A 55,235-nucleotide genomic window follows, 5' to 3' on the forward strand; every position below is an offset into this window, starting at 1 on the left:
GGTGCCTTGGGCGGCCGCCGTGGCGTAGCCCCCCGCCGGCTTGTCGGAGATCGTGAAGTCGTCCTTGTAGCGCGGGAACCGCGGCTGGCACGAGGCCTGCGGACCGAGGGCGATGGGCAGGAGCCGCCACCCGCGTGCGACTTGGGCGGCCACCCAGGCGGCGCTCAGGTTGGGCTGCACCCGGCACGCGCGCGAGTCGCCCGAGATGTAGATGCCGACCGCCGAGAAGGGTGACTTCTTCCACCACGTGTCCATCGCGGCCTGGGTCGGCGCGACGCACTGGTCGAAGCCGTGGCCGGTGAAGTCACCGGGGGTGGCGAGCGCGACCTGGCGCTGCGAGACCGGGCGCGTCGCGGCGGTTCCGGGGCCGTCGGCCTGCGCCGGGACGGACGCCGCGAGCGGGGCGAGCAGGGTCAGCGCCAGGGAGGCGAGGAGCACACGGGTCGGGACGTGGCGGCGCATGGAGACTCCAGCTGGCGGGGAAGAGGTGCAGTCGGCAGACGACAGGGAATCACACCTGTCACACGCGTCACAGGCGTTCGGTCGAACTACGGCGCTGTAGTTCGACCAGGGTCCGTCCCCGGCACCTCGTCGAAGATGAAGTTGCCCTTGGCCTCCTCGGCCTCGATGAGCTCCTCGAAGGCGAGCGCGAGGTCATCCTTGTGCTCCTCGAACATCCGGGTGAGGTGCCCCTGGAGAAGGGTGGCGTGGGGCGACTCGCCGGAGAAGACCTGCTCCCACGAGTCCTCGCCGGCCCTGATCTTCTCGACCAGGGTCGCCATGTCCTCGCCGAGCTCGCCGGACTCGGCCTGCTCCTCGAGCGCCTGCTTCTCCTCGTCGGTGAGCAGCGGCTGGGAGCTGAGCGCCTCGACGGTGGCCTGGAGGTCGGCGAGCCCGGTGGTCAGGTCCTCGCGGGCCTCGCTGATCGCGGCCAGGATCTCCGCCTGGCTGCGGAGGTCGTCGCTCATGCGGTGGCCCGCCTCACGCCGTGGCGGCGACCGGCCGCTGCCCGACGGTCGGGGTGGTGACCGTCCGCGGATCGCGCACGACGCTGCTCGGCGCACCCGTGGCGACCGCCGCGGTGGGCGTCGACACCGGCGCCTTGTCACCGTCGAAGAAGCGCTTGACCGTCTCGATGAAGGACTTCACCTGCTTCAGGACGTTGATGAGCTTCATGATCGCCTTGTACGCCTTCATCACCGCCTGGAAGGCCTGGAAGACGGCCTGCACGACGCGCGCCCAGCCCACGCCGGGGATGCTCATCGTTGCCAGGGCCGAGGAGACGGTCTGCACGGCCGACTTCACGCACTGCACGACCGCCAGCGCGGTCTGCCACGCGTCGCGGCAGATCTGCACGATGGTGCGGCCCATCTGCACCAGCTGCGCGGCCTGGGTGTCGAGGGAGCCGACCCACGTGCCGATCTGGGAGATCGCGGCGTCGGCGGCGCCGCCCTGCCAGGTCTTCGAGACGGTCTGACCGCCGCTCTGGAGGTTGTCCGCGACGCCCTTCATCGAGGTGCCCAGGCCGCCGAAGCACGAGCCCTGCGTCGACGCGCCGACGACGTCGCCGCCGATCTTCTCGGCGAGCTCGGAGCGGATGTCGAACCCGGTCAGCATCCGCACGAGGTCGCACACGGTGTCGTAGGGGAACCCGAAGCTGATCTGGGGCAGGCTGGTCTCGGTCGGCGCGGCTCGGCGGATCGTGGTGTCGGCGACGTCGAAGAAGCTGCTCGACCCGTCGCGACCGTCGGTGCCGTGCGCGTTGTGGCGGCGTACGACGCCGTCCTCGGTGAGCGTGAAGTCGCGGGCGGTGGCCCGCAGCGCCTCGGCGTGGTCGCGCATCCCGGCCCCGTTGTCCTCCAGCGACTGGTGCACCGACGGCAGCAGCGCGTGGTAGGCGCCCATCATCGTCTCGAGGATGGGACCGAAGTCGGTCTGCACCAGGCCGGTGCCGCCGTTGCGGGCGATGCCGGTGAGGTCGTCGCTCGCGCGCTGGACCTGAGCGGACCAGGCGTCGAGCTCGGAGAGGTCGACAGTCATCACGGCGTTCATCGCGGCTCCTCGAGACGTGCCCTCGACGGGGGGAGGGCGTGCAGGCCTGCTTCCCCGAACCGGGCAGGGCGAAACCGGCGGCCCCGCATTCTTTGTCCACAGCCCGGGCGCCCACGTGTTTGGGCCCTCGCGGCGCGGGTATCGGCCAGGGGTGAGCGCACGCGCCGAGCGATCCCTGATGCAGGTCGAGCCGACCAGGCTGGTCGAGCTCGCCGAGGAGTCCGAGAGCATCCTCGCGATGATGGCCGACGACTGGAACGCCGCGCTCCCCGCGCTGTCCGCGGCCTGTGACGACCTCGGCGACGCGGCCGGCGTGCTCGAGCTGTCCACGGCGTACGCCGACTCCCTGTCCGACGCCGGCGCGGTCGTCGCCGCGCTCGCGGAGACGCTCGCGGCCGGCGTCACCGGGTTGGTCGACGCCGCCCAGGACGCCTTGCGCGCCGACGACGCGGTCGCGGCCGAGCTCGACCACGCCGCCCACCAGGTCTCCCACCAGGTCTCCCAGCAGGTCTCCCGGCAGCACCCGGGCCACGGAGCGGGTGGCCCGGGCGAGGGGGGTCGCTGACGTGCCCGCCAACCCGTGGGAGCTGCGCACCGACGTGCGCCCGCTCGACACCGCCGCCCAGGCCTGGCGGGAGGTCGCGGAGGTGATGACGCGCCGGGGCGACGAGATCGTCGAGGTGGCGCGCCGGACGACCGAGGGCTGGCAGGCCGCCGCCGCCGACAGCTATGAGCAGCACCGCCGCCAGGTGCTCGCACACCTCGACCTCTTCACCACGCTCGCCGCGCAGGTCGCCTCCTCCCTGCAGGCGATCGGCGCGGTCGTCACCGCGGCCCAGAAGGAGCTCGACCAGTCCTGGGCGACGGTCGCGATGGTGCCCCACGAGGCCGTGGGCGAGTCGCGCCACCTCGTCTTCCACCCCGCCGAGGACCAGCACCGCGGCGCCGTGGCTCGCGCGCAGCAGGAGGCCGAGGAGGTCCGGGGCCGGCTGCGGACGGCCCTCGACCTCGAGGGCGAGCGGTTGCGGGCGACCCGCACCGAGCTCGACGGCGTACGCCAGCAGCTCCTGGTGCTGTCCGGCGGCAGGTTCCCCGGCGCCTGGTCCTCGGGGGACGGCGCCGACGGCGGCCTCGTCGGGCCCTCCTCCTCGAGCTCGTCCTCGTCGTCGACGTCGGTCCGGGGCTCCGCCCAGGCGGGCGTCGGGGCGCTGCCGCCGATGGCGCCGGTCTCCGCTGTCCCGGTGGCGGTGCCCGACATCGCGGGCATCTCCTCCACCGGCCTCGCGGCGGGTGCCGCGGCCGCCCTCGGGCGTCGCGCCGCGGCCAAGCGGTCCGCACCCGCCGTGCCACCACCGGTCGGCGGCATGGGCGCCGGGGCGATGGGCGCGCGCGCCGGGTCGATGTCGCGCGGGAGCACCGGCGGCCGCGCAGGCGTGCGGCGGATGCCCGCCTCCGTGCAGGAGGGCCCCGGTGCACGTCGTGCGCGCAGCGCGGGCGGCGGTGTCGAGGACGAGGACGCGCGCAGGCAGACCGAGAGGGACGCCAAGCGGGCGCTGCTGGAGGAGAAGCGCGCCGAGCGGGCCGCGCGCCGGGCCCGGCGAGCGGCCGGGCACAGCGAGGAACGCGACGAGCCGACGCCGTCCGACGAGCCCACCCCGGACCACGCCGACGACGAGGCCGACGAGCGCCCGGCCGCCCTCACGGTCGTCCACTACGAGCCTGGCGACGAGCCGCGCACGCTCCGGCCGGAGGCAGACGGCGACGCCCCCGACGCCGACCGGGAGGCCGACGGCGGGGGCGCGGGGCGCTGACTGCTGGGCGGGGTCACGCCGCTTCGGCGACCACCTCGGCCTCGGGGTCGAGGGCCGACGTGGCCGGCTCGGTCCGCCGCGCGCGCAGCACCGTCGCGACGACCACGAGGGCCAGGGCCGCGAAGCCCGAGGACGTGAGGAAGGCTGCCTGGAGCCCGGGCACGAACTCACCCGGCACCGCGCCGGCGGCGTACACCGAGACGATCACGGCGACGCCCACCGCACTGCCGAGCTGCTGCGTGGTCTGCAGCAGGCCCGAGGCCGAGCCGGCGTGCTCGTGCTCGACGCCGGACAGCACCGTGACGGTGATGGGCATGAACACCAGGCCGGTCGCCAGGCCGGCGATCAGCATCGGGCCGAACACCGCACCGAGGTAGGTGTCGCCGACGCCCACGCCGCTGAGCCACGCGTAGCCGACCGCGAGGGCAGCGGTGCCGGTCATCAGCATCGCGCGCGGGCCGACCCGGGCGATCAGCCACGGGGTGAGCCGGGACATCGCGAAGATGCCGAGGCTGAAGGGCAGGAAGGCGAAGCCCGAGGCGAGCGGCCCGAAGCCGAGCACCGTCTGGACGTACTGGACGACCAGGAAGAACATCGACAGGTTCGCGCCGATGACCAGTGCCATGGCCGCGAGGGCGCCGATCCGGCGTCGGTCGCGGACCAGGTGGGGCTGCACCATGGGGTGCGGGTGCCGGGACTCGGTGCGGGCGAGCAGCGCGAGCAGCGCCGCTCCGACGACGAAGCCACCGACGGTGCGTGCCGATCCCCAGCCGTGCTCGGGCGCTCCGATGAGGGCCCAGACGATCGAGACGGCACCGACCGTGGCGCTCGCGGCGCCGACGAGGTCGAAGCGTCCGGGGCGGCGCGGGGTCTCGTCGACGAAGCGACCGACGAGCAGCAGCACGGCCAGGCCGAGCGGCACGTTGATGAAGAGCGTCCAGCGCCACGAGCCGACGTCGGTGAGCAGGCCGCCGAGGATCAGCCCGATCGAGGCGCCCCCCGAGGAGACCGCTCCGAAGAGGGCGAAGGCGCGGTTGCGGGCCGCCTCGTCGGGGGCACTGGTGGTGAGCAGCGCGAGCACGCTGGGCGCGGCGAGCGCGGCGCCGACGCCCTGGAGGGCACGGGTCGCGACGAGCTGGCCCGGGGTCTGCGCGAGACCGCCGAGCGCGGAGGCGACGGTGAAGACGGCCAGGCCGACCGCGAAGGCGCGGCGCCGGCCGAAGACGTCGCCCAGGCGGCCCCCGAGGAGCAGCAGGCCGCCGAAGGCGAGGGTGTAGGCGTTGAGCACCCACGACAGCGAGGCCGGCCCGAAGGTCAGGTCGGCGTCGATGCGGGGGAGCGCCACGTTCACGACGGTCGCGTCGAGCACGATCATGAGCTGGGCGACGAGGACGATGGCGATGCCGGCGGCTGCGCGGCCGGCCTGCGGGGGGAGCTCGACGGGGAGCTCGCGGCGTGGTCCCTGCGTGCGCGGGGAGGTGGTGGATGACATGGGGTGCGGTCCTGTTCTGGCCACGGGAGCCGAGGTACAGTAGATCCGGAGGGTGACTCCGCTTCCTCCACGACAATACGGAGACAGTCTCCGTTTAGCAAGCCCGAGGTGAGAATTCCTTGCGTGCCGACGCCCAGCGCAACTACGACCGCATCGTCGAGGTCGCTCGACAGGTCTTCCGCGAGCAGGGCTACGACGCCTCCCTCGACCTCATCGCCAAGCAGGCCGGCGTCGGCCCCGGCACGCTCTACCGGCACTTCCCGACCCGCGACGACCTCATCGACGCAGTGATGCAGGCGTGGGTCGACCACGTCGAGGAGACCGCCGACAAGGCGCTGGCGTACGAGGGCGGTCCGCGCGACCTCCTCCTCCACTGGTTCGAGGAGTACGTCCGGCTCATCAGCGTGCACAAGGGCGGTCCCGCGAAGATCACCGGCGCGATGGGCGACGAGGCCTCACCGATCCGCACCAAGTGCGTGGTCCTCCAGGCAGCGAACGGGCGGGTCCTCGACCGGCTGCGCGCCGGTGACGCCCTGCGTGACGACGTCTCGTCCCTCCAGGTCGCACGCCTCGTCGGCGGGGTCGCCACCGTCGCCGACCAGTCCGACCTCGAGCCCGCGGCGGTGCGCCCAATGCTCGAGGTCCTCACCGACGGACTGCTGAAGTGACCACGTCGCGGCGCCGGTAGATTGATGCCGTGCCCGACACGAGCGCCCCGCAGTCATCCCCGTCCTCGCTGACCACCTCCGGCGCGACCGGCACCCTCGACACGGTGGCGCTCGCCTCCGCCGAGGCCGATCGCGAGCAGCCCTGGGCAGAGCTGGGCCTCAAGGCCGACGAATATGCCCGGATCCGCGAGATCCTGGGCCGTCGCCCGACGAGCTCGGAGCTGGCGATGTACTCGGTCATGTGGAGCGAGCACTGCTCCTACAAGTCGACCAAGGTGCACCTCAAGCAGTTCGGCGAGATCCCGCAGGAGACGCCCGTAGGCAAGATGCTCGCCGGCATAGGTGAGAACGCCGGCGTCCTCGACATCGGCCAGGGCTACGCCGTGACCTTCAAGGTCGAGAGCCACAACCACCCGTCGTTCGTCGAGCCCTACCAGGGCGCCGCGACGGGCGTGGGCGGCATCGTCCGCGACATCCTCGCGATGGGTGCGCGCCCGGTCGCGGTGATGGACCCGCTGCGCTTCGGCCCCCTGGACGCCCCCGACACCGCGCGGGTGCTGCCCGGGATCGTGGCGGGCGTCGGCGGCTACGGCAACTGCCTCGGCCTGCCCAACATCGGAGGCGAGGCGGTCTTCGACGAGACCTACACCGGGAACCCCCTCGTCAACGCGCTCTGCGTGGGCGTGCTCCGCCACGAGGACCTCCACCTCGCCAACGCGTCCGGCACCGGCAACCAGGTGGTGCTCTACGGCGCCCGCACCGGCGGCGACGGCATCGGCGGCGTCTCGGTGCTGGCCAGCGAGACCTTCGACGAGGGCGGCCCGGCCAAGCGCCCGAGCGTCCAGGTCGGCGACCCCTTCATGGAGAAGCTGCTCATCGAGTGCACCCTCGAGCTCTTCGCCGCCGGCGTCATCGCCGGCATCCAGGACCTCGGCGGCGCGGGGCTCTCCTGCGCCACCTCCGAGCTCGCGTCCGCCGGCGACGGCGGCATGCACGTCGAGCTCGACCGCGTCCCGCTGCGCGACTCCACGCTCGCTCCCGAGGAGATCCTCATGAGCGAGTCGCAGGAGCGGATGATGGCGGTCGTCGAGCCCGGCCACGTCGAGGCCTTCATGGCGATCTGCGAGAAGTGGGACGTCGAGGCCGTGGTCGTCGGCGAGGTCACCGACACCGGTCGGCTGCACATCGACTGGCACGGCGAGCGCGTCGTCGACGTACCCCCGCGGTCGGTGGCGCACGACGGCCCGACCTACCAGCGGCCCTTCGCCCGCCCCGACTGGCAGGACGCCCTGCAGGCCGACGGGGCGGAGGCGCTCGCGCGTCCCTCGACCGGCGACGAGCTGCGCGACACCCTGCTCCGCCTGGTCGCCTCGCCCAACCTCTGCGACAAGTCGTGGATCACCGACCAGTACGACCGCTACGTCCAGGGCAACACCGTCCTGGCCCAGCCGTCAGACTCCGGCATGGTGCGCGTCGACGCCGACACCAACCTCGGGGTCTCGGTCTCCACCGACTGCAACGGCCGCTTCGCCAAGCTCGACCCCTACACCGGGGCCCAGCTCGCGCTGGCCGAGTCGTTCCGCAACGTCGCCACCGGCGGCGCGCGGCCGCTGGCCGTCTCCGACTGCCTCAACTTCGGTTCGCCCGAGGACCCGGACGTGATGTGGCAGTTCGCCGAGGCCTGCCGCGGCCTCAAGGACGCCTGCCTCGAGCTCGGCATCCCGGTCACCGGCGGCAACGTCAGCCTCTACAACCAGACCGGCGAGACCGCGATCCTGCCCACCCCGGTCGTCGCCGTGCTCGGCGTGATCGAGGACGTCACGCGTCGTACGCCGACCGGCTTCGCCGCCGAGGGCGAGCAGGTCGTGCTGCTCGGCGAGACGCGCGAGGAGCTCTCCGGCTCCGAGTGGGCGCACGTGGTGCACGGGCACCTCGGCGGCCTCCCGCCGCGGCTCGACCTCGCCGCCGAGCAGGCGCTCGCGTCGCTGCTGCAGGAGGCGTCGCGCGACGGTGTCGTCACCAGCGCGCACGACCTGTCCGACGGCGGCCTCGCCCAGGCCCTCGCCGAGTCGACGTTCACCAACGACATCGGCGTCACCGTCTCGCTCGGGGAGGTCGCAGGCGGCGACCCCTTCCTCGCGCTCTTCGCCGAGTCCACCGCCCGCGCGCTGGTCACGGTCACCGACGAGCAGGCCGACGCTCTGTGCGCACTGGCCGAGCGCCACGGCGTGCCGCTCACGGCCCTCGGGCACACCGGCGGCGGCACGATCTCGGTCGAGGGCGCCTTCGAGGTGCCCGTCGCCGACGCCAAGGCCGCGTGGCGCGCGACGATGCCGGCGGTGCTCGGCGCCTGAGCGCCGGACCCCGATGGGCCCGCGCCTAGGCTGACCGCCATGCCGCACCCGCTGCTCGACCGCCGAGCCCTGCTGGTGGGGCTCGGCGCGGCCACGCTCGCGGGGTGCGCCGCCGAGACCAGCCCGATCCGCGAGGAGCAGCGCGTGACGCCCGACCGCATCACCTACGGCGACGACCCGAGCCAGTGGGTCGAGGTGCGCGAGCCCGACGGCGCGAGCCGCGGCCTTGTCGCGATCATCCACGGCGGCTTCTGGCGCGCGCAGTACGACGCCTCGCTCGGCACGCCGCTGGCCGAGGACCTCACCGCTCGGGGGTGGACCACCGTCAACCTGGAGTACCGCCGGGTCGGCAACGGCGGCGGCTTCCCCGAGACCTTCGACGACGTGCACCGCGGCCTTGGCGCGATGGCCGGCACCACCACCGGCCCCGTCGTCACGCTCGGCCACTCCGCCGGCGGCCACCTCGCCGCGTGGGCGGCCTCCCGCGGGCGCTCCGACTGGCCCGGCGGGCTCGAGGTGACGCACGTGGTCTCCCAGGCCGGTGTCCTCGACCTCACGACCGCGGCCGAGCAGGGCCTCGGCGGCGGGGCGGTGCAGGCCTTCATGGGTGCCGGCCCCGACGACGCGTCGTACGCCGTCGCTGACCCGCAGCGCAACATCCCGCTCGACGTGCCGCTGTGGGCGGTGCACGCCCGTGACGACGACACGGTGCCGTTCGAGCAGTCCGCGCACTACGTCGAGACGGCGACCGCGGCGGGCGCCGATGCCACCCTGGTGGAGGTCACCGGCGGGCACTTCGGTGTCATCGACACCACCAGCGACGCGTGGACTGCGATCGTCCGGGTGCTCGACGGCATCGCCTGACGGCTGCGGCGATAGCCTCGTGACGTGCCCGCGAGACTCAAGGTCCTGACCCCTGCGCAGCTGGCGACGGCCGACACCAAGGCCCTCGTCAAGCACTACCTGGCCGTCCTCGAGGTGCGCGCCCCCGGCCGCTCGGTGGAGGTGCGCGTCCCGCCGTTCGCCGCGGTGCAGGTGATCGAGGGCGTGCGGCACACGCGCGGCACCCCGCCGGCCGTCATCGAGACCGACGCCGAGACGTGGCTCGCGCTCGCCACCGGACGTACGACGTGGCACCAGGCCGTCGACGACGGTGCGGTCCGCGCGAGTGGCGAGCGCACCGACCTGTCGGCCTACCTCCCGCTGGCGACGTCGTGAGGGCTGCCGTCGCCACCGCCGAGCTCGCGGAGGCGGTCGGACCGGTCGAGGGCGTCGAGGTCGTCGTGTGGAACGGTGACGGCCCGCCGCCCGACGGCGACGTCGAGCTCTGGGTGCCGCACTACGCGACCCGCGCCGACGTGATCGACCGCGGCCACGACCTGCGCGGGCTGCGGGTGGTGCAGCTGCAGAGCGCGGGCTACGACGGCGTGCCCGAGCGCCTGCCGGCGGGGGTCACCCTGTGCAACGCGACCGGCGTGCACGACGACGCCACCGCCGAGCACGCCGTGGGCCTGGCGCTCGCCAGCCTGCGCGGCATCCCCGAGGCGGTGCGCGCGCACGGGCACTGGCGCCGCATGCCGGGTCGTCGGTCGCTCGCCGACTCGCGGGTGCTGGTGCTGGGCTACGGATCCATCGGCCGGGCGCTGGTCGAGCGGCTGCTGCCGATGAAGGCGGTCGTCACGGCGGTCGCCTCCCGCAGCCGCGACGACGACCTCGTCGGGCAGGTGCACGGCATCGACGAGCTGCCCGCGCTGCTGCCCGAGCAGGACCTCGTGGTCGTGCTCGTGCCGCTCACCGACGCCACCCGCGGCCTCGTCGACGACGCGTTCCTCGCGCTGCTGCCCGACGGCGCCCTGGTGGTCAACGTCGCCCGAGGGCCGGTCGTCGACACCGACGCGGTCCTGCGCCACGCCGGCCGGCTCCGCTTCGCGCTCGACGTCACCGACCCCGAGCCGCTGCCCGACGACCACCCGCTGTGGTCGGCTCCCGACGTGCTCGTCACGCCGCACGTCGCGGGCGGGACGACGGCGATGCTGCCCCGGATCTCCACGCTCGTGCGCGACCAGCTGCGCCGCATGGTGGCCGGCGAGGCGCCGCTCAACATCGTCAACCACTAGCCTCCGCACATGCACGTGAGCTCCCTCGGATTCCGCACCGACCTGGCCCTGCTGACCGCCTCCGGCAGCGTGGTGGAGGACCGCGGCACCCACCTCGTGGTCCGCTCGCCCGACAACCCGTCCTACTTCTGGGGCAACTTCCTCCTCCTGGCCCAGCCGCCCGTGCCCGGCGGTGAGAAGGAGGTGGTCGCGGCGTTCCACACGGAGTTCCCGCTGGCAGACCACGTCAGCATCGGCATCGACACCGCGGAGATCGACGACGAGTGCCGGGCGGCCTTCGAGGCGGCCGGCATGGTCGTCGACGTGGCGACGGTGCTCACCGCCTCGTCCCTGCGCGCGCCGCGCGAGGTCGAGGCCGAGGTCCGCGAGCTCGGGTCCGACGAGGACTGGGAGGCGCGCGCCCGGCTCAGCCAGCAGCTCTACCCGCAGACCCCCGAGGACCGCTTCATGGCCTACGCGCGGCAGAAGAACGCGCAGGAGCGCAGGCTCGTCGACGCCGGGCGCGGCCGCCGCTTCGGGGCGTACGTCGACGGGCAGCTCGCCTCGACCGCCGGCATCTTCGTGACCGAGGACGGCGTGGCCCGCTTCCAGAGCGTCGAGACCCACCCCGAGCACCGCCGCAAGGGGCTGGCCGAGGCCGTCGTCCACGCGGCCGGGCAGCACGCCCTGGACCACCTCGGCGTGGGCACCCTCGTGATCGTCGCCGACACCGACGGGGAGGCGATCGGGATCTACCGCCGCCTCGGCCTGGCCGACGCCGAGCGGCAGCTGATGATGGAGAGGCGCAGCGGCGACTGGGCGAGTCTCGACAGCTGAGACCCGGCACCTAGGGTGTGGCCATGACGATCGACATCCCTGCACGTCTCGCCGAGGTCATGCCCGGCCTCCGCCGCGACCTCGACGACCTGGTCCGCATCCAGTCGGTGTCCGCCGACCCGGCCCGCGCCGGTGAGGTCGAGCGCAGCGCCGAGGCCACGCGCGACCTGTTCGCCGCCGAGGGGTTCGAGTGCGAGATCGTGCGCGCCCACGACGGCGCCCCGCCCGCCGTGATCGCCCGCAAGGCCGGCCCCACGGGTGCCCCGACCGTCCTGCTCTACGCCCACCACGACGTCCAGCCCGAGAACGACCACGCCGACTGGGACTCGCCGCCGTGGGAGCCCACCGAGCGGGGCGACCGGCTCTACGGCCGCGGCGCGGCCGACGACAAGGCCGGCATCGCCGCCCACCTCGGCGCGGTCCGGATCTTCGGCGACGAGCTCCCGGTCAACCTGGTGATGTTCATCGAGGGCGAGGAGGAGGTCGGCTCCGACACCCTCGTCGAGCTGCTCGAGGCCCACAAGGACCGCCTCGCCGCCGACGTCATCGTCATCGCCGACTCCGGCAACTGGGACATCGGTGAGCCCGCCCTCACCACGAGCCTGCGCGGCCTGGTGCGGATGGACGTCGAGGTCCGCACGCTCACCCACGCCGTGCACAGCGGCATGTGGGGCGGCTTGGTGCCCGACTCGATCATGACCCTGAGCCGCGTCATCGCGAGCCTCAACGACGACGCGGGCGACGTGGCCGTCGAGGGCCTGCACTCCGGCCCCGCGGCCGACGTCGACTACCCCGAGGACCGGCTGCGCGCGGAGTCCGGCGCCGCCGAGGGCATCGAGTGGATCGGCTCCGGCTCGGTCGTCGAGCGCCTGTGGACCAAGCCGTCGATCAGCATCACCGGCTTCGACGCGCCCAAGGTCGAGGGCGCCTCGAACACGCTGGTCCCTGCCGCCCGCTGCCGCATCAGCATGCGCATCGCCCCCGGCGACACGACCGCCAACGCCGTGCGGTGCCTCGAGGCCCATCTCGACAAGCACACGCCGTGGGGCGCCACGCTCACCACGACGGTGGTCGACACCGGCGAGGCCACGCAGATCGACGCCAGCGGACCGGCGTACGACGCCGCGCGCGAGGCGTTCGCCGAGGCATGGGACGGCACCGCCCCCATCGACATGGGCGTGGGCGGGTCGATCCCCTTCATCGCCGAGTTCCTCGAGGCGTTCCCGCAGGCCAGCGTGCTGGTGACCGGCGTCGAGGACCCCGACACCCGCGCCCACGGCGCCAACGAGGGCCTGCACCTCGCGGAGTTCGAGAAGGTCGTCAAGGCCGAGGCGCTGCTGCTGCGCAACCTCGGGCGCCTGGCCCAGGGCTGAGCTGCGGCCTCTCCTGCTGCACGAGGGGCGTCCCTACGGGTGAGCCGCGCTGGGCGGCCTCGGTAGCCTCGCGCCATGGCGACCTTCCGTGCCCGTGACACGTCCTCGGCGGTGCTCCGCTCGTCGCGCAGCGAGGTGTGGGCGGCGCTCACCGACGCTGCGCTGATCGCGAAGCTCACCCCCTACGTCACCTCGATCGCCGTCGACGGCGACCGCTGGACGTGGCGCATGGTGTCCCTGCCGGTCCTCAGCATCTCGGTCACGCCGCAGTTCACCGAGGTGATGGAGCTGCGCCCGGAGGAGCGGATCGACTTCCACCACGACCCGGCCCGGACCGAGGAGACGACGGCGGTCGAGGGGGCCTACGTCCTGGCGGACCACGCCGGCGGCGGCACCGAGGTGTCCATCGACCTGCAGATCTCCACCCGCCTGCCCCTGCCGGGCCTCGCGCGGCCGGCGGTCGAGCTGGTGATGGCGCAGGTGGTGAAGCACATGGGTGCGGTGTTCTCGCGCAACCTGCTCGCCCACCTCGGGGAGGCGTGAGCATGCGCGTGCTCGTCCTCGGCGCCACCGGCTACGTCGGCTCCCGCCTGGTCCCGCACCTGCTCGAGCGTGGCCACGACGTGGTCGCGGCCTCGTCCTCCCCACCAGATCCCGACCGGTTCGGGTGGGACGACCGGGTGAGCGCGATCCGCTGCGACGTGACCGACGCCGAGGCCGTCGCCACTGCGGTGGTGGGCGTCGACGCCGTGGTCTACCTCGTGCACTCCCTCGACCGCTCCGACTTCACCGACCGCGACCGCCGCGCCGCGGAGGTGGTGGCGTCCGCGGTCGCCACCAGCGACGTACGCCGCCTCGTCTACCTCTCCGGCCTGGTCCCGCAGGTGCCGGAGGACGAGCTGTCGGCCCACATCGCCAGCCGGCTCGAGGTGGAGCGCATCCTGCTCGGGGCGATCGAGGGCTCGGTCGCGCTGCGCGCCGGCGTGGTCATCGGCGCGGGGTCGACCTCCTTCGAGATCATCCGGCAGATCGCCACCCTCTTCCCGGTGCAGCCGGTGCCGTTGTGGATGCACCGGTCCGTGCAGCCGGTGGCCGTCTCCGACGTGCTCCGCGCGATGGACGAGGCCCTCGCGGACGACGGTCCGACCGGTGCCGTCGACCTCGGCGGCCCCGACGTCGTCACCTATCCCGACCTCATGAAGGCGTGCTCCGACGCCGCCGGCCTGTCCCGGGTGCGGGTGCCGGCACCGGTCGCTCCCGTCACCCTCGTCGGCCTCGCGACGGCACTGGTCACCACCGCGCCGTTCCACACGGTCACGGCGCTGATCGAGTCGCTGCGCCACGACATGGTGTGCCGCGCCGGCGAGACGTGGTCGCCGACCCACGACGGCCCGCTGCTCGGGCTCGAGGAGGCGATGCGGCGCGCGTCCACCGCCCACTTCGCCGGACCCGAGGGCGCGCTGCCCTCCGACCCGTCGTGGACCCGCACGCACGTGCTGCTCGACGCGGTGCCGCTGCCGGCCGCCAGCCGTGCCGCCGCGCGCCTCGCGCTCCACCGGGTCCGCGCGATCCTGCGCTGAGCTCGCTGCTGTCTCCGAGATTGGACAGACCTTGAATCGTGACAGCGGTGCTGTCACAGTGGCGGGGCGGTTCCTGGGGAGGGGCCTCTGCCCGGAAGGCTGCCGGGCCGACCAGATCGGGTGACCCGGATGCCTCCCTCTCGCGACCCCCAGCTCGACCCCACCGCCCAGCCCGGCGCGACGCCGTACGCCCTCGACCGGCGCCGCTTCGTCGGCTACGTCCTGGGCGGCGCCACCCTCGTCGCCGCCGCAGACCTGGTGCTCGTCGACGTGCCGCGCGCCGCGGCCCAGGTCCCCACCGGGCCGCAGCCTGCCGAGCTCTACGACCTCAACGACATGCTCACCGACGCGGCGCGCCCGACGGCGAACCTGATCACGGTGACGATCAACAAGGACGGCACCGCCAGCTTCGCGCTGCCTCGCGCCGAGGTCGGCCAGGGCATCACCACCTCCACCGCCATGCTGATCGCCGAGGAGCTCGACCTGCCGGTGGGCAAGGTCCGGGTGAGCCTGGCCCCGGCACGGCCCGAGCTGCTCTTCAACCAGCTGACAGGTGGCTCCAACACGACGATCTCCACCTACACCCCGATCCGGGTCGCGGCCGCGGTCGCGCGCGCCGCCCTCCTCGACGCCGCCGCCATCGTGCTCGGCGACACCGTCGCCAACCTCACCGCCAAGGGCGGCGTGGTCACCGCGCCCGGCGGCGGCTCGGTGTCCTACGGCGAGCTCGCCACCCGCGCCGCGCGCTCCGGGCCGAGCACGCGCGAGGTGCAGCTCAAGGCACAGGGCGACTTCGCCGTCGTGGGCCGCCCCACCAACCGGGTCGACGCACTGGCGGCCGTCACCGGTCGCAAGGACTTCACCACCGACCTGCAGGTCCCCGGTGCGCTGCCGACCATGGTCTGCCGCGCACCCACGCTCAACGGCACGCCGGTCCGCGTGCGCAACCGGCGCGACGTGCTGCGGATGCTCGGCGTCACCCACGTCGTGATCGTGAGCACCGGCGTGGCGGTGCGGGCGCGCACCTTCGGTCAGTGCATCGACGCCGTGCGCGCGCTCGACGTGGTCTGGAAGGAGGGTCCGGTCGCGGGGGAGAGCGACGAGACGATCCTCGCCGAGCTGCGCGCCGCCCAGCTGCCGATGCCGCAGCTGCCCGACACGCCCCTGTCGAAGACGGTCTCGGGCGACTTCACCTTCTTCTTCCGCAGCAACTCCGCGATGGACACCAACAGCGCGATCGCCGACGTCCGCGCGGACCGCGCGACGATCTGGTCCGGACTGAAGTCACCGATCGTGGCCCAGCAGCGGATCGCCGAGCGCCTCGGCATGGCGCCCGACCAGGTGAAGGTCAACGTCGTCACCTCGGGTGGCTCGTTCGGTCGCCGGCTCTTCTTCGACGGCGCGCTCGAGGCCGCCGAGATCTCGCAGAAGATGGGCAAGCCGGTCAAGCTCATGTGGCACCGCGCCGACGACGCCCGCGTCGGGCGCACGCACCCGATGGGCACCTGCCGCGTCCAGGCCCAGGTCGTGGGCCAGGAGGTGGTGGCCTTCAACCAGTCGCTGACCTGCGTCGAGACCGACTACCGCCACGGCCTCGGCGAGATCATCACCTCCGCTGCCGCCGACCTCCCCGCCGGCGTCGGCAACCTCGGCTTCGCCGAGACGATCTTCGCCCTCACCCAGGAGGTGCCCTACGACTTCGGCGTGGTCACCCAGACGCTGGTGGAGACCGACGACCGCTTCAACACCGGCTCGATGCGCAACATCTACTCACCCGACGTACGCGTCGCGAGCGAGCTCGTGGTCGACAAGCTCGCGGCGACGATGGGGCTCGACCCCTATCAGTTCCGGCGCAAGTTCCAGCGCAACCCGCGCCTGCTCGCCGTGCTCGACACGGTGGCCCAGGCCGGCGAGTGGGGCAGGGCGATGGCGCCCGGCACCGCCCAGGGCATCGCGATCCACAAGGAGTACAAGGGCGTCTCGGCGTGCCTGGTCGAGATCGACACCCGTCCGGCCACCACCGGCCGACGCATCCGTGACGCCGTCACCGGCCCACGGGTCACCCGGGTCACCTTCGCCATCGACGTGGGGCTCGCGATCAACCCCCGCGGCCTCGAGGCCCAGATGCAGGGCGGCATCAACGACGGCATCGCCCTCGCCCTGACCTCCAGCCTGCACCTGCGCGACGGGCACTTCCTCGAGGCCAGCTGGGACAACTACTTCTACACGCGCCAGTGGAACACCCCGCCCGACGTGCGGGTGATCGTGATGCCGTCGCAGGAGACCTCGCCCGGCGGCGCCGGTGAGGCCGGGGTGGCCGCGTCGTTCGCCGCGGTGGCCTGCGCGTACGCCCGTGCCACCGGCACCATGCCGACCGAGTTCCCGATCAACCACCGCACGCTCTCGTTCAAGCCCAAGTCCTACGTCCCCCCGATCCCGCAGTCGCCGCGCAACGGCCTCCGGCACACCTACTGAGAACGGCTGAGGAGCAATCACATGCCTGAGCAGACCTTCATCGTCAACGGCAAGCGGGTGCACGTCGACGTCGACGACGACGTACGACTCCTGTGGGTGCTGCGCGACCTGCTGGGGATCACCGGCCCGAAGTACGGCTGCGGGATCAACGTGTGCAAGGCCTGCACCTCGCACATCAACGGCAAGGCCTTCAACCCGTGCGCGGTGCCCGTCGGCAAGCTCGACGAGGACGACGAGGTGACCACGATCGAGGGCCTGCCCCGCGAGGTGCCCGAGCGCAAGCGGGGCGAGCACGGCCTGCACCCCATGCAGGAGGCGTGGCTCGAGCAGGACGTCGCGCAGTGCGGCTACTGCCAGCCGGGCCAGATCATGGCCGCCGTGGCGCTGGTCAGGAAGGTCGAGCGCGAGGGCGGCACGATCACCGACGCCGACCTCGACACGATCCGCAACATCTGCCGCTGTGGCACGTACACGCGCATCCGGGAGGCCATCCGGGACGGCGCCGCGCGGATGTGAGACGACACCTGCGCAGCCCGTAGACTCGAGGCCGTGCCCCAGCCGATGAGCAAGCGGAAGGGCGGCGACGGCCGTCTGACCACGGCCCTCGACCCCCAGGACCAGGGCCCGCAGGACGCCTGTGGCGTCTTCGGTGTGTGGGCCCCGGGCGAGGACGTCGCCAAGCTGACCTACTTCGGTCTCTACGCCCTGCAGCACCGCGGGCAGGAGTCCGCCGGCATCGCGGTCAGCAACGGACGCCAGATCCTGGTCTACAAGGACATGGGCCTGGTCTCGCAGGTGTTCGACGAGTCCACGCTCGAGTCGCTCAAGGGCCACCTCGCCATCGGCCACTCGCGCTACTCCACGACCGGCGCCTCGACCTGGGAGAACGCGCAGCCGACGTTCCGCCCCACGGTCGACGGCTCGATCGCGCTGGGCCACAACGGCAACCTGATCAACACCCACGAGCTCGCCCAGATGGTGTCCGACCTCCCCGGCCCCGCCGGCGAGCTCGAGATCAAGGGCGTCGTGGGCGCGACCAACGACACCAGCCTGGTCACCGCCCTGTTCGCGCACCACCCCGACACCTCGCTCGAGCAGCGGGCGCTCGAGGTGCTGCCGCAGCTGCGCGGTGCCTTCTGCTTCGTCTGGATGAACGAGGGCACCCTCTACGCCGCCCGTGACCCCCAGGGCATCCGCCCGCTCGTGCTCGGCCGCCTGGACCGCGGGTGGGTCGTGGCCAGCGAGGACGCCGCGCTCGCGACCATCGGCGCCAGCGTGGTGCGCGAGGTCGAGCCCGGCGAGATGATCGTCATCGACGAGAACGGCCTGCGCTCCCACCGGTTCGCCGAGGCCGACCGCAAGGGCTGCGTCTTCGAGTACGTCTACCTGGCCCGCCCCGACGCCACGATCAGCGCCCGCAGTGTGCACGAGTCGCGGGTCGAGATGGGTCGCCAGCTCGCGCGCGAGTTCCCGGTGGAGGCCGACCTCGTCATCCCCGTGCCGGAGTCCGGCACGCCTGCCGCAGCGGGGTACGCCGAGGAGTCCGGGATCCCGTTCGGCCAGGGGTTCGTCAAGAACGCCTACGTCGGCCGCACGTTCATCCAGCCCAGCCAGACCCTGCGCCAGCTCGGCATCCGGCTCAAGCTCAACGCGCTCGAGCACATGATCCGCGGCAAGCGGATCGTGGTGGTCGACGACTCGATCGTGCGCGGCAACACCCAGCGTGCGCAGGTGCGGATGCTCCGCGAGGCCGGCGCCCTCGAGGTGCACGTGCGGATCTCCAGCCCGCCGGTGAAGTGGCCGTGCTTCTACGGCATCGACTTCGCCACCCGCGCCGAGCTGATCGCCAACGGCCTGACCCCTGAGGAGATCGCCGCCAGCGTCGGGGCCGACACCCTCGGCTACATCTCGCTCGACGGGATGATCGACGCCACGAAGCAGTCGCGCGACACGCTCTGCACCGCCTGCTTCACCGGCGACTACCCCGTCGAGCTCCCCGACGAGAGCCTGCTCGGAAAGCACCTGCTCGAGGCCACGCTGCAGTCGCCCACGATGGGCCGGGCGCTCCCGGTCCTCAACAACCCCTGATCCGCCAGCACCGCACCGTCGCCACCGAGGAGCTCCGTTGACCGACCAGCCCGCCGCATCCTCCACCGGGGCCTACGCCGCCGCCGGGGTCTCGATCGAGGCGGCCGACCGCGCGATCGACCTGATGAAGGGCTGGGTGGAGAAGTCCCGTCGCCCGGAGGTCATCGGCGGCCTCGGCGGCTTCGCCGGCCTCTTCGACGCCTCCGCCCTGACGCGCTACGAGCGGCCCCTGCTGGCCACCTCGACCGACGGGGTCGGCACCAAGGTCGCGATCGCCCAGCTGATGGACGTCCACGACACCATCGGCTTCGACCTGGTGGGCATGGTGGTCGACGACCTCGTCGTGTGCGGCGCCGAGCCGCTGTTCATGACCGACTACATCGCCTGCGGGCGGGTGGTGCCCGAGCGCATCGCCGCCATCGTCAAGGGCATCGCCGAGGCGTGCGTCGTCGCCGGCTGCGCCCTCATCGGTGGCGAGACCGCCGAGCACCCCGGCCTGCTCGACCCCGACGACTACGACGTCGCCGGCGCCACGACCGGTGTCGTGGAGGCCAGCAAGCTGCTCGGTCCGGGCCGGGTCCGTCCCGGCGACGTGGTCATCGCGATGGAGGCCAGCGGCCTGCACTCCAACGGCTACTCGCTCGTGCGCCACGTGCTGCTCGGCGGCCCCGCCGACGGGGGCGCCGGCTGGACCGTCGACCGTCACGTCGACGACTTCGGGCGCACGCTCGGCGAGGAGCTCCTCGAGCCCACCCGCATCTACGCCAAGGCGTGCCTCGACCTCACCGAGCGCACCGAGACCCACGCCATGTCGCACGTGACCGGTGGTGGCCTGGCCGCCAACCTCGAGCGGGTGCTCCCCGCGGAGCTGTCGGTGCGCGTCGACCGCTCGACCTGGACGCCGCAACCGGTCTTCGACGTCGTACGCCGTGTGGGTCAGGTCGCCCAGCCCGACCTCGAGGCCACCCTCAACTGCGGGGTCGGCATGGTGTCGCTCACCGCGCCCGATTCGGTCGACACCGCCATCGCCCTGCTGGCCGGCCACGGCGTCCGCGCGTGGGTCGCCGGCGAGGTGCGGGCGGCCGACGGCGACGGCGGCCGCGTGCTCCTGGAGGGCCAGCACCCCGGTTGGTGAGCAGTTTCGCGGATCGACCCGCGAAATCCGGGCCCTTGGTGTGCGGGAACACCCACCCCTCAGGTAGCGTTGGGCCCACGATATGTAACCGATCAGACCGGGCGCGTCGGGGGATTCCTCCGACAGCCCCGGCCAAGTGTGCGAGGGGGTCGACCCTATGGGGCGCGGCCGAGCTAAGGCGAAGCAGACCAAGGTCGCACGCGACCTGAAGTACCGGACTCACGAGACGGACTTCGGCGCGTTGGCGAAGGAGCTGCACGGTGAGGATTCCCATCCCCGGACGACTGACGTCGAGCCGGTCGAGGACGAGTGGGCGGACTATGCCGACCCCCGTCGTCGCGCAGACTGACTGATCGCACCTGATCGACCCCACCCGGTCCTCCGGGTGACCGGTCGTCCGAGCGCGCCCTCACCCCACTACACGTGAGAGGGCACTTCGTGCCCGTCCGCGGTGCCGAGAGGGCACTTCGTGCCCGTCGGCGAGATCCGGACGGGCACGAAGTGACGCCTCGAGGTGCGGGACGGGCACGAAGTGCCCGGTCGGCGGTCAGCCGAGGTGGATGCCACGCAGGCGGCCGACCTCGCGCATGCGACGCTCGGCGAGCCGGTCGGCGGCCTCGGCGGTCGTGACCCCGTCGACCTTCGCGAGCTCGAAGACCCGGCGGGTGGTGTCGAAGATCCCGGTGGCGCGCTGCTGGGCGCGCTCGAAGGAGAAGCCCTCGAGCTCGTCGGCGACCTGGATGACGCCACCGGAGTTCACGCAGTAGTCGGGCGCGTAGAGGATGCCGCGCTCGTCGACCTGCTTCTCGATGCCGGGGTGGGCGAGCTGGTTGTTGGCGGCACCGCAGATGATCTTCGCGGTGAGCACGTCGAGCACGTCGTCGCTGATCGCGCCGCCCATCGCGCAGGGCGCGTAGACGTCGATCTCGCTCGCGACGAGCTCCTCGGTCGAGGCGACGGCCTGCACCTGGGGGTACTCCGCGCGGATCGCCTCGACCGAGGGGGCGTGGACGTCGGTGACGACGACGGTCGCGCCGTCCTCGATCAGGTGCCGCACGAGGTGGCGCCCGACCTTGCCGACGCCGGCGACGCCGACGGTGCGCCCGGCGAGCGTGGGCTCACCCCAGACCTGCTCGGCGGCGGCGCGCATGCCCTGGAACGTGCCGTACGCCGTCAGCACCGAGCTGTCGCCCGCGCCGCCGTGGGCGACGGTGCGCCCGGTGACGTAGTCGCACTCGCGCGCGATGTGGTCCATGTCCTCGCTGAACGTGCCGACGTCGCAGGCGGTGAAGTAGCGCCCGTCGAGCGACTGGACGAAGCGGCCGTAGGCGCGCAGCAGCGCCTCGGTCTTCAGCTCGGCCGGGTCGCCGATGATGACGGCCTTGCCGCCGCCGAGGTCGAGGCCGGCGAGCGCGTTCTTGTAGGACATCCCACGCGAGAGGTTGAGCACGTCGACGATCGCGTCGTCGGTGCTGGCGTAGGGGAAGAACCGCGTGCCGCCGAGGGCCGGGCCCAGCGCAGTGGAGTGGATCGCGATGATGGCCTTGAGACCGCTCGCGCGATCGTTGCAGAACACGACCTGCTCGTGCTCGCCGCCGAGCTCGAAGACGTCGACGCCGGAGACGGCCGGGGCGAGGGGTCCAGACATGCTGTGGGTCCTTTTCTCGTGGGTGCGGGCCGCGGGGTGTGCGGACCTGGTCGGAGCGGTCGAGGGGTGGTGACCGCCGTCACTGCCAGCGTAGCGTCGCCGCGACGGCCCGCGGTCACCGCCGCGAGCGCATGAGCACCAGGTCGCCGTGGGTGCCGTAGCCGAGCAGATCGCCGCCTCGCGGGGTGCCGTCGAAGGTGGCCATCAGCCACGAGTCGCCGACCTGTGCGAGCGATGGCCACGGCAGGTTGGTCGGGTAGGGCGCGTCGAGCGTGCCGGTCTCGGACATCGCGAGGTCGAAGGCCGGGAAGCGCGCCCGCTGCGCGCGGGGGGAGTCCCGACCGTCGCTCGCCAGCACGAGCATCCGCCCGTCGACCTCGACGAGGGTCGTGCCCTCGGTGGCGCGGCGGTCGACCGCCGCGCCCAGGAGCCGCAGGTCGTCGAGGGAGGGGCCGCCGGCCAGCGCGGGGTGGAAGTCGAAGAAGCGACGGGCGCTGACGAAGCCCACGAGCCACCCGCCGTCGCGCCGCACCAGGTGCGGGTCCCACGTCGCGATCGACGCGAGCCCCTCGGTGGGCAACGCGAGCTCCCGGGTGTCGAGCACGTGCGTGCCGTGCAGCAGGTCGGCGTCGGACTCGGCCAGCGTGACCCGCAACCCCGACGGCGTACGACGCCCGGCGCGGGTCGTCGGCCTCTCGAAGTCGCCCCACGTGCTGGTCGCCACCAGCCACCGCCCCTCGCTGCGCACGAGGTGGGTGGCGTGGTCGCCGAACACCCCCGGCCCGTCGGGGCGGCGGAAGAACAGGTCGGCGCGGTGCTCGACCTCGAGGGCGTCCGGGTCGAGCCGCCAGATGCTCGTGTGCGCGGTGTCGAAGAACCCGGGGCCCGCAGACGTGGCGCTGAGCCAGCAGGCGCCGTCGTCGCGCAACGGCCGGCCGTCGTCGGTCGTGACGAACCGGACGTCGCGGAGGCCGAGCTGGCCGAAGCCGCCGGCCACGCCGCCGCCCCCGGGCAGCTCGACGGCGAGGGCGGCGAGGGCCGCCTCCTCGCGGGTGTCGAGCACCTCGCGCAGGTCGTGGCGCGCTCGGGCGACCCACGCGCCCGACTCGCGGGTCCACGCGGTCAGGTGCGTCCCGGTCAAGCTCAGGCCGAGCTCGGTGGGATCCTCGGCGCGGTGGAAGCGTCGGCTCCGCAGCTCGCGGGCCGGGCCGTCGCCGGTGATGCCCAGCGACACCGACCCGTCGACGACGGAGGCGGCCAGGCGGTGCCCGGAGAGGTGGAGCGCGACGCCGGCGCCGACGGACGGCGTGGTGACCGCGACGTACGGCGCGAGCGCGGGCATCGACGTCAGCCCGGCAGCGTCGGTCCGGACCTGCACCGCCCCGGGCGCGAGCAGCTCCACTGGGCGCAGACGGCGTGCGATCTCGAGGCGGGGGAGCACGAGGACATCATGGCGGGGAGTCGCAGAAGGGCCCCGGTCGGGACGTGACCGGGGCCCTTCTGTGCTTGTGGGCAGGGGCGGGGTCGAACCGCCGACCTATCACTTTTCAGGCGATCGCTCGTACCAACTGAGCTACCTGCCCAAGCGGGACGAGGATACATGAGGCCCGCTGGCTCGACGGAATCGGCTCGGATCACGAGCCGTGGACCGGCAGCTCCAGCCAGAACGACGAACCGACACCGGGCGTCGACTCGCCCCGCACCGCGCCACCGTCGCGCTCGGCGATGGTGCGCGACATCGACAACCCCAGACCGCTGCCGGTCGTGCCGGGCGCCGCGAAGCGGGTGAACGGCTCGAAGGCGTGCTCGAGCTGGTCGGCCTCGAGACCGGGGCCGTCGTCGCGCACGATGATGCGCACCATCTCCGCCCCGCTCTCCCCGCGCAGCCGCTCGGTGGACAGGTGGACGTGCCCGCCGCCCGGGCGGTGGTGGGTGAGGGCGTTGCCGACCAGGTTGGCGAGCGCCTGGCGCACGCCGGAGGGGTGGCCCCAGACGGTCGCCGAGGGGTCGACGTCGACGGTCATCTGCACCCCCGCCGCCTGGGCGGGCACCCGGTGCCAGTGGACGACGTCGGCGACGGCGTCGGCGACCCCGACCTCGAGCCTCTGGTCGTCGCTCGCCATCACGCGCCCGGCGCCGAGCAGGTCGTCGACGAGGGTCAGCACCCGCTCGCAGGCGCGGACCATGATGGGGCCGTCGCGCAGCAGTGCGGCGGACACGGTCGTGTCGGGAGACTGCCTGGCGTCGTCCAGGAGCACCTCGGTGTAGCCGAGGACGGCTGACAGGGGGGTGCGCAGCTCGTGCCCGACGGAGCCGAGGAAGTGCTGGTAGGCCAGCTGCGCCTCGGTGCCCGCGTCGATCGCCTCGGCGAGGGCGCGGCGGGAGTGCTCGAGCATGATCCGCGAGACGATCGCGGAGTTCAGCAGTCGGAGGTCACCCAGCAGCTCTGTCGGCCAGGGGCCTGCTCGACTGCTGCCGGCTGAGATGCTGCCGAACATGTCCCCCCGCGAGATGAGCGTGGTCGCCAACAAGCTGCGGGCCCCGGTTCGGGTGAGTTCCCTACGGTCCTGCTCGGCCTCGTCCGGGAGCAGCTCGATGTCCACCAGTGCCGCCATCCCGTTAGCCCGCGCGAACTGCGACAGCCACGGCATGGTGAGCGCTGCCTCGGGTCCGGCCCCCGGTGGGGGCAGCACGGCGAGAGCAGTGCCTGGTTGGGACCATTCGCGCACCCACGCACGACCGCCGAGGCCCGTCCAGCCGCTCGGGTCCTCGGGTGCGACCTTGGTGAGGGAGGCGACGACCGCGTCGACTCGGGTGTTCGACAGGAGATGACCTGCTGTCCGGCTGATGGCCTCGTCGAAGCCGAACTCCCCGTCGAGGATCAGACCGGCGAGCTGCGCCGCTTGGCGTGAGATGGATCCCGGCGCTGATGTGTCCTGGAGCGCTGCGGGCTGCGTCACGGCGGTGTCTCCCTTCGGGTGACGGTGAAGAGGCACGGAGCAGGGACGATTCCCCGACTCTGGTCGATCGACACCTTCTCGCTCAACACGATTGTTTGCGTCGTGGCCCACGTGGCGAGCCGGGACAGCTGAGCGGTGCCCAGGTTTCGCCCGGGACAGGCGTGCGGACCCGCGCCGAACGGGAGCCAGGCGCCGGGGCGTCTCGCCTCGTCGGTCCAGCGACCAGGATCGAACCGGGCGCGGTCCTCGTCGTCCCCCGGCACCAGGGCGTGCAGGCGACCGAGCAGGAGAGGGCTGACCAGGACCATGTGTCCGGCCGGAACCTGCTGCCCGGAGAGCTCGACCTCCTCGGTCGTGATGCGGGCGGTCACCCAGGTCGGCGGGGTCAGCCGCAGCGTCTCCCAGACCGCGTGGACGGGGTCGAAGGAGCCGGTCAAGTGCTGGCCGAGCCAGGCCAGCAGCCAGGCGCCCGCCGCGATCGGCACCTGGATGCCCGCGGCGAGCACCACGGCAACCCCCTGCGTCGTGCGTCCATCGCCCACCAGGGGAGCGAGCTCGTCCTCGAGAGCCAGACGGGCACTGCGCTCGGCGCGACGCGCGCTGCTCCACCGCCGAGGCGGGCGGCGTGCGGAGATGATCGGCGCCAGAGCATCGATCCAGTCCAGCACCAGGTCGGCGACGAGGTCACGCGCCGAGCCGTCGAGCGGACCCAGCACGGCGTCAGTGGTGGAGCGCGCCACCGGACGACGCAGCACGTGCATGGCCTCGTAGGGCTGCCCAGGGTCCGCCGCGTCGTGCTCGGCCAGCGCCAGGGGCCACTCGTGCTCGAACGTCGCGGTCCCGCGCGCCACCTCTGCTGGGGTGAGGGGAGGGAAGACGACGTGCCCCGAACGGGTCTCGCCCACGCTGCTGGACAGGTCACCGCTGCGGCTGACATCACCCGGGAAGTCGAAGCGGGCAGGGTCGGTCAGCACACGCTTCGCGTCGGCGTGGGAGGTGACTACCCACGGGCCCCCGGGCGCCAGGCGTGCGACACCACCCCGAGGCACGGAAAGGACAGTGCCGAGCCGGCCACCGGCCGACTCGGCACTGTCCACCAGCATCACTGCGAGCGGATCGTTGTTGTTCAGGAGCGACCCGGGGCGGGGCGCCACATGTAGATGGCCTGCAGCTGGGCGGCGGCGCGCTTGGCCTCGATGCGGGTGCGGATGCGGTTCATCATGGTGTTCTCCAGGGTGGTGGGGTGATGCGTGCCAGGCAGGCACACGGTGGTCGCTGCTCGGAGTACCGGACCCGATCGTGCGTCAGGGGACGGGTTCAGGACTCCAGTGCGAGCAGCGTCTCGTCAATCAGATCAGTCAGTTGCTGAATCCGCAGCGGCTTCTGCATGACTGTGTCGATGCCGAGTTCCTGAAGAACAGCTCGGTGCTCACCCGCCCAGGCGCTGATCACGACGATACGCATGTCGGGCGCGACGTCGTCGTGGCCTCGCAGCCAGCGCACCACGTCGACGCCGCTCATGCGCGGCATGGTCAGGTCGAGGAGCATCACGTCGAAGGTCTCGCGCTGCAGCGTCTCCACCGCATCCATGCCGTCCACCGCGGTGGACGCCTCGTGGCCGGCCCGCTCCACGAGGCGGCAGAACACGTCACGAATGTCCTCGTTGTCATCGACGACGAGGAAGCGCAGCTGCCGAGCCTCCCTGCTCATGGGGCAACCTTAGTCAAAGCCGGTGTCAATTCGCTGCCAGATGTCCAACTCGGCCATGAATTCTTCGAGCCAGGTGCGGCAGCAGTGCGTGTCGGGACCGGCACGGGTTGGGGCGCTGACGCGTGCTGGCCCTATGCTGATCACGCTCATCCGGGCGTGCCCCGGTCGAGCTGGCCCCCATCGTCTAGCGGCCCAGGACCCCGCCCTTTCACGGCGGTAGCGCCGGTTCGAATCCGGTTGGGGGTGCGAGGTCGCCCAGGGCTCGGCGCCGATTGGTGGTCAGCGAAGACCATGGGTTAGAGTTCCACCCGCTTCACCAGTTCCACCAGCACCACCTGTTCAACCTGGCCCCGTAGCGCAGTTGGTTAGCGCGCCGCCCTGTCACGGCGGAGGCCGCGGGTTCGAGTCCCGTCGGGGTCGCCAACGCATGCCAGATCAGGGTGAGCCACCAGGCTCACCCTGATCTGCATCTCGCACCATCCCACCCGGCACGCGGCCCTTGGTCGGCTCCCTAGGGTGGGCCCCATGCCGGTCGACCTCGATGCCGCCGCGTTCGACGCGATGGTCGGACGCGCCCTCGACGGCCTGCCCGACGAGCTCGCCCGGCTGGTCGACAACGTGGTGGTGCTCGTCGAGGACGACGCCCCGCCCGAGGACCCCGACCTCCTCGGCCTCTACGACGGGCTCGCCCTCACCGAGCGACCGGCCAACCATGCCGGCATGCTCCCCGACCGCATCCTGCTGTTCCGCGGGCCGCTGCTGGACATGGCCGACACCGTCGAGGAGCTCGAGCAGGAGGTGCGCATCACCGTCGTGCACGAGGTGGCGCACCACTTCGGGCTCGACGACGCCCGGCTGCACGCGCTCGGGTGGGGCTGAGCGCCCGCATCCGCCTGCCTCAGGCCAGCTGGCCGCCGACCGCCCACCCCAGGACGCACGCCGCGACCGACAGCAGCGTCGTCGCCACGACGTACGTCGTCGCCGTGCGTGCCGGTCGGGTGACGGCCTGCAGTGCGAACGAGGAGAACGACGTGAACGCGCCGCAGAAGCCGGTGCCGAGCAGCGCCCACCACGAGGGGTCGAGGGACAGCGCGGCGAACAGGCCGAACAGCCCCGAGCCCGCGACGTTGACCGTCAGCATGCGCACCGGCAGCTCGCCGTCGTGGCGGGTGACCACCCAGCGCAGCGGGGCGCCGAGCGCCGCGCCGAGGGCGACGAGCAGTGCGGTCACCGGACTGCCTCCCGTCCCGGATGCGCGACGCGGTGGCCCAGTGCGGCGGCTGACAGCCCGGCCCCGAGGGTGAGCGCGAGGTAGAGGCCGGCGGTGGCCGCGTGTCCGTTCGCCGCCAGCTCCCTGACCTGTCCGGACCAGGCCGAGACGGTCGTGAAGCCCCCGAGGAGGCCGGGCCCGAGGACGAGCGCGAGCCGGTGCGAGCGACCGAGGACCGCGAAGGCGGGGAGCACGCCGAGCACGAAGGCGCCCACCACGTTGATGGCCAGCGTCGGCCACGGGAGCAGGGTGTCGGGGGCTGCGACGTCGATGCCGTGTCGCAGGAGCGCCCCGCAGGCGCCTCCGGCCGCGACGAGGAGGAGGTCGGCGGCGTGGGGGCGGGCGCTCACCCGACCCGGCTGGCGGACGGGCGACCGGCGTGCGCGGAGCCGCTCCAGGGCCGGGCCTCGGCGCCGTCGAGCTGGTGCACGAGCTCGCCGAGGAGCCAGTTGTGGAAGGCGCGTTGCACCGGGGTGCGCGCGATGGAGAGGAGGCGCTCGGCGCGGCAGAACGCGTCGGCGACGTCGAACATCTCCGTCATCGTGACGAAGATCGGCCCCGCCTCGCGCACCATCGGGAAGTGCACGTCGACCCGGGGAAGGTTGCGGGCCTCGGCGGTGCGGATCTGGTCGTGGAAGGTGGCGGGGAACTGCCGCTCGAAGTTGGTGAACATCGCGGTCAGGTCGCCGGCGAGGGGGTAGTCGGACTGGTGGGAGAGCGAGAGCAGGCGCAGCTCCCGGCGCAGCTCGTGGTACTGCCGGTTGAGGGAGGTGTGCAGCGGCACGTCGACGCCGACGAGCCGGACCTCCACGGCCGACTCGCTCGTGGGCTCGGGCCGGTCGGGCTCGGTCTGGTCGATCACCCAGTCGGCGGACGCCTCGTCGGCCATCTGGGGCGCCGGCTCGAACCAGACGATCTTGCCGTCGGACTCGATCGTGGCCCCCCAGGCCGAGGCGCACTGGGCGACCATGGCGAGGCCGCGCCCGAAGGTCAGCAGCAGGTCGAGGTCGTCGTGGTCCAGCTGCACCGGGGGCACCGGGGGACTGGTCGATCCGTCGACGACCTCGATGCGCGGGTGGCTCGCGGTGCCGCGCACGCGCACCTTGTAGGGCGCCGCGCCGTGCAGGATCGCGTTGGCCACCAGCTCCGAGACGCCGAGCTCGGCGCACTCGACGAGGTCGGGACGCTCGAGCCGTCGGCAGATGTCGCTGACCCAGCGGCGCGCGTCAGCAGCAGCGCGCGGCGACGATGCCAGCGTCAACTCTGAGCTCAGCGGCACTGGGACTCATTTCCGGGGGTAGGCAGTCCAGTGGAGCGTGATTACCCGACGGGCGGGTGGTTCAAACCTCGACAACACCATAGTTTCTCGCGACTCTGGGTAGTGGGTGTGAGCAACCAGACGCGCCCGGCGTTTCGCGCTGCCGTGCCCGGCGGGACGACAATGGTCCTCCACGTGATCGCACCTACCGACCCCAGGAGCTTCCATGACCGCTACGCAGGCATCTCGCCACAAGGTGGTCGTGATCGGCTCGGGCTTCGGCGGCCTCTTCGGCACCAAGGCGCTGCGCAGGTCCGACGTCGACGTCACGGTCATCGCCAAGACGACCCACCACCTCTTCCAGCCGCTGCTCTACCAGGTCGCGACCGGCATCCTGTCCGAGGGCGAGATCGCCCCGCCGACCCGCGAGATCCTCAGCAGCCAGGACAACGCGCGGGTGATCCTGGGCGAGGTCACCGGCATCGACCTCGAGGCGCGCACGGTCACCTCGCAGGTCCTGGGCCGTGACACGGTGACGTCGTACGACTCGCTGCTGGTCGCCGCAGGCGCGAGCCAGTCCTACTTCGGCAACGACCACTTCGCCGAGTTCGCCCCCGGCATGAAGAGCATCGACGACGCCCTCGAGCTGCGCGGGCGCATCTTCGGCGCCTTCGAGATGGCCGAGCTCGGCGCCACCCGCGGTGACGACGTCGACCACCTGCTCACCTTCGTGGTCGTCGGCGCAGGGCCGACCGGCGTGGAGATGGCCGGCCAGATCGCCGAGCTCGCCCACCGCACGCTGCGCAAGGACTTCCGCGCCATCAACACGCGCACCGCGCGGATCGTGCTCATCGACGCCGCCGCCCAGGTGCTGCCGCCGTTCGGCGCCAAGCTCGGCGCCAAGACGCAGTCCGAGCTCGAGAAGCTCGGGGTCGAGGTCATGCTCGGCGCGATGGTGACCGACGTCGACGAGCGCGGCCTCGAGGTGAAGTTCAAGGACGGGCGCGTCGAGCGGATCAACTCCGTCGCCAAGATCTGGGCGGCCGGGGTCCAGGCCAACCCGCTCGGCAAGACCCTCTCGGAGCAGACCGGCGCCCCGCTCGACCGCGCCGGACGCATCTCGGTCAACCCCGACCTCACCCTGCCCGGGCACCCGGAGGTCTTCGTGGTCGGCGACATGATCGCCCTCGACAACCTCCCGGGCGTCGCCCAGGTCGCCATCCAGGGCGCGAAGTACGCCGCCAAGGAGATCAACAACCGCCTCGAGGGCAAGCAGCCGCAGGCGCCGTTCAAGTACTTCGACAAGGGCTCGATGGCGATCATCAGCCGGTTCCGCGCGGTGGCCATGGTCGGCAAGCTGCGGCTCACCGGCGTCGTCGCGTGGCTGATGTGGCTCGGCGTGCACCTGGTCTACCTCACCGGGTTCAAGAACCAGGTCTCGGCCCTCATGCGCTGGGCGATCACCTTCGCCAGCAACAACCGGTCCGAGCGCACCACGACCGAGCAGCAGATCTTCGCCCGCGCCGCCCTGGCGCGGCTGCGTCGCGGCGCGGCCGACCTGGTGTCCGACCCCGGGATCTACGACGCCACGCGGGCGATGATGGAGCAGACGCGGCGCCAGGAGCTCGAGGCCGCGGCCGAGCGCGAGGCCGAGCTCACCGACTCGGGTGCGCGTGGCGTGCCGGCGGAGCGTGTCGGCGGCGCCTGAGGTCTAACTACGGCAAAACTGCGGTAACTCTGCGAAATTGCCAAGGCCTGCGCAGACTTGTCGATGTGCCCGAACGAGCCGTGACCACCCTGACGACCAGGCTTCGCCGTGCCCTGGCCTCGGCGACCGCCGGCGCCTGCGTCGTGGCGGCGGCCCTGTCCGTCGGGGCGGCGGCTCCGGCCTCGGCGGCTCCCGAGCGGACCTTCAAGGTCGCCCCCCTCGGACTCGGCGCGGACCTGCCCAACCCCCTGCGCGGGCAGTACCGCTGGCTCGGTGCCGAGCCCACCCCGGCCACGGTGACCTCGAACGACGTCTACTACCGCGACCAGGTCTACTGGGGTCGGATCGAGCCCGCCGACAACGCCTGGGACTTCAGCCTGATCGAGGCCGGTCTGGCCGAGGCGGCGTCACGAGGGGGCAAGTTCGGCTTCCGGGTGATGGCCTACTGCCCCGGTTGCTGGATGGGGAGCCGTGCCGACCTCCCGCCCGTCACGCCGTCGTTCGTCCCTCGGCAGTCCGGCGGGGACGTCCCGGACTGGGGCTCCGCGGAGTTCCTCGCGCAGTGGCGCGAGCTGATGGCAGAGCTCGGCCGTCGCTACGGTGACGACCCGCGGCTCGGCTACGTCGACGTGGGCGGCTACGGCAGCTACGGCGAGTGGCACGTGGACGCGGGAACACCGATCCCGGACGCTGCCGGCCTCGCCGTCGTCAAGGCGGTCGCCGAGGCGTTCCCGAGCAAGCACGTCCTGCTGAACACCATGACGTCGGTGCCGTTCACGCTCGCGGCGCTGAAGGCGAACCCCAACCTCGGGCTGCGCACCGACAGCCTCGGCTGCCCCGACATGTACTCCATGGTCGCCGCGGACGCCCGTCTCCAGGACGTGTGGCGCACGCGTCCGTTCTTCTCCGAGTGGTGCACCCGCGCCGACCCGATCCTCGGCGCCCAGCAGGTGCGGCGCTTCCACGTCTCCACCCTGTCGTCGGGCAACATGCCGTGGCAGGTCGAGTCGCTCACCGCGCAGCAGCGGGCGGCGTACGACCGGGCGCTCGCCACCGCGGGCTACCGGATCCGGCTGCGTTCGGTCACCCTGCCGCACGCGTTCCGCGCCGGCACCCGCATCACGGTGCAGACCTCGTGGGTCAACCAGGGCAGCGCGCCGACGTACGACCGCTGGCGCGTGGAGCTGGACCTGGTCCGCACCACGACCGGACGCACCGTCACCCGCTCGCTCGGGCAGCCGCTCCGCGGCCTCGTCGGTGCCGGCCGAGACAAGGCCCGGCTGCGGACCTCCGGGCTGTCCCGGGGGACGTACGACGTGGTGCTCCGTGTGGTCGACCCCGCGGGCTACTCGGCGCCGATGCACCTGGCCAATGCCGGCCGGTCCAGCGTCGGCGGCTACCACGTGGGCTCGATCCGGGTGCGCTGACGTGGCGGCACAAGGGTTCATCCAGATCTGACACACCAGTAGGCCTCCAGGGGCTCGAACCCTGAACCAACGGATTAAAAGTCCGCTGCTCTACCCATTGAGCTAGAGGCCCGCGGCACGGGACCGTCATCCACCGGATGGCGGTCCCTGTGCTGTCCCGGGGATCATCTCAGAGGGGGTCGTCGAGGACGACCGGTGACCCCGTTGGCCGACTGTTCATACCCAGGTGGGCCGCAGACCGTGACGTCCGGCGATTTGTTGGTAAGGTTGGCAGTGCAACAGGTGCAAGTTCCAGCAGGTTGACGCCCGCGGAGTTTGTGATCCAACGGCGTTTCCCTCTTCGGGCCTTCCAGCTTGTGAGTCGGAGCGACGTGTCACCGCACTTGGTGCGGAGTCGTCGAAGTGACGGCTTCTCGTTCCGATAACAGGAGTACCGAGCACATGGCTCAAGGCACCGTGAAGTGGTTCAACGCCGAGAAGGGTTTCGGCTTCATCGCGCAGGAGGACGGCGGCGACGACGTCTTCGTGCACTACTCGGCCATCCAGTCCAACGGCTACAAGTCGCTGGACGAGAACCAGAAGGTCGAGTTCGACGTCACCCAGGGCCCGAAGGGCCCGCAGGCGGAGAACGTCCGCCCGCTCTGATCGGCTGACCTGGACTGCGTTCCAGATCTGATCACTCCGGCTCCATCCCCTTCGTGGGGGTGGAGCCGGAGGCAGTTGAGGGCCCGACCAGTAGCACGATCGGGTCATTGGCCCGCAGGGGATCGTCGGCGACACTTGGGTTGATCGCCTAGAGTCGGGTGATCCGGACAGATGGGAGGGTGACGTGCACGACCAGTTCGACGTGACCCTCGAGGACGGTGACCTCCTCGGCGAGGTCGAGCTCACCACCACCTTGATCATCGCCGCGAGCGAGTCCGAGGACCACTTGTCGCAGGACGAGATCGACCGGCTGCTCGGGGTCACCCCGCGCCGCCCCGTCGACTGAGAGGTCGACCGAGCCGCGGCTCAGCAGGTCGCGAACAGCACCGGTCCGCTCGTCAGGTCCGACAGGACGTACGTCCCTGCGACCGGCCGCAGGTCGAGCACCACGTCGCGTCCCTCCGAGCCCGCATCCTCGACGGTGAAGCGGTCGGTGAAGTCGCCGCCCTGTCCCGGGGCCGGCCCAGCAGCGAGCGTGGCCCGGGCCTCGGCGTCCCCGGGCGCGTCGTCGGCGTCCTCGACGCGCATCACCGCACGCAGGTCGCCGTCTCCGAGCACCGCCATCGCGAAGCCCGACAGCGGGTGCACCCCGCCGGCCGCCGCCACGAGCTGGTCTCCCTCCGCAGCGGCCTCGTCGTCGGCCTGCGACATCGCCAGCTTCTCGCAGGCGTACGCCCCGTCGTAGACCGCCGCCGCGACCGGCTCGTCCAGGCCCGCGGCGAGGTCGGCGAGGTCGTCGGCGCCGTCATCCTGGTCCAGCACCTGCTCGAGGAACGGCGCCTCGTCGGAGGCGAGCACGACGTGCTCGTCCTCCAGCAGTGCGAAGTGCTGCAGCTCGGGGGTCAGGCCCGGGCCGGCGGCGGACAGCACGTCGGGACCGCCGACCCACACGCCGTCGGCCTCGTCGGGCTCGGTCCAGCCCAGTGCGGCGAGCCGTCCGGCCAGGGCGTCGAAGTCGGTGTCGTCGGCGACGCCGAGCACCTCGACCGCACCCTCGGACGACTGGGCCAGCAGCTCCCACGCGAGGGTGGCGGGGGAGAGGCCCAGCTGCTCCTGCATCACGCCCGCCGAGGTGCCCAGGGCCGACATCGACGACAGGTCGCGGTCGAAGGCCTTGCCGAGGAAGCCGTCGACCTCCTCGGCGGACGACCGGGCGCCGACATCGGCGCCCAGCTCGCGGCGTACGGCCGCCCAGTCGGTCCAGGAGGCGCGGCTGGTGCCGGCCGGAGCCATCTCCAGGGCGCGGGAGAGCGCGGTGGTGGGTGTCAGGAGCCGCCACGCGACGAGCCCGGTGACGGTGACGGCGAGCACGGCCACGAGGGCGACGACGGCACGGCGTGGCACGGGGCTCCTCAGGGGGTCGGGGTGGGTGTGACACTACTTCCATGGAGCCCCGCGACGTGCGCGCTGCCGGTGCCGTGGTGACCCGCAAGGGCGGCCGCGCCCAGTGGGAGGTCCTGCTGGTGCACCGTCCGAAGTACGACGACTGGTCCTTCCCCAAGGGCAAGCTCGACCCCGGCGAGCACGTGGTCACCGCTGCGGTGCGCGAGGTCGCGGAGGAGACCGGCCTCGACGTCCGGCTCGGTCCGGCGCTGGGCCGCCAGCGCTACCTGCAGTCCAACGGTCGCTGGAAGACCGTCGACTACTGGACCGCGCGGGTGCTCGGCAGCGACGACGTCTCCGGCTACCGGCCCAACGCCGAGATCGACGCCGTCGAGTGGGTGCCGTGGCACGACGCCGAGCGTCGCCTGACCTACCCGTACGACCGCGACACCCTGGCCGAGGCGCGCCCCCTGCGACGGCGTACGCGGGCGCTCGTCGTGCTGCGCCACGGCAAGGCCCGCTCGCGCAGCGCGTGGCGGCGCGACGACCGGCTCCGACCGCTCCTGCGCCTCGGCGAGGTGCAGTCCGAGCACCTCGTGCCGCTGCTCGCCGCCTTCGACGTCACGGTCGCGCACAGCTCGTCGAGCACGCGCTGCGTGCAGACCGTGACGCCCTACGCCGACGTGACGGGGTGGCCGGTGAAGCTGCACGACGTGCTCAGCGAGGAGGGCGCGGAGGTCGACGGCGTCGTCGACCTCGTCGACTCCCTGCTGGAGTGCGGCGAGAGCGTGGTGCTCTGCACGCACCGGCCGGTGCTGCCGACGGTGCTCGACGCGCTCCGCGTGCCCGACGTACGCCTCGAGCCGGGGGCGATGCTCGTCGTGCACCACCGCAAGCGCCGGGTCGTCGCGTCCGAGGTGCTGACGACCTGAGGGGCGCTCCCTAGGCTCCCGGGAGCCTGCTCGTCAAGGCCGCCCGGGCGAGTTCATGTGATCGCCGTCTCACGCACGAGTGCACGACGCCATCCGGTGCGGTCGAGTTCATCCTGCGTTCACCGACGGCGCCGCGGTCGTTCTCCTGACGTCCCTACCTTCGCTGGTGTCAGCACTCATCAGACTTCAGGAGCACTCGAAGTGAACCGCACTTCTTTCCGCAAGCTGCTCGCCCCGAGCGTGGCCGTCCTTGCCCTCTCGATCTCCCTCACCGCGTGCGGTGCCGGCAACGAGAGCGACGCCGCCGCTGGCGACGGCTCGTCCGAGGCCACCGGCGGCCTCTCCGGTGACCTCAACGGCGCGGGCGCCTCCTCGCAGGAGAAGGCGCAGGGCGCCTGGGCCACCGGCTTCCAGGGTGCCAACGACGGCAACGTGACCGTCAACTACGACCCGGTCGGCTCCGGCGACGGTCGCACCAACTTCATCGAGGGCGGCGTCAGCTTCGCCGGCTCCGACTCCTACCTCACCGACGACGAGGGCGAGCTCTCCGCGGCCAAGGAGCGCTGCAACGGCGAGGACCCGATCGAGGTCCCGGCCTACGTCTCGCCGATCGCGGTCGCCTTCAACCTCGAGGGCGTCGACTCGCTCAACATGTCGGCCGACACCATCGCGCAGATCTTCGACGGCAAGATCACGAAGTGGAACGACCCGGCCATCGCCGAGGAGAACCCCGACGCGGACCTGCCGGACGAGGACATCACGCCGGTCCACCGCTCGGACGACTCGGGCACCACGAAGAACTTCACCGACTACCTCGGCAAGGCCAGCAGCTCGTGGTCCTACGAGGCCGAGGACGCCTTCCCGGTCAAGGGTGGCGAGGCCGCTGAGGGCACCTCGGGCGTCATCTCCGCCGTCTCCGGCGGCACCGGCACCATCGGCTACGCCGACGAGAGCCAGGTCGGTGACCTCTCGGTCGTCTCGGTCAAGGTGGGCGAGGAGTACGTCGCCCCGTCCCCCGAGGGCGCTGCCCAGGTCGTCGAGTCGTCCCCGGCCGCCGAGGGTCGCGCCGACGTCGACATGGCCGTCGACATCGACCGCACGACCACCGAGGCGGGTGCCTACCCGGTCGTCCTGCTGAGCTACCTCATCGCGTGCCAGAGCTACGAGGACCAGGCCGAGGCCGACCTCGTGAAGGGCTACCTGTCCTACATCGTCTCCGACGAGGGCCAGCAGGCCGCGTCCGAGGAGGCCGGCTCCGCGCCGCTCTCCAGCTCGGTCGCCGAGAAGGCCCAGGGCATCGTGGACGCGATCACCGCAGGCTGATCCAATGGTCGGGGCAGCTCCCCGACCACCCACGCCGCGTGCGGCGGGCCGGAACCCGGCCCGCCGCACAGGCGCATGAAACGACTGAGTGAGGTAGCACGTGGCAACCACTGTTGTTGCTGAGGACGCCGGCCGGGCGAAGCCCCGGCTCGGCGACAGGGTCTTCTCCAGGCTCGCGCTGGTGGCCGGGATCGCGATCCTGGCCGCGCTCGCGGCCGTCTTCATCTTCCTGGCCATCGAGGGCGTCCCCGGTCTGGCCAAGCCCGCCGAGTTCTACGGCAGCGCGAGCACCTTCTGGGGCTACGTCGCCCCGCTGCTGTTCGGCACCGTGCTCGCCGCGGTCATCGCACTGATCGTCGCGGTCCCGCTGGCGTGGGGCATCGCCCTCGTGGTGAGCCACTACGCGCCCAAGCGCATCGCGACCCCCATCGCCTACCTCATCGACCTGCTCGCCGCGGTCCCGTCGGTGGTCTTCGGCCTCTGGGGCATCAGCGTCCTCGCGCTGCAGCTCCGCCCTGCGTACGCGTGGCTCGACGACCACATGGGCTGGCTGCCGTTCTTCGCCGGTCCCGCGTCGGGCACGGGTCGTACGATCCTCACCGCCGGCCTCGTGCTGGCGATCATGATCCTGCCGATCATCACCGCGATCTCCCGCGAGGTGTTCGCGCAGACGCCGCGTCTCCACGAGGAGGCCGCCCTCGCCCTGGGCGCCACGCGGTGGGAGATGATCCGCATGGCCGTCTTCCCCTACGCCCGCTCGGGCATGGTCTCGGCGGTCATGCTCGGCCTCGGGCGCGCGCTCGGCGAGACGATGGCGGTCGCCATGGTGCTCTCGGCGGGCGGTGGGATCTCGTTCAACCTCATCTCCAGCAGCAACCCCGCCTCGATCGCGTCCAACATCGCCTCCAACTACAAGGAGGGCACCCCGGGCAAGATCCAGGTGCTGATCGCGACGGGGCTGGTGCTGTTCCTCGTCACCTTCCTGGTCAACTTCGCCGCCCGCTGGGTCGTCCAGCGCAGCGAGAGGAGGCTCGCACGATGAGCGTCGTCGAAGCTCCCGTCCGACCCGCCCCCGAGGCGGTCTCGTTCACCGCGGCCAAGCTGCCGCGCATCGCGCCCGTGCTCGTCGCCGTCGTGGCGATCGCCGCCGCCGCGCTGCCGGTCCTGCTGCTGGGCTGGGGACTGGTGGCCTGGGTGGTCCTGTCCGCCCTCGTCTTCCTCGTCGCGCTGCCGGTGTGGGCCGCGGCGGTCGAGGGGCGTCGCGGCGCCACCGACCGGCTGATGACCGGTCTCGTGTGGACCGCCTGCGCGATCGCGATCGTGCCGCTGGCCTCGCTGCTGTGGACCGTGGTGGAGCGCGGGCTGCCCGCGATCAACACCACCTTCCTGACCTTCTCGATGTACCGCACGAGCCTCGACCAGGAGGTCGGCATCTACCACGCGCTGATCGGCACGCTGCTGATCACGCTGTTCGCCGCCGTCATCTCGGTGCCGATCGGGGTCATGGCCGCGATCTACCTGATCGAGTACGGCAAGGGCAACCGGCTGGCGCGCTGGATCACCTTCCTCGTCGACGTGATGACCGGCATCCCGTCGATCGTCGCCGGACTCTTCGCCTTCGCCCTCTTCATCCTGATCCTGGGGCCGTCGGCCCGGCTCGGGTTCGGCGGGTCGGTGGCGCTGTCGCTGCTGATGATCCCCATCGTCGTGCGATCGACCGAGGAGATGCTGCGCCTCGTGCCGGACGAGCTGCGCGAGGCGTCGTACGCCCTGGGCGTGCCGAAGTGGCGCACGATCGTCAAGGTCGTGCTCCCCACCGCCCTCGGTGGCATCGTCACCGGCGTCACCCTCGCTGTCGCCCGCGTGGTCGGCGAGACCGCGCCGCTGCTGCTGATCGCGGGACTGACGACACGGACGAACTTCAACGTGTTCTCCGACCGCATGACGACGCTGCCGGTGCTGATCTTCACCCAGAACGCCAACCCCGGCGTCGCCGAGACGCCCGGCGGCACGCCGCCCGGCATCGAGATCGCCTGGGGCGGTGCGTTGGTGCTGATCGTGATCGTCATGGTGCTCAACCTCGTGGCCCGCATCATCGGCAGGATCTTCGCCCCCAAGACCGGGCACTGAGCCCTTCCCCGAACTCGCAGACAGACAAGAGAGACTCACCCCCATGGCCAAGAGCATCACCGTCGACGACCTCGACATCTACTACGGCGACTTCCTCGCCGTGCAGGGTGTCAGCATGACCGTCAAGGCACGGTCGGTCACCGCTTTCATCGGCCCCTCCGGCTGCGGCAAGTCGACCTTCCTGCGCTCCCTCAACCGCATGCACGAGGTGATCCCCGGTGCGCGTGTGGAGGGCAAGGTGATGGTCGACGGGCAGTCGCTCTACGACAGCGCCGTCGACCCGGTCGCCGTACGCCGCCAGATCGGCATGGTCTTCCAGCGGCCCAACCCGTTCCCGACGATGTCGATCTACGAGAACGTGCTCGCCGGCAACCGCCTCAACGCCAAGAAGATGAAGAAGTCCGAGGCCGACGACATCGTCGAGCGCTCGCTCAAGGGTGCCAACCTGTGGAACGAGGTGAAGGACCGTCTCGGCAAGCCCGGCATGGGCCTCTCCGGCGGCCAGCAGCAGCGCCTCTGCATCGCCCGCGCGATCGCCGTGGAGCCGCAGGTGCTGCTGATGGACGAGCCCTGCTCGGCGCTCGACCCGATCTCGACGTCGGCGATCGAGGACCTCATCCACGAGCTGAAGTCCGACTACACGATCGTCATCGTCACCCACAACATGCAGCAGGCCGCCCGCGTCTCCGACGAGACCGGCTTCTTCAACCTCAAGGCCGCCGGCCAGCCCGGGCACCTGGTGGAGTTCAACTCGACGCAGAAGATGTTCGCCAACCCCGACAACGAGGCCACGGAGGCCTACATCTCGGGCCGCTTCGGCTGAGCCTCGCTCCTGGGGCGTGTCGCCCGGGGATCGGTGTCCGTCATACGAACCCGACCTGATCTGTTGGGCTTCGCATGACGGACCGCGGAGACAGCGGGGTCGTCTCAGGGCCGGCAGCCGTCCACAAGCGCGCGCGAACCCCGGTCGTCCACAGGAGGCGCTGTCGCCGCACGCCGCCTGTCGCCGAGCGGCGCCACCGTGGGTCGATGACGAAAACGCTCCCGCGCACCGCCGCCCTCCGCGCGGCACGCCGGGCCCTCGCCGTGCGCCTCGCCGACGACCAGGCGGGTGCAGTCTCGCGCCGTCAGCTGTACGCCTTGGGGCTCACGCGCGGTGAGGTCCGGGCCAACATCCGCGCAGGACGGTGGCAGGTGGTCGGTCGCCACGTCGTGGTGACCCACACCGGGCCGCTCCAGCAGTCATCGCTGCTGTGGGCCGCGCAGCTGTCGGGAGGTCGACGCGCACGTCTGGACGGCGCGTCGGCGCTGCTGGCAGCGGGGCTGACCGGCTTCGACGTCGACCGGCACCGCGTGTCGGTCCCGCGCGGGGCGCGGGTGTTCCGCGACGCGCAGGTCGACGTACGCCAGACGCGACGGTGGCGTGCCGACGACCTGTTCCCAGGGGCGGGACCACCACGGACCCGAGCGGAGGTCGCCGCGGTGCGGGGCGCGCTGTGGGCGCGCAGCGATCGTCAGGCAGCCCTGCTCCTGACCATGGCCGTGCAGCAGGGTGTCGTGCCGGCCGACCGCATCGCCCGGGCGTTGCTGCAGGTCAAGAAGGCGCCCCGGCTGGGGTTGGTCGCCGACGTGGTGACCGACCTCCTCGGAGGTGTCCGAAGCCTGACCGAGCTCGACTTCGCCGGGCAGTGCCGGGCCAGGGGATTCCCCGAGCCCACGCGCCAGGCCGTACGGCGAGGGCCCGACGGTCGCTACTACCTCGACGTGCTGTGGGAGGACTTCGGCGTGGTGGTCGAGATCGACGGGATCCAGCACGCGCTCGCCCAGGAGGTGGTGGCCGACGCGTTGCGGCACAACGACGTCACGCTCCAGGACCTCACGGTGCTCCGACTTCCGGTCCTGGGTCTGCGGGTCGCTGCGGACGAGTTCTTCGCGCAGGTGGAGCGGGCCCTCGTCGAGGGCGGCTGGACCCGCTTGGGACCTGCCGCCTGATCCGGCACGCGGACCCGGCCGTCGCTCGACCGAGTCCGGCGTACCCAGGCCTGGCGTGCGCCGGTCCGTCATCCGGACCCGACCTGATGGGTGCGGGTTCGTATGACGGACCGCGGCGGAGAGGGGGGACGAACCAGAAGAGGCGGGCGGCGCGACCTCAGGGGAGGAAGAGGTGTGCCACGCCGTAGCAGACCGCGGCGGCGAGGGCGGCGGCAGGGAAGGTCAGCACCCAGGCGACGAGGATCGACTTCGCCACGCCCCAGCGCACGGCCGACAGGCGCTTGGTGGCGCCCACGCCCATGACGGCGGAGGTGATGGTGTGGGTGGTCGAGATCGGCGCCTCGAAGACGTACGACGTCGTGTAGAGCACCGAGGCCGCGACCGACTCGGCCGCGAAGCCGCGGGGCGGGTCGAGGTGGATGATGCGACGCCCGAGCGTGCGCATGATGCGCCAGCCGCCGGACCAGGTGCCGAGGGAGATCGCGCCCGCCGCGGAGATGATCACCCAGAGGGGGAGGCCGTCGGACTCGGCGGCGTAGCCACCGGTCACGAGCGCCAGGAAGATGACGCCCATCGTCTTCTGCGCGTCCTGCAGGCCGTGGCCGAGCGCCATCGCCGCGGCGGAGACCGTCTGGGCGATCTTGAAGCCGCGACTGGTGCGACCCGGGTTGCGGTTGCGGAAGATCCACATGATCGCCAGCATCAGCGCGAAGCCGAGCGTGAAGGCGACCACGGGCGAGACGAACATCGGGATGACGACCTTCTCGATCACCACCGCCCAGTTGGCCGTGACCCCGGCGGCGAGCGCGGCACCGACCAGCCCGCCGATGAGGGCGTGCGAGGACGACGAAGGGAGGCCGTAGTACCAGGTGATGAGGTTCCACGTGATGGCGCCGAGCAGGCCGCACATCACGATCACCAGGCCGTGGCTGCCGGGCCCAGGATCGATGGTGTCGGACACCGTGTGCGCGACCTTCTGGCCGAGGAACGCCCCGACGAAGTTCATGACAGCGGCCATGGCCAGGGCGACGCGCGGCTTGAGCGCGCCCGTCGACACGGACGTGGCGATCGCGTTGGCCGCGTCGTGGAAGCCGTTGGTGTAGTCGAACACCAGGGCGACGACGACGACCGCGATGATGATCCCGATCTCCATGGAAGGTCAGGACTCCTTGACGGCGATCTGCTCCACGATGTTGGCGACCTTCTCGAACGCGTCGATCGCCCCCTCGAGGGACTCGACGATGTCCTTGAGCTTCATGACCTCGAGGGCCTCGTGCTCGCCGCTGAAGAGGTTGGCCAGGATGCGCCGGTAGGACTTGTCACCGGTGTTCTCGAGGCGGTTGATCTCGATCCAGTACTCGTCGAGCGAGCTCATCGACTCCAGCGACGGCATCGCGGCCGCGGTCAGCTCGGCGCAGCGCTGCAGCACCTCGACCTGCTGGGTGGACTCCGGGGGCAGCGTGGTGACCTCGTAGAGCAGGATGAGGTCGACGGCCTCGTCCATCATGTCCATCACGTCGTCGAGCGCCGAGGCGAGGGAGTAGATGTCCTCGCGGTCGAACGGCGTCACGAACGTGCTGTTGACGCGGCGCACGATCGAGTGCGTCGTCTCGTCGGCGGCGTGCTCGGCCTCCCGCATGCGCTGGGCGACCTCGGCACGCGAGGTGCCTTCGGCCAGCATCTCGCTGAGGAGCTGGGCCCCCACGACGAGGTGGGCTGCGGCCTCGCTGAAGAGGTCGTAGAACGAGCTGTCGACAGGGCGGAACTTCAAACGCACGGTGAACTCCGAACGGGGGGCGGATGAACCGGGAATCATGCTAGGGGGTGATCCGCCCAAGGACGCAACCGCGAGGGTCCTTTCGGCTGTGCCCGCCCCGCGCGTCGTCGGCCCGACGTCAGCGCCGGCGAGCCCGCTGGCGCGCGATCAGCTCGTCGTGCAGGTGGCGTACGCCGACGTGGCGGCGCCACTCGCCGTCCGAGCCGAGCTCCCACGCCGTGGTGTCGTCGTCGAGCGCGAGGTCGAGCAGGGCGCCGACCTCGTCGACGACGTGCGGGCTGCGCAGGCGTACGAGCACCTCCACGCGGCGGTCGAGGTTGCGGTGCATCATGTCGGCCGAGCCGATCCAGGCGGCCGGGTCGCCGCCGTTGTCGAACCAGAACACGCGGCTGTGCTCGAGGAACCGACCCAGCACCGAGCGCACCCGCACCGTCTCCGACAGCCCCGGCACCGCGGGGCGCAGCGCGCAGATGCCGCGGATCAGCAGCTCGACGCGTACGCCGGCCTGCGAGGCGAGGTAGAGCGCGTCGATCACCGCCTCGTCGACCACCGAGTTGGCCTTGATCCGGATCCCTGCGGGCCGGCCCGCCTGGTGGTGGGCGACCTCCTGGTGGATCTGCGTGACGAGGCCGTCGCGGACGTTGTCGGGCGCGACCAGCAGGTTGTCGTAGGTGGTGTTGCGGCTGATGCCGGACAGGTTGTTGAACAGCAGCGCCACGTCCTCGCCGATGGCGGGGTCGGCGGTCAGCAGGCCGAGGTCCTCGTAGAGCCGCGCGGTCTTGGGGTTGTAGTTGCCGGTGCCGAGGTGGACGTAGCGCCGGATGCCCTCGGGCTCGTCGCGCACGACCATCGAGAGCTTGCAGTGGGTCTTGAGCCCGACGACGCCGTAGACGACGTGGCAGCCGGCGTGCTCGAGCTTGCGCGCCCAGCGGATGTTGGCCTGCTCGTCGAAGCGGGCCTTGATCTCCACGATCACCAGGACCTGCTTGCCGGCCTGGGCGGCGTCGACGAGGGCGTCGATGATCGGGCTGTCGCCCGACGTGCGGTAGAGCGTCTGCTTGATCGCCAGGACGTGCGGGTCGGCGGCCGCCTGCTCGAGGAAGCGCTGCACCGACGTCGCGAACGAGTCGTAGGGGTGGTGCAGCAGCACGTCGCGGCGCGCCACCGAGTCGAAGACGTCGACGGGGGAGGCCGACTCGACCTCGGCCAGGCTGGGGTGCGTCGAGGGCAGGAACGCGGCGTACTTGAGGTCGTCGCGCGGCAGGTCGGCGATCGAGTGCAGCCCGGTGAGGTCGAGCGGGCCGGGCAGCGAGACCACCTCGTCGCGACCGACGCCGAGCTCGGAGACGAGCAGGTCGAGCACCTTGGGGTCCATCGACTGCTCGACCTCGAGGCGCACAGGGGCGCCGAAGCGGCGCCGCAGCAGCTCCTTCTCGAGGGCCTTGAGCAGGTTCTCCGCGTCGTCCTCCTCGACCTCGAGGTCCTCGTTGCGGGTGACGCGGAAGGTGTGGGCGCCCAGCACCTCCATGCCGGGGAAGAGGCGCTTGAGGTGCTCGCCGATGACGTCCTCGATCGGCACGAAGCGCTGGTTGCCCAGCCCGACGAAGCGGCCGAAGGTCGGCGGCACCTTGACGCGCGCGAAGTGCTCCGTGCCCGTCTTGGGGTGGCGTACGACGACCGCGAGGTTGAGCGACAGCCCCGAGATGTAGGGGAAGGGGTGGGCCGGGTCGACGGCGAGGGGGGTGAGGACGGGAAAGATCCGGTCCTTGAAGAGCTTCTTGCAGACCTTCTGCTCCTCGCGGTCCAGCTCGGACCACCGCACGATCTCGATGCCGTGGCCGCCGAGCTCGGGCAGCAGGTCGACCAGTGCCTGCGCGTGCCGCTCCATGAGCTCGCGGCTGCTGGTCCACAGCTGCTCGAGCTGCTCGCGCGGCATGAGCCCGCTCGCCGCGCGCACCGCGACGCCGGCGTCGATGCGGCGCTTGAGGCCGGCCACGCGGACCATGAAGAACTCGTCGAGGTTGCTGGCGAAGATCGCCAGGAACCGCACCCGCTCCAGCAGTGGCAGGGCGGTGTCCTCGGCGAGCTCGAGCACGCGCTGGTTGAAGCGGACCCACGAGACCTCGCGGTCGATGAAGCGGTCGTCGAACTTCTCCACCGCCTCGATGGCCGCCTCGTCAGGCGTGTAGGGCGGCTCGACGTCGAAGACCTCGCTCGGGTGGCCGAAGGGCACCGCGACCGGTCCCTCCTCGACGGACGGCGAGGCAGCGCTGGTGAGGGTGGCCGGGTCCGTCATGGACCAAGTGTGGCACCGGCAGGTGAACGAGGGATGACGCGTCGCTCAGTAGACGAGCGCCTGCACGCCCTCGCCCAGGACCTGCTCGGTGAAGACCGCCGCGCCGGCGATCGTGACGCCCTGCCGCAGGTCGGCCTCGCCGATCTGGCGTCGCGCGGCGCACTGCGAGCAGACGGTGATGGTGCCGCTCGTCAGGACCGCGGCCATCAGCTGGTGGAGCGGGGTCGCGAGGGGGAGGTCGAAGGCCTCGGCCCGCCCCGGCACGCCGAACCACGCGGCCTCGCCGGTGAGCCACAGGGAGACCTGTGCCCCGGACGCAGCCGCGGCGGCGGCGACGGTGAAGGCCTGGTTGCAGCGCTCGGCGTCGTCGGCTCCGCAGGTGACCTTGACGACGAGTGGGCGCGACATGGGGCCACACTAGAGTGCTGCCATGCCCTTCGAGCTGCCCGACAACCTGCACCCCAACTGCGGCCCCGTCGCCTGGCTGCTCGGCACCTGGCGCGGCAACGGCCACGGCGACTACCCGACGATCGAGAAGTTCCAGTTCGGCCAGGAGCTGATCTTCACCCACGACGGTCGACCGTTCTTCCACTACATGGCGCGCGCGTGGATCGTCGACGAGGGCGGTGAGTTCGTCCGCGACGCGGCGATGGAGACCGGCTTCCTGCGCTGCCCCGAGCCCGGCAAGGTCGAGCTCCTGCTCGCGCACAACATCGGCTTCTCCGAGGTCTGGTACGGCGCGGCCGAGGGCGGCAAGGTCGAGATGCACACCGCCGGGGTGTCGTTCACCGAGACGGCCAAGGAGGTCGAGCGCGGGTCGCGGATGTACGGCAACGTCGACGGCGACCTCCTCTACGCCTACGACATGGCGGCGGTCGGCCAGGAGCTGCAGCCCCACCTCTGGGCGCGCCTGAAGCGCGCGTAGCCCGATGAGCGACGACCTCGCAGCCCGGCTGCGTGAGCAGGGCCTGAGGCTCACGCCCCAGCGCGAGCTGATCCTGGCCGCGGTCGAGCAGCTCGGCCACGCCACGCCCGACGAGGTGCTCGCCCACGTGCGCGGCCAGGTCCGCTCGGTCAACGCCTCCACCGTCTACCGCACGCTCGAGGTGCTCGAGGAGCTCGGGCTGGTGCGCCACACGCACCTCAGCGACCGGGCGCCGACCTATCACTCGACGCGTGAGCACGAGCACGTGCACGCGGTCTGCCGCAGCTGCCGCGCGGTGACGTCGTACGACACCGAGGTGGTCGCGCCGCTGGTCGAGCGCCTCGCGGCCGACGGGTTCACCGTCGACGTCGGCCACCTCGCGGTCTTCGGTGTCTGCGCCGACTGCGCTGGTCGCGAAACCGGCGGGCGCGGGGACCCGACCTAGACTCGGGGCATGGCCAGCCCCTTCCTCACCCTGCCCGGAGCCGTCGCCGGCGACGGCATCGACGCGCCCGTGGCCGCCCACTACGGCTCGTTCAACACCGAGCAGCGCAGCCTCGCCCGCGGCGAGGGCTTCGTGGACCTCTCGCACCGCGACGTGCTGCGGATCTCCGGTCCCGACCGGCTCTCGTGGCTGCACAACCTGACCACGCAGTACTTCGACGGGCTCGCGCCGGGCGTCTGGACGCAGGCGCTGGTGCTCAGCCCGCAGGGCCACGTCGAGCACGCGTTCACCGGGGTGGACGACGGCGAGTCCTTCACCGCGCACACCGAGCCCGGCGCCGGCGAGGCGCTGGTCGGCTGGCTGGAGCGGATGAAGTTCATGACCCGCGTCGAGGTCTCGCTGGTCGACGACCTCGCCGTGATGTGGCGCCCGGGCGGGGCGCCGTCCCGCGGGACGGGCCGCTACGACCTGGTGCCGCGCGAGCGCATGGCGGCGTACGCCGACGCTGCCGAGCCGGCGTGCGGCCTGTGGGCCTTCGAGGCGCTGCGCATCGAGCGCGGTGAGCCGCGGTTCGGCATCGACACCGACCACCGCACGATCCCCAACGAGGTCGGCTGGATCGGCCCGGCGGTGCACCTCGACAAGGGCTGCTACCGCGGCCAGGAGACCGTCGCGCGGGTGCACACCCTCGGCCGGCCGCCGCGCCGGCTGGTGCTGCTGCACCTCGACGGCTCGGAGAACCGGCTGCCCGCCGCCGGCTCGCCGGTGTCCTACGACGGCCGCGACATCGGCTTCGTCGGCTCCAGCGCGCGCCACCACGAGCTCGGGCCGATCGCGCTCGCGCTGGTCAAGCGCAACGTGCCCGTCGACGCGACCCTCGCCGTCGACGAGATGCCGGCAGCGCAGGAGGTTGTCGTGGACCCGGAGGTCGGGCTGCACGTGCGGCCGCTGCGCTGATCGCTCGGGGTAGTTAGGGACGTACTGGTAGGAGATCCGAGCGATCTACCTACTGAAGCGTCCCTAACTACCCGGACAGGGTCAGGCCAGACGGCGGTACTGCACGTGCGTGTCGCGCGCCGCGTGCTCGAAGCCGAGGCGTGAGTAGACCGCGACCGCGGGCGCGTTGTCGGACTCGACGTAGAGCAGGACCTCATCCACGCCGCGCGCCGCGAGGTGGTGCAGCCCGGCGAGGGTGAGGACCTTGCCGAGCCCGCGCCCCTGCGCCTGCGGCGAGACGCCGACGACGTAGACCTCCCCGAGACGGGCGTCGTGCTGCTTGGTCCAGTGGAAGCCGAGCATCCCGGTCGCGTCCTCGGCGACGAGAAGCCCGGCCGGGTCGAACCACGGCTCGGCCATCCTGCGGGCGAGGTTGTCGGCGTCCATCGCGCCCTGCTCCGGGTGGTGCGCGAAGGCGGCGCCGTTGACCCGGACAACGTCGGCCGCGTCGGAGTCGCGGTAGGACCGGACGGCGACGCCCGGCGGCAGCTCGAGCCGAGGCAGCTCCACCGACGCCGCTCGTCGCATCACCCACAGGTCGCGCACCCGCTCCCAGCCGTGGCTCGCGGCGAGCCGCGCGGCGGCCGGGTGGTCGCCGTGGGACCACGCCGTCATGTCGTCGTACGCCGACTCGGCGCGGGCCAGCAGGGCCGACCCCACGCCGCAGCCGCGGTGCTCGGGGTGCACCGCGAGGCTCAGGTCGCCGTCGTGCAGCAGCGCGAAGCCGCCGTCGGCCACCACGACCCGGGCCCGGCCGTCGGCCAGCGCCATGCTCGCGGCCTCGTCGAGCGGGGAGGCTCCGTCCGCGGCCTCCGCGGCGGCGGCGATCCGGCTGACCTCGGCGTGCTCGTCCACGCCGCCGACCCTAGCGGCCGATCAGTGGGGAAGGTCGTCCTCGACATGTCACGACGAGCTTCCCCACTCGTGCCTGCCCACGTCGCAACCGGCGCCGCAGGGGCGGGGTACGCCGTCCCAGCCGCGGTCGCGGAACAGCACGGCCAGGCGGGCTGCCGTCCGGCACGGGGTGGTGAAGACCTGCCGGTAGCGCAACCGCGGTGCCACCTTGCCGCGGGCGAGGTCGTCGAGGTCGCGGTCGGCGTCGTCGTCGCGCGCCTCCGAGCCGTCGTGCAGCTGTCCGTCGAGCTCCACGACCAGGTCGAGGTCGTCGTGCGCGACGTCGCGGTACTCCGTGCCGCCCTCACCGTCGACCCGGGCCTGTCGCAACGTGGGCTCGGGCAGGGCATGCGGTCGCAGCACCCTGACGAGGTAGCCGTGCTCGAGCACGCTGTGGGTGCCGTGCTCGAGGTCGTCGAGCAGCTCAGTCAGGAGTCGTCGCCGACGCAGCCGCTTGCGCCGCTCGACCTCGCCCCGCAGCCGCGCGGCCACCGTGCGGCGGGCGCCGACGACGGAGGCAAGGGCCGAGATCGCGGCCAGGTCGTCGGCCGAGCGGTGCGCCACCTCGACCGCGGCCACCTCGACCCGCACCCGCGGTGGGGACAGGTTCCACTGCACACGGTCCTCCAGCCCGCGCACCCGCTGGATCCGCACCCCCTGCTGTGGCGCGACCCGCCGCGACCAGTCCACCGCCACGTCGACGGGACCCTTCGGCGCGGCGTCCTTGCCCGGCCGGTGCAGCGCGGACTCGCGGTGCAGCGCCGACCGACCCGCGTAGAGGACCGCCGCCCAGCTCCGCTGCGTCCAGGTCGGCGTGCCGGTGTGGGTGAGGTAGACCCCGGGGTGGAGGACGACCAGCTCCCGCCGACGCAGCATCGTGTCGATCCGAGCCTGGGTGACCTCGGCCGCGAGCAGCTGGGCGCGCGTCACCACACCGGCCTGGGCGGCGAGGTGGTCGGCGAGGGCGTCGAGCGGCATGGCGTACGTCTGCCCCGCCCGGCGGGTGCCCACCCGGCCACCGGCCCGGCTGTGGACAACGCAGCGGGGAAGGTCGTCCTCGACATGTCACGACGAGCTTCCCCACTCCCGTGGCTACGACGAGGTGCTGCGGCTCCGAGCGGCGTCGGCGGCGTCGTCGGACTCCCGGGTCGGCACCACGAAGCGGTAGCCGACGTTGCGGACCGTGCCGATGTGGTGCTCATGCTCGGCGCCGAGCTTGGCGCGCAGGCGGCGCACGTGGACGTCGACGGTGCGGGTGCCGCCGAAGTAGTCGTAGCCCCAGACCTCCTGGAGCAGCTGCTCGCGGCTGAAGACGCGGCCGGGGTGCTGGGCGAGGTACTTCAGGAGCTCGAACTCCTTGTAGGTCAGGTCGAGCGGGCGCCCGCCGATGCGCGCGGTGTAGGTGGCGTCGTCGACCACCACCTCGCCGCGGTGGATCACGTGGGCCGACGGGTCGTCGGGGGAGGCGGCACCGGCACGCCCGATCGCGAGGCGGATCCGGGCGTCGAGCTCGGCGGGGCCGCAGGTGTGGAGCACGACGTCGTCCATGCCCCAGTCGTGGGCCACGACGGCGAGCCCGCCCTCGGTGACGACGAGCAGGACGGGTGCGTCGGCGCCGGTGGTGCGGATCAGCCGGCACAGGTCGCGGGCGGCAGCGAGGTCCTGGCGGCCGTCGACGAGCACGAGGTCGGCCTCGGGCGCCTCGAGCAGGGCGCTGCCCTGGGAGGGGAGGATCTTGACCGAGTGCGAGAGCAGAGCGAGGCCGGGGAGCACCTCGGCGGAGGGCTGCAGCGCGCTGGTGAGCAGCAGCAGTGCGCTCATGGCCTGGGCCTCCTCGTCCGCCGGGGGATGAGGAAGGATATCCCGCATGAGCGCAGCGCCCGGAGCCGATCAGGCTCGTGAGACGGTCACCGTCCGCTACTGGGCCGGCGCGCGCGCCGCGGCCGGGACGGCGGAAGACGTGTTCGAGGTGGGCGGGGACGTCACCCTCGCCGAGGTCGTACGCCGGGTGCTGGAACGCCACCCCGACGACCGGACGGCCCGGACCATCGCCGTCTGCTCGGTGCTGGTGGGCGACAGGCCGGTGCGCTCGCAGGACCCGGCCGCGGTCACGATCTCGCCCGGATCTGTGGTGGAGATGCTGCCGCCCTTCGCGGGTGGCTGAGCGCGGCGGTCGCGGATGCGGTAGAACTGCGTTTCGACAGGCCTCCTACGGGGGATGGCTTGCGTGTCGTGCACGGGTGTGCCGACATGAGTCCAAGGGGGACAACAGAATGATCAGCACTCACGGGGGAGCTTTCGCGCGCCTCGTTGCAGGTGGCGCAGCCGCCGCGACGGTGATCGCGGGGCTCACGATCGGGCTGGCGGCGCCGGCCCAGGCCGCGCCGGTCGGCGTCACGACGACGCTGACCGACCCGGCCGGCAACGCCATCGACGGCTACGTCACGGCCTACGCGCTGCAGCCCGACGGCTTCTACGACTACGTCGACAATGCCGTCGTCGCCGACGGGCTCGTCCGCATCGACGTCGAGCCGGGCACCTATAAGTTCTACTTCGGTGACGAGGACGGGCTCCTCACCGGCGAGTACTACAACGACAAGCAGACGATGGACCTCGCCGACCCGGTGGCCGTCGCCGGTGCGACCACGCTCGCGCCGGTCGCCCTCGCCGCTCGTCCGACCCTTTCCGGTCAGGTGGTGACCCCCACCGGCAAGCCGGTCGAGGACGCCCTGGTCCGGATCTACGACGCGGCCGCCGGCACGTCGACCACCTCCACCCGCACCCGGGCCGACGGCTCGTGGGCCGTCGGTGTCGCCGCCGGCAACTACAAGGCGTACTTCGAGGCCAGCGGCTACGCGTTCGAGTACTACAACAACAAGCCGAGCCTTGCGGCGGCCGACGTCGTGGCTGCGGGCGCCAACCTGGGCCAGGTCGTCCTCTCCCGCGGCAGCGTGGTGCAGGGCACGGTCGTCAACGCCGCCAACGCGCCGCTGGAGCGGGCTCGCGCCACGGTCTACGCCGCGAGCGGCCGCCAGGTCGGCAGCGACCTGACCGACGCCTCCGGCAACTACCGCATCGAGGGTGTCGCGCCCGGCAGCTACCGCGTGCAGTTCACCGACCCGGTGGGTGAGTACCTCCCGGAGTGGAACGCCGACAAGGCGACCATCGACACCGCCGACCCGCTCGAGGTCGGTGTCGAGACGTTCTACACCGTCAACGCCTCGCTCGCCCCGGACCCGGAGGCCGCGATCAACCCGGCCAACGTGGACATGTCAGGCATCGTCGTCGACTCCTCCGGAGCCCCGGTCATCGGCGCCCGGGTCTACGCCTACGACACCCCGGCCGACTCCGACAAGCCGGAGGTCGTCGACTACGCCGTCGCGAACCGGTCCGGCCAGTACAACCTCCTCGACCTCTCGAGGACCTCGGAAACGATCTTCAAGGTGCAGGCGAAGGACGAGCTGGAGCGTGAGGACGGTCAGTACGAGCGCCTCGCCCGCTGGTTCGGTGGCGCCCAGACGTACGCCGTGGCCGCCCCGGCCACCAAGCCGGCTGGTGGGGTCAACATCACGCTGTCCCTCACCGGCGGCGTGAGCGGCACGGTCACCTCGGAGTCGGCCCTCTCCGTCGAGGACACGGCGGTGCGCTTCTTCGACGAGCTCGGCAACCCCCTCGACGACACCACCGCCTACGCGGAGGAGGACGGCACCTACGCCGCCACGAACCTGGTGCCGGGCACGTACAAGGTGCAGTTCATCGACTACAACGCCACGGACCTCTACAACTACAGCCTCGACGTGCCCCGCGGTCACGCATCCGAGTGGTACGACAACACGTCCTACGTGAAGGCGAAGGAGATCGTCGTCAAGAGCGGCGAGACGGTCACCGGGATCAACGCCGCGCTGTCGGAGGACCTGCGTGCCTTCCGCAAGCCCGAGATCAACGGCAAGCCCTACCTCGGGGGCAAGGTCCGCGCCTTCCCCGGTGTGTGGTCGATCGAGAGCGGCACGACCGACTCCTACGAGTGGCTCCTCGGCGACACCGTCGTCGGGAACGGTGTCACCTACCGGGTGACCAAGGCGGCCAAGAACAAGCGCCTCACGCTGCGCGTGACCGCGGAGAACGGCACGCTGGACGGCGCGGCCCTCGTCTCGAGCCAGGTGATCAAGAAGAAGCCGAAGGTCAAGATCGCGGTCAAGGGCGCCAAGGCCTCGGTCATCGTCTCGGCCAAGAAGGTCAAGGCCAAGAAGTTCAAGGGCTCGGTCGTGGCCAAGAAGATCGTGCGCACCGACGAGTACGGCGCACCGGTCTACAAGAAGATCGGCAAGGCCAAGCTGCGCAACGGCCGCGCCTCGCTGACGCTGAAGAAGCTGACCCAGGGCAAGAACAAGGTCGTCTTCCTCATCACCCTCAAGGGCGGCAAGTACGGCAACGCGGAGGTCACGAAGACCATCAAGGTCAAGCGCTGACACCTGCGGCACCACGCACAACGGGCCCCGCGGAGCACCTGCTCCGCGGGGCCTGCCTGCTCCCCACCCAGCCGTGAGACCGGCTCAGGCCTCGATGGCCGTGCGGTCGTCGCTCTCGGTGCGCAGCTCGATCTTGCGCGGCTTGGCCTTCTCGGCCACCGGGACCACCAGGCGCAGCACGCCGTCGCGGTAGGAGGCGTCGATGTGCTCGAGGTCGAGGTTGTCGCCGAGCACGAGCTGGCGGCTGAAGGCGCCGCGCGGTCGCTCGGACGCCAGCATCTGCCAGTCACCGTTGCCCTGGGCGACGCGCTCGGCGCGGATCGTCAGGACGTTGCGCTCGACGTCGAGGTCGACCGAGTCGGCGTTCACGCCCGGGAGGTCGAACTCGAGGACGAAGCGGTCACCCTCGCGCCACGCGTCCATCGGCATCACGACGGGGCGGTTGGTGGTGCCCATCAGCTGCTGGGTGAGCCGGTCGAACTCACGGAACGGGTCGGCGTTGCGGATCAACATGGTCTTCCTCCTCCTCGGATCTGTATCGTCTGATACATATTTCTTATAATCCCGACGTCAGGCAAAATCAAGGGGCGCCGCGAGATCGAAGGGAGGCAGGCATGGCAGGACGTGAGGTGGGCGTCTTCGCGATCTCGGTCGCGGCGGAGATGACCGCGATGCAGGTGCAGAACCTCCGGGTCTACGAGCGCCGCGGGCTGCTCGAGCCCGACCGCACCTCGGGTGGCACCCGGCTCTACAGCGCCGACGACATCGAGCGGCTGCACCGCATCCGCGACCTCCTCGCGGCGGGGCTCAACCTCGCCGGCATCGCGGCCGTCCTGGAGCTGGAGGAGGAGAACGAGCGGCTCCGCGCCCTGATCGCCCGGCGTGACGCACGCGACTAGGGGCCGGGAACACAAACGGCGCTGCCGTGCGTTGGGGCCCCCATGACCTCAGGAGCGTGGATCGCCGTCGGCGCCGTGGCGCTGGCGCTGGTCGTGGGCGTCTGGCGCCTGGTCACCGACGGCCGCTTCCGCGGCACCCACGTCGTACGCCAGGCAGCACCGGTGGTCGAGGAAGGACGAAGTCCTGCCACGAGGACCCCCGGTGCCGACCTCGTCGAGTCCGTCGGGGAGCAGCTGGGGGAGCGTGCCACGCTGCTGCAGTTCTCCAGCGCCTTCTGCGCCCCGTGCCGCGCCACGCGCCGGGTGCTGGGCGAGGTGACCTCGCTGGTCGAGGGCGTCGCCCACGTCGAGGTCGACGCCGAGCACCACCTCGACGCCACCCGCACCTTCGGCATCCTGCGCACGCCGACGACCGTGGTGCTCGACGCCCACGGCGTGGAGGTCACCCGGGCGACCGGCGCCCCCTCGCGCGACCAGGTCCTGACCGCGCTCGCGCAGGTCTGATCTCACGATATGGATGTAGTGATCACATGATGAGACATCGCGCAGATCGGCGGACCGCACCGCCTACTGTCGTCGTCATGTCGTCGACCATGCTCACCAAGCGCCGCGCAGTGGACCACTGCCGCGTGCGCTCGGCGCTGTGTCGAATGTCGTCGCGTCCCGCCGCTGACTGAGCCCTGACGTCCACCTTCCTGGTGGACCGCGCTCTCCGGTGGGACCCGTGCCGGGCCGTGCCCGGCATGCCTGGCCCCGTGCCGCGCCGACCACCCCAGGAGAGACATGTCCACCACTGCCACGCCCCGCACCGCCCCTGACGCTCGTCCCGGGTCCGGCGCCACCGGCATCGACCCGCGCGGGCCGCAAGTCGCAGCCGCACTGACCGCCGTCGTCCTGGTCGCCGTGCTGCTGCTCCCCCCGCCCGCCGACGTCGTGCTGCTGGCCGCCCAGGCCGTGTTGTTCGGCATCGGTGCGGTGTGCGGGGTGCAGGCCACGCCGCACGCCTGGGTGTTCCGCACGTTCGTGCGGCCTCGCCTGGCCCCGCCCACGGAGTGGGAGGCGCCCGAGCCGCCGCGCTTCGCCCAGGCCGTGGGCCTCACCTTCGCCGCGGTCGGGCTCGTCGCCTTCCTCGCCGGCGCGACGGTCGTGGGCCAGGTCGCCGTCGGCGCGGCGCTGGTCGCCGCCCTGCTCAACGCCGTCTTCGCCTTCTGCCTGGGATGCGAGGTCTACCTGCTCGTCCGCCGCATCACCACCTGATCATCACGACTGTTCACCACCACAAGGAGCACACCACCATGAGCCGCGAGAACTCGCTCGTCACCGCCCAGTGGGTCGAGGACAACCTCGACACCGACGGCGTCGTCATCGTCGAGGTCGACGAGGACACCACTGCCTACGACAAGGGCCACATCCGTGGCGCCATCAAGCTCGACTGGACCACCGACCTGCAGGACCAGGTGCGTCGCGACTTCGTCAACAAGGCGCAGTTCGAGGCGCTGCTGTCCGAGCGCGGCGTCTCCAACGACGACACCGTCGTGCTCTACGGCGGCAACAACAACTGGTTCGCCGCCTACGCCTACTGGTACTTCAAGCTCTACGGCCACTCAGACGTGAAGCTGCTCGACGGCGGCCGCAAGAAGTGGGAGCTGGACTCCCGCGAGCTGACCGACGAGCTGCCCACGCGCGAGAAGACGTCGTACGTCGCCTCGGAGCAGGACTCCTCGATCCGCGCCTTCCGCGACGAGGTCGTCGCCGCGATCGGCACGCAGAACCTCGTCGACGTGCGCAGCCCCGACGAGTACGCCGGCCGGCTGCTCGCCCCGGCCCACCTCCCGCAGGAGCAGGCCCAGCGCGCCGGCCACATCCCCACCTCGGTCAACGTGCCGTGGAGCAAGAACGCCAACGACGACGGCACCTTCAAGTCCGACGACGAGCTCACCGCGCTCTACGACGAGGTCGGCTTCGACACCGAGAAGGACACCATCGCCCTGTGCCGCATCGGCGAGCGCTCGTCGCTCACCTGGTTCGTGCTGACCGAGCTGCTGGGCCGCAAGAACGTCAAGAACTACGACGGCTCGTGGACCGAGTACGGCTCGCTGGTCGGCGTCCCTGTCGCCCTCGGCGACGAGCCCGGCACGGCGGACGCCTGATGTGCGGCGCGACCGAGGGCGGGTTGTCGCTCGACGG

The 55,235-nt window shown here is 71.8% G+C and carries 58 protein-coding genes and 4 tRNA genes (2 of these 62 running past the window's edge); 39 read left to right on the forward strand and 23 right to left on the reverse strand.

The window, feature by feature from the left end; genetic code table 11:
- The 3 genes from ASG76_RS00275 to ASG76_RS00285 form a co-directional block, all read right to left on the reverse strand.
- On the reverse strand, positions 1–462 hold the beginning of the coding sequence (locus tag ASG76_RS00275) for a glycoside hydrolase domain-containing protein (RefSeq protein ID WP_056598312.1). Its footprint begins 903 nt before the window's first position; only the first 462 of its 1,365 coding nucleotides appear in the window; the start codon lies at positions 460–462; its stop codon lies beyond the left edge, outside the window.
- Between the two features lie 86 nt (positions 463–548).
- On the reverse strand, positions 549–968 hold the full coding sequence (locus ASG76_RS00280) for a hypothetical protein (RefSeq protein WP_056598315.1): 420 nt from the start codon (positions 966–968) through the stop codon (positions 549–551).
- A 13-nt stretch (positions 969–981) separates the two neighbouring features.
- Positions 982–2,052: a hypothetical protein gene (locus ASG76_RS00285; RefSeq protein WP_056598318.1), complete on the reverse strand. Its 1,071-nt coding sequence runs from the start codon at positions 2,050–2,052 to the stop codon at positions 982–984.
- Between the two features lie 151 nt (positions 2,053–2,203).
- Between ASG76_RS00285 and ASG76_RS00290 the strand changes: the two genes are divergently transcribed.
- On the forward strand, positions 2,204–2,617 hold the full coding sequence (locus ASG76_RS00290; RefSeq protein WP_157558849.1) for a hypothetical protein: 414 nt from the start codon (positions 2,204–2,206) through the stop codon (positions 2,615–2,617).
- A 1-nt stretch (position 2,618) separates the two neighbouring features.
- Positions 2,619–3,863 carry a hypothetical protein gene (locus tag ASG76_RS00295; protein ID WP_157558850.1) on the forward strand — a complete coding sequence of 415 codons (1,245 nt, stop codon included), beginning with the start codon at positions 2,619–2,621 and terminating at the stop codon, positions 3,861–3,863.
- Positions 3,864–3,876: 13 nt separating this feature from the next.
- Here the strand turns inward: ASG76_RS00295 and ASG76_RS00300 are convergent, their stop codons facing one another.
- Positions 3,877–5,355 (reverse strand): MFS transporter, encoded by a 1,479-nt coding sequence (locus ASG76_RS00300; RefSeq protein ID WP_056598330.1) that lies wholly within the window; start codon positions 5,353–5,355, stop codon positions 3,877–3,879.
- Positions 5,356–5,474: 119 nt separating this feature from the next.
- On the opposite strand from ASG76_RS00300, the gene ASG76_RS00305 reads away from it, so the two are divergent.
- The 14 genes from ASG76_RS00305 to ASG76_RS00370 all read left to right on the forward strand — a co-directional run bounded on the left by ASG76_RS00305 (position 5,475) and on the right by ASG76_RS00370 (position 20,310).
- Complete coding sequence (locus tag ASG76_RS00305) at positions 5,475–6,023, forward strand: TetR/AcrR family transcriptional regulator (RefSeq protein ID WP_056598333.1); 549 nt, start codon at positions 5,475–5,477, stop codon at positions 6,021–6,023.
- A gap of 68 nt (positions 6,024–6,091) precedes the next feature.
- Positions 6,092–8,377, forward strand: coding sequence for a phosphoribosylformylglycinamidine synthase subunit PurL (gene purL / locus ASG76_RS00310; protein ID WP_056599404.1), 2,286 nt, complete (start codon positions 6,092–6,094; stop codon positions 8,375–8,377).
- Between the two features lie 39 nt (positions 8,378–8,416).
- Positions 8,417–9,241 (forward strand): alpha/beta hydrolase, encoded by an 825-nt coding sequence (locus ASG76_RS00315; RefSeq protein WP_056598337.1) that lies wholly within the window; start codon positions 8,417–8,419, stop codon positions 9,239–9,241.
- A 24-nt stretch (positions 9,242–9,265) separates the two neighbouring features.
- A complete protein-coding gene (locus ASG76_RS00320; protein ID WP_056598340.1) occupies positions 9,266–9,595 on the forward strand; it encodes a sterol carrier family protein in 330 nt (109 codons plus the stop codon).
- Entirely contained in the window at positions 9,592–10,494 is a 903-nt protein-coding gene (locus tag ASG76_RS00325; RefSeq protein ID WP_056598342.1) for a 2-hydroxyacid dehydrogenase, read from the forward strand. The genes ASG76_RS00320 and ASG76_RS00325 overlap by 4 nt, the downstream gene beginning before the upstream one ends.
- A gap of 9 nt (positions 10,495–10,503) precedes the next feature.
- Complete coding sequence (locus tag ASG76_RS00330) at positions 10,504–11,310, forward strand: GNAT family N-acetyltransferase (RefSeq protein ID WP_056598344.1); 807 nt, start codon at positions 10,504–10,506, stop codon at positions 11,308–11,310.
- Positions 11,311–11,333: 23 nt separating this feature from the next.
- Positions 11,334–12,683, forward strand: a complete 1,350-nt coding sequence (locus ASG76_RS00335; protein ID WP_056598347.1) for a dipeptidase — start codon at positions 11,334–11,336, stop codon at positions 12,681–12,683.
- A 75-nt stretch (positions 12,684–12,758) separates the two neighbouring features.
- Positions 12,759–13,226, forward strand: a complete 468-nt coding sequence (locus ASG76_RS00340; RefSeq protein ID WP_056598351.1) for an SRPBCC family protein — start codon at positions 12,759–12,761, stop codon at positions 13,224–13,226.
- A gap of 2 nt (positions 13,227–13,228) precedes the next feature.
- On the forward strand, positions 13,229–14,263 hold the full coding sequence (locus ASG76_RS00345) for an NAD(P)H-binding protein (protein WP_056598355.1): 1,035 nt from the start codon (positions 13,229–13,231) through the stop codon (positions 14,261–14,263).
- A 129-nt stretch (positions 14,264–14,392) separates the two neighbouring features.
- Positions 14,393–16,738, forward strand: coding sequence for a molybdopterin cofactor-binding domain-containing protein (locus tag ASG76_RS00350; protein WP_056598356.1), 2,346 nt, complete (start codon positions 14,393–14,395; stop codon positions 16,736–16,738).
- A gap of 21 nt (positions 16,739–16,759) precedes the next feature.
- Positions 16,760–17,254: a (2Fe-2S)-binding protein gene (locus ASG76_RS00355; protein ID WP_056598357.1), complete on the forward strand. Its 495-nt coding sequence runs from the start codon at positions 16,760–16,762 to the stop codon at positions 17,252–17,254.
- Between the two features lie 45 nt (positions 17,255–17,299).
- Positions 17,300–18,826, forward strand: a complete 1,527-nt coding sequence (purF, locus tag ASG76_RS00360; protein ID WP_056599406.1) for an amidophosphoribosyltransferase — start codon at positions 17,300–17,302, stop codon at positions 18,824–18,826.
- 37 nt (positions 18,827–18,863) lie between these two features.
- Positions 18,864–19,961 (forward strand): phosphoribosylformylglycinamidine cyclo-ligase, encoded by a 1,098-nt coding sequence (gene purM / locus ASG76_RS00365; protein ID WP_056598361.1) that lies wholly within the window; start codon positions 18,864–18,866, stop codon positions 19,959–19,961.
- 157 nt (positions 19,962–20,118) lie between these two features.
- Complete coding sequence (locus ASG76_RS00370) at positions 20,119–20,310, forward strand: DUF3073 domain-containing protein (protein ID WP_056599409.1); 192 nt, start codon at positions 20,119–20,121, stop codon at positions 20,308–20,310.
- A 198-nt stretch (positions 20,311–20,508) separates the two neighbouring features.
- Here ASG76_RS00370 and ASG76_RS00375 read toward each other — a convergent pair whose 3' ends face one another.
- The 6 genes from ASG76_RS00375 to ASG76_RS00400 all read right to left on the reverse strand — a co-directional run bounded on the left by ASG76_RS00375 (position 20,509) and on the right by ASG76_RS00400 (position 26,279).
- A complete protein-coding gene (locus tag ASG76_RS00375; protein WP_056598365.1) occupies positions 20,509–21,609 on the reverse strand; it encodes a Glu/Leu/Phe/Val family dehydrogenase in 1,101 nt (366 codons plus the stop codon).
- A gap of 115 nt (positions 21,610–21,724) precedes the next feature.
- Positions 21,725–23,050: a hypothetical protein gene (locus ASG76_RS00380; protein WP_056598368.1), complete on the reverse strand. Its 1,326-nt coding sequence runs from the start codon at positions 23,048–23,050 to the stop codon at positions 21,725–21,727.
- Between the two features lie 68 nt (positions 23,051–23,118).
- A tRNA-Phe gene (locus tag ASG76_RS00385) sits at positions 23,119–23,192 on the reverse strand.
- A 51-nt stretch (positions 23,193–23,243) separates the two neighbouring features.
- Positions 23,244–24,569 (reverse strand): sensor histidine kinase, encoded by a 1,326-nt coding sequence (locus ASG76_RS00390; RefSeq protein WP_056598371.1) that lies wholly within the window; start codon positions 24,567–24,569, stop codon positions 23,244–23,246.
- Positions 24,566–25,543 carry a cytochrome P450 gene (locus ASG76_RS00395; protein ID WP_162254057.1) on the reverse strand — a complete coding sequence of 326 codons (978 nt, stop codon included), beginning with the start codon at positions 25,541–25,543 and terminating at the stop codon, positions 24,566–24,568. The genes ASG76_RS00390 and ASG76_RS00395 overlap by 4 nt, the downstream gene beginning before the upstream one ends.
- 343 nt (positions 25,544–25,886) lie before the next feature.
- Positions 25,887–26,279, reverse strand: a complete 393-nt coding sequence (locus tag ASG76_RS00400) for a response regulator (protein ID WP_056598377.1) — start codon at positions 26,277–26,279, stop codon at positions 25,887–25,889.
- Between the two features lie 173 nt (positions 26,280–26,452).
- Here ASG76_RS00400 and ASG76_RS00405 point away from each other — a divergent pair.
- From ASG76_RS00405 to ASG76_RS00415, 3 genes are all read left to right on the forward strand, one after another.
- A tRNA-Glu gene (locus tag ASG76_RS00405) sits at positions 26,453–26,525 on the forward strand.
- Between the two features lie 100 nt (positions 26,526–26,625).
- Positions 26,626–26,702: transfer RNA gene (locus tag ASG76_RS00410), tRNA-Asp, on the forward strand.
- 102 nt (positions 26,703–26,804) lie between these two features.
- Positions 26,805–27,158, forward strand: coding sequence for a metallopeptidase family protein (locus ASG76_RS00415; RefSeq protein ID WP_056598380.1), 354 nt, complete (start codon positions 26,805–26,807; stop codon positions 27,156–27,158).
- A gap of 19 nt (positions 27,159–27,177) precedes the next feature.
- Here the strand turns inward: ASG76_RS00415 and ASG76_RS00420 are convergent, their stop codons facing one another.
- From ASG76_RS00420 to ASG76_RS00430, 3 genes are read right to left on the reverse strand one after another with little or no spacing between them, the layout of a single operon-like run.
- Positions 27,178–27,510, reverse strand: a complete 333-nt coding sequence (locus tag ASG76_RS00420; protein WP_056598382.1) for a fluoride efflux transporter FluC — start codon at positions 27,508–27,510, stop codon at positions 27,178–27,180.
- The gene (locus ASG76_RS00425) at positions 27,507–27,899 is read right to left on the reverse strand and encodes a fluoride efflux transporter FluC (RefSeq protein ID WP_056598385.1); all 393 of its coding nucleotides are present in this window, start codon (positions 27,897–27,899) and stop codon (positions 27,507–27,509) included. Before ASG76_RS00425 ends, ASG76_RS00420 begins: the two co-directional genes overlap by 4 nt.
- The gene (locus tag ASG76_RS00430; RefSeq protein WP_056598388.1) at positions 27,896–28,810 is read right to left on the reverse strand and encodes an ATP-binding protein; all 915 of its coding nucleotides are present in this window, start codon (positions 28,808–28,810) and stop codon (positions 27,896–27,898) included. The genes ASG76_RS00425 and ASG76_RS00430 overlap by 4 nt, the downstream gene beginning before the upstream one ends.
- 223 nt (positions 28,811–29,033) lie before the next feature.
- Between ASG76_RS00430 and ASG76_RS00435 the strand changes: the two genes are divergently transcribed.
- Positions 29,034–30,515, forward strand: coding sequence for an NAD(P)/FAD-dependent oxidoreductase (locus tag ASG76_RS00435; RefSeq protein ID WP_056598391.1), 1,482 nt, complete (start codon positions 29,034–29,036; stop codon positions 30,513–30,515).
- A 65-nt stretch (positions 30,516–30,580) separates the two neighbouring features.
- On the forward strand, positions 30,581–31,942 hold the full coding sequence (locus tag ASG76_RS00440; RefSeq protein ID WP_157558852.1) for a DUF4832 domain-containing protein: 1,362 nt from the start codon (positions 30,581–30,583) through the stop codon (positions 31,940–31,942).
- Positions 31,943–31,981: 39 nt separating this feature from the next.
- Here the strand turns inward: ASG76_RS00440 and ASG76_RS00445 are convergent.
- Positions 31,982–32,054, reverse strand: a tRNA-Lys gene (locus tag ASG76_RS00445).
- A gap of 329 nt (positions 32,055–32,383) precedes the next feature.
- Between ASG76_RS00445 and ASG76_RS00450 the strand changes: the two genes are divergently transcribed.
- Together ASG76_RS00450 and ASG76_RS19320 are read left to right on the forward strand one after the other, a co-directional pair.
- Positions 32,384–32,587, forward strand: a complete 204-nt coding sequence (locus ASG76_RS00450) for a cold-shock protein (protein WP_056598399.1) — start codon at positions 32,384–32,386, stop codon at positions 32,585–32,587.
- Between the two features lie 184 nt (positions 32,588–32,771).
- Positions 32,772–32,933, forward strand: a complete 162-nt coding sequence (locus ASG76_RS19320) for a hypothetical protein (RefSeq protein ID WP_200948020.1) — start codon at positions 32,772–32,774, stop codon at positions 32,931–32,933.
- A 20-nt stretch (positions 32,934–32,953) separates the two neighbouring features.
- Here ASG76_RS19320 and ASG76_RS00455 read toward each other — a convergent pair whose 3' ends face one another.
- On the reverse strand, positions 32,954–33,991 hold the full coding sequence (locus ASG76_RS00455; protein WP_056598402.1) for a hypothetical protein: 1,038 nt from the start codon (positions 33,989–33,991) through the stop codon (positions 32,954–32,956).
- Positions 33,992–34,032: 41 nt separating this feature from the next.
- Between ASG76_RS00455 and ASG76_RS00460 the strand changes: the two genes are divergently transcribed.
- The 6 genes from ASG76_RS00460 (at position 34,033) to ASG76_RS00485 (ending at position 40,347) form a co-directional block, all read left to right on the forward strand.
- A complete protein-coding gene (locus ASG76_RS00460) occupies positions 34,033–34,902 on the forward strand; it encodes an NUDIX hydrolase (RefSeq protein ID WP_056598405.1) in 870 nt (289 codons plus the stop codon).
- 201 nt (positions 34,903–35,103) lie between these two features.
- Positions 35,104–36,225 carry a phosphate ABC transporter substrate-binding protein PstS gene (gene pstS / locus ASG76_RS00465; protein ID WP_056598408.1) on the forward strand — a complete coding sequence of 374 codons (1,122 nt, stop codon included), beginning with the start codon at positions 35,104–35,106 and terminating at the stop codon, positions 36,223–36,225.
- A 100-nt stretch (positions 36,226–36,325) separates the two neighbouring features.
- Positions 36,326–37,267, forward strand: coding sequence for a phosphate ABC transporter permease subunit PstC (pstC, locus tag ASG76_RS00470; protein WP_056598412.1), 942 nt, complete (start codon positions 36,326–36,328; stop codon positions 37,265–37,267).
- Positions 37,264–38,355 (forward strand): phosphate ABC transporter permease PstA, encoded by a 1,092-nt coding sequence (gene pstA / locus ASG76_RS00475; protein ID WP_056598415.1) that lies wholly within the window; start codon positions 37,264–37,266, stop codon positions 38,353–38,355. Before pstC ends, pstA begins: the two co-directional genes overlap by 4 nt.
- A gap of 43 nt (positions 38,356–38,398) precedes the next feature.
- The gene (gene pstB / locus ASG76_RS00480) at positions 38,399–39,178 is read left to right on the forward strand and encodes a phosphate ABC transporter ATP-binding protein PstB (protein ID WP_056598418.1); all 780 of its coding nucleotides are present in this window, start codon (positions 38,399–38,401) and stop codon (positions 39,176–39,178) included.
- A gap of 206 nt (positions 39,179–39,384) precedes the next feature.
- Complete coding sequence (locus ASG76_RS00485; protein ID WP_056598421.1) at positions 39,385–40,347, forward strand: hypothetical protein; 963 nt, start codon at positions 39,385–39,387, stop codon at positions 40,345–40,347.
- 157 nt (positions 40,348–40,504) lie between these two features.
- On the opposite strand, the gene ASG76_RS00490 is transcribed toward ASG76_RS00485, so the two are convergent.
- From ASG76_RS00490 to ASG76_RS00505, 4 genes are all read right to left on the reverse strand, one after another.
- Entirely contained in the window at positions 40,505–41,500 is a 996-nt protein-coding gene (locus ASG76_RS00490; protein WP_056598425.1) for an inorganic phosphate transporter, read from the reverse strand.
- Between the two features lie 6 nt (positions 41,501–41,506).
- Positions 41,507–42,124: a DUF47 domain-containing protein gene (locus ASG76_RS00495; RefSeq protein ID WP_056598429.1), complete on the reverse strand. Its 618-nt coding sequence runs from the start codon at positions 42,122–42,124 to the stop codon at positions 41,507–41,509.
- A 118-nt stretch (positions 42,125–42,242) separates the two neighbouring features.
- Complete coding sequence (locus tag ASG76_RS00500) at positions 42,243–44,420, reverse strand: RNA degradosome polyphosphate kinase (RefSeq protein ID WP_082587139.1); 2,178 nt, start codon at positions 44,418–44,420, stop codon at positions 42,243–42,245.
- 45 nt (positions 44,421–44,465) lie between these two features.
- The gene (locus ASG76_RS00505) at positions 44,466–44,828 is read right to left on the reverse strand and encodes a DsrE family protein (protein WP_056598432.1); all 363 of its coding nucleotides are present in this window, start codon (positions 44,826–44,828) and stop codon (positions 44,466–44,468) included.
- 22 nt (positions 44,829–44,850) lie between these two features.
- Between ASG76_RS00505 and ASG76_RS00510 the strand changes: the two genes are divergently transcribed.
- The 3 genes from ASG76_RS00510 to ASG76_RS00520 are packed head-to-tail and all read left to right on the forward strand — an operon-like array spanning position 44,851 to position 46,747.
- Positions 44,851–45,345, forward strand: coding sequence for an FABP family protein (locus tag ASG76_RS00510; RefSeq protein WP_056598435.1), 495 nt, complete (start codon positions 44,851–44,853; stop codon positions 45,343–45,345).
- A gap of 4 nt (positions 45,346–45,349) precedes the next feature.
- Complete coding sequence (locus ASG76_RS00515; protein ID WP_056598438.1) at positions 45,350–45,790, forward strand: Fur family transcriptional regulator; 441 nt, start codon at positions 45,350–45,352, stop codon at positions 45,788–45,790.
- Between the two features lie 9 nt (positions 45,791–45,799).
- Positions 45,800–46,747, forward strand: a complete 948-nt coding sequence (locus ASG76_RS00520) for a YgfZ/GcvT domain-containing protein (protein WP_056598442.1) — start codon at positions 45,800–45,802, stop codon at positions 46,745–46,747.
- 81 nt (positions 46,748–46,828) lie between these two features.
- Here the strand turns inward: ASG76_RS00520 and mshD are convergent, their stop codons facing one another.
- The 3 genes from mshD to ASG76_RS00535 form a co-directional block, all read right to left on the reverse strand.
- A complete protein-coding gene (mshD, locus tag ASG76_RS00525) occupies positions 46,829–47,641 on the reverse strand; it encodes a mycothiol synthase (RefSeq protein ID WP_056598445.1) in 813 nt (270 codons plus the stop codon).
- A 48-nt stretch (positions 47,642–47,689) separates the two neighbouring features.
- On the reverse strand, positions 47,690–48,658 hold the full coding sequence (locus ASG76_RS00530; RefSeq protein ID WP_157558853.1) for a type IV toxin-antitoxin system AbiEi family antitoxin domain-containing protein: 969 nt from the start codon (positions 48,656–48,658) through the stop codon (positions 47,690–47,692).
- Between the two features lie 114 nt (positions 48,659–48,772).
- On the reverse strand, positions 48,773–49,501 hold the full coding sequence (locus ASG76_RS00535) for a winged-helix domain-containing protein (protein ID WP_056598452.1): 729 nt from the start codon (positions 49,499–49,501) through the stop codon (positions 48,773–48,775).
- 46 nt (positions 49,502–49,547) lie between these two features.
- On the opposite strand from ASG76_RS00535, the gene ASG76_RS00540 reads away from it, so the two are divergent.
- A complete protein-coding gene (locus tag ASG76_RS00540) occupies positions 49,548–49,844 on the forward strand; it encodes a MoaD/ThiS family protein (RefSeq protein ID WP_056598454.1) in 297 nt (98 codons plus the stop codon).
- Positions 49,845–49,953: 109 nt separating this feature from the next.
- Positions 49,954–52,149, forward strand: a complete 2,196-nt coding sequence (locus tag ASG76_RS00545) for a carboxypeptidase-like regulatory domain-containing protein (protein WP_082587140.1) — start codon at positions 49,954–49,956, stop codon at positions 52,147–52,149.
- 84 nt (positions 52,150–52,233) lie between these two features.
- On the opposite strand, the gene ASG76_RS00550 is transcribed toward ASG76_RS00545, so the two are convergent.
- Positions 52,234–52,662: an Hsp20/alpha crystallin family protein gene (locus tag ASG76_RS00550; RefSeq protein ID WP_056598459.1), complete on the reverse strand. Its 429-nt coding sequence runs from the start codon at positions 52,660–52,662 to the stop codon at positions 52,234–52,236.
- Between the two features lie 101 nt (positions 52,663–52,763).
- On the opposite strand from ASG76_RS00550, the gene ASG76_RS00555 reads away from it, so the two are divergent.
- The 5 genes from ASG76_RS00555 to ASG76_RS00575 all read left to right on the forward strand — a co-directional run.
- A complete protein-coding gene (locus ASG76_RS00555) occupies positions 52,764–53,048 on the forward strand; it encodes a MerR family transcriptional regulator (RefSeq protein ID WP_056598462.1) in 285 nt (94 codons plus the stop codon).
- Between the two features lie 42 nt (positions 53,049–53,090).
- Entirely contained in the window at positions 53,091–53,552 is a 462-nt protein-coding gene (locus tag ASG76_RS00560; RefSeq protein ID WP_056598463.1) for a TlpA family protein disulfide reductase, read from the forward strand.
- Positions 53,553–53,831: 279 nt separating this feature from the next.
- Entirely contained in the window at positions 53,832–54,305 is a 474-nt protein-coding gene (locus ASG76_RS00565; protein WP_082587141.1) for a DUF4395 domain-containing protein, read from the forward strand.
- Positions 54,306–54,343: 38 nt separating this feature from the next.
- Positions 54,344–55,198 (forward strand): sulfurtransferase, encoded by an 855-nt coding sequence (locus tag ASG76_RS00570; protein ID WP_056598466.1) that lies wholly within the window; start codon positions 54,344–54,346, stop codon positions 55,196–55,198.
- Positions 55,198–55,235, forward strand: partial view of a DUF1416 domain-containing protein gene (locus tag ASG76_RS00575; RefSeq protein ID WP_056598469.1) — the beginning only. Its footprint extends 277 nt past the window's final position; the window shows 38 of its 315 coding nt (coding positions 1–38); its start codon is at positions 55,198–55,200; the stop codon falls past the right edge of the window. Before ASG76_RS00570 ends, ASG76_RS00575 begins: the two co-directional genes overlap by 1 nt.

It is taken from the genome of Nocardioides sp. Soil774 (assembly GCF_001428125.1).
Lineage (GTDB): Bacteria > Actinomycetota > Actinomycetes > Propionibacteriales > Nocardioidaceae > Nocardioides.

Excerpts from the sequence above, each read along its gene's own strand:
- ASG76_RS00280 (WP_056598315.1), bottom strand. The coding sequence starts at position 968 with ATGAGCGACGACCTCCGCAGCCAGGCGGAGATCCTGGCCGCGATCAGC.
- ASG76_RS00285 (WP_056598318.1), bottom strand. The coding sequence starts at position 2,052 with ATGAACGCCGTGATGACTGTCGACCTCTCCGAGCTCGACGCCTGGTCC.
- ASG76_RS00300 (WP_056598330.1), bottom strand. The coding sequence starts at position 5,355 with ATGTCATCCACCACCTCCCCGCGCACGCAGGGACCACGCCGCGAGCTC.
- ASG76_RS00315 (WP_056598337.1), top strand. The coding sequence starts at position 8,417 with ATGCCGCACCCGCTGCTCGACCGCCGAGCCCTGCTGGTGGGGCTCGGC.
- ASG76_RS00330 (WP_056598344.1), top strand. The coding sequence starts at position 10,504 with ATGCACGTGAGCTCCCTCGGATTCCGCACCGACCTGGCCCTGCTGACC.
- ASG76_RS00335 (WP_056598347.1), top strand. The coding sequence starts at position 11,334 with ATGACGATCGACATCCCTGCACGTCTCGCCGAGGTCATGCCCGGCCTC.
- ASG76_RS00340 (WP_056598351.1), top strand. The coding sequence starts at position 12,759 with ATGGCGACCTTCCGTGCCCGTGACACGTCCTCGGCGGTGCTCCGCTCG.
- ASG76_RS00345 (WP_056598355.1), top strand. The coding sequence starts at position 13,229 with ATGCGCGTGCTCGTCCTCGGCGCCACCGGCTACGTCGGCTCCCGCCTG.
- ASG76_RS00350 (WP_056598356.1), top strand. The coding sequence starts at position 14,393 with ATGCCTCCCTCTCGCGACCCCCAGCTCGACCCCACCGCCCAGCCCGGC.
- ASG76_RS00355 (WP_056598357.1), top strand. The coding sequence starts at position 16,760 with ATGCCTGAGCAGACCTTCATCGTCAACGGCAAGCGGGTGCACGTCGAC.
- purF (WP_056599406.1), top strand. The coding sequence starts at position 17,300 with ATGAGCAAGCGGAAGGGCGGCGACGGCCGTCTGACCACGGCCCTCGAC.
- ASG76_RS00370 (WP_056599409.1), top strand. The coding sequence starts at position 20,119 with ATGGGGCGCGGCCGAGCTAAGGCGAAGCAGACCAAGGTCGCACGCGAC.
- ASG76_RS00375 (WP_056598365.1), bottom strand. The coding sequence starts at position 21,609 with ATGTCTGGACCCCTCGCCCCGGCCGTCTCCGGCGTCGACGTCTTCGAG.
- ASG76_RS00400 (WP_056598377.1), bottom strand. The coding sequence starts at position 26,279 with ATGAGCAGGGAGGCTCGGCAGCTGCGCTTCCTCGTCGTCGATGACAAC.
- ASG76_RS00415 (WP_056598380.1), top strand. The coding sequence starts at position 26,805 with ATGCCGGTCGACCTCGATGCCGCCGCGTTCGACGCGATGGTCGGACGC.
- ASG76_RS00435 (WP_056598391.1), top strand. The coding sequence starts at position 29,034 with ATGACCGCTACGCAGGCATCTCGCCACAAGGTGGTCGTGATCGGCTCG.
- ASG76_RS00450 (WP_056598399.1), top strand. The coding sequence starts at position 32,384 with ATGGCTCAAGGCACCGTGAAGTGGTTCAACGCCGAGAAGGGTTTCGGC.
- ASG76_RS00460 (WP_056598405.1), top strand. The coding sequence starts at position 34,033 with ATGGAGCCCCGCGACGTGCGCGCTGCCGGTGCCGTGGTGACCCGCAAG.
- pstA (WP_056598415.1), top strand. The coding sequence starts at position 37,264 with ATGAGCGTCGTCGAAGCTCCCGTCCGACCCGCCCCCGAGGCGGTCTCG.
- pstB (WP_056598418.1), top strand. The coding sequence starts at position 38,399 with ATGGCCAAGAGCATCACCGTCGACGACCTCGACATCTACTACGGCGAC.
- ASG76_RS00485 (WP_056598421.1), top strand. The coding sequence starts at position 39,385 with ATGACGAAAACGCTCCCGCGCACCGCCGCCCTCCGCGCGGCACGCCGG.
- ASG76_RS00490 (WP_056598425.1), bottom strand. The coding sequence starts at position 41,500 with ATGGAGATCGGGATCATCATCGCGGTCGTCGTCGTCGCCCTGGTGTTC.
- ASG76_RS00500 (WP_082587139.1), bottom strand. The coding sequence starts at position 44,420 with ATGACGGACCCGGCCACCCTCACCAGCGCTGCCTCGCCGTCCGTCGAG.
- ASG76_RS00505 (WP_056598432.1), bottom strand. The coding sequence starts at position 44,828 with ATGTCGCGCCCACTCGTCGTCAAGGTCACCTGCGGAGCCGACGACGCC.
- ASG76_RS00510 (WP_056598435.1), top strand. The coding sequence starts at position 44,851 with ATGCCCTTCGAGCTGCCCGACAACCTGCACCCCAACTGCGGCCCCGTC.
- ASG76_RS00515 (WP_056598438.1), top strand. The coding sequence starts at position 45,350 with ATGAGCGACGACCTCGCAGCCCGGCTGCGTGAGCAGGGCCTGAGGCTC.
- ASG76_RS00520 (WP_056598442.1), top strand. The coding sequence starts at position 45,800 with ATGGCCAGCCCCTTCCTCACCCTGCCCGGAGCCGTCGCCGGCGACGGC.
- ASG76_RS00530 (WP_157558853.1), bottom strand. The coding sequence starts at position 48,658 with ATGCCGCTCGACGCCCTCGCCGACCACCTCGCCGCCCAGGCCGGTGTG.
- ASG76_RS00535 (WP_056598452.1), bottom strand. The coding sequence starts at position 49,501 with ATGAGCGCACTGCTGCTGCTCACCAGCGCGCTGCAGCCCTCCGCCGAG.
- ASG76_RS00540 (WP_056598454.1), top strand. The coding sequence starts at position 49,548 with ATGAGCGCAGCGCCCGGAGCCGATCAGGCTCGTGAGACGGTCACCGTC.
- ASG76_RS00545 (WP_082587140.1), top strand. The coding sequence starts at position 49,954 with ATGATCAGCACTCACGGGGGAGCTTTCGCGCGCCTCGTTGCAGGTGGC.
- ASG76_RS00550 (WP_056598459.1), bottom strand. The coding sequence starts at position 52,662 with ATGTTGATCCGCAACGCCGACCCGTTCCGTGAGTTCGACCGGCTCACC.
- ASG76_RS00555 (WP_056598462.1), top strand. The coding sequence starts at position 52,764 with ATGGCAGGACGTGAGGTGGGCGTCTTCGCGATCTCGGTCGCGGCGGAG.
- ASG76_RS00560 (WP_056598463.1), top strand. The coding sequence starts at position 53,091 with ATGACCTCAGGAGCGTGGATCGCCGTCGGCGCCGTGGCGCTGGCGCTG.
- ASG76_RS00565 (WP_082587141.1), top strand. The coding sequence starts at position 53,832 with ATGTCCACCACTGCCACGCCCCGCACCGCCCCTGACGCTCGTCCCGGG.
- ASG76_RS00570 (WP_056598466.1), top strand. The coding sequence starts at position 54,344 with ATGAGCCGCGAGAACTCGCTCGTCACCGCCCAGTGGGTCGAGGACAAC.